The sequence below is a fragment of the Sphingomonas sp. AC449 genome (assembly GCF_979253475.1).
This window is the reverse complement of sequence record NZ_CEEDCZ010000004.1, coordinates 227,072-281,207: the sequence shown is the minus strand read 5'-3', so window position 1 is coordinate 281,207 and position 54,136 is coordinate 227,072. Positions and strand designations below refer to the sequence as shown.

General features: G+C 69.1%; 65 protein-coding genes (2 of these 65 cut by a window edge). 23 read left to right on the top strand and 42 right to left on the bottom strand.

The window, feature by feature from the left end:
- The 4 genes from AC0CH3_RS10030 to AC0CH3_RS10015 form a co-directional block, all read left to right on the top strand.
- Window positions 1-126 carry the final stretch of a CBS domain-containing protein gene (locus AC0CH3_RS10030; protein ID WP_354303469.1) on the top strand. The gene continues 306 nt to the left of window position 1, outside the view, so the window shows 126 of its 432 coding nt (coding positions 307-432); its start codon lies off the left edge, out of view; the stop codon is at window positions 124-126.
- A 206-nt stretch (window positions 127-332) separates the two neighbouring features.
- On the top strand, window positions 333-2,315 hold the full coding sequence (locus tag AC0CH3_RS10025) for a pilus assembly protein (protein ID WP_354303467.1): 1,983 nt from the start codon (window positions 333-335) through the stop codon (window positions 2,313-2,315).
- On the top strand, window positions 2,315-2,893 hold the full coding sequence (locus AC0CH3_RS10020; RefSeq protein WP_056019655.1) for a TadE/TadG family type IV pilus assembly protein: 579 nt from the start codon (window positions 2,315-2,317) through the stop codon (window positions 2,891-2,893). The genes AC0CH3_RS10025 and AC0CH3_RS10020 overlap by 1 nt, the downstream gene beginning before the upstream one ends.
- A complete protein-coding gene (locus AC0CH3_RS10015; protein ID WP_354303465.1) occupies window positions 2,890-3,543 on the top strand; it encodes a TadE/TadG family type IV pilus assembly protein in 654 nt (217 codons plus the stop codon). The genes AC0CH3_RS10020 and AC0CH3_RS10015 overlap by 4 nt, the downstream gene beginning before the upstream one ends.
- Window positions 3,544-3,576: 33 nt before the next feature.
- Here the strand turns inward: AC0CH3_RS10015 and AC0CH3_RS10010 are convergent, their stop codons facing one another.
- From AC0CH3_RS10010 to AC0CH3_RS10000, 3 genes are all read right to left on the bottom strand, one after another.
- Window positions 3,577-4,182 (bottom strand): hypothetical protein, encoded by a 606-nt coding sequence (locus AC0CH3_RS10010; RefSeq protein ID WP_465237815.1) that lies wholly within the window; start codon window positions 4,180-4,182, stop codon window positions 3,577-3,579.
- Between the two features lie 202 nt (window positions 4,183-4,384).
- Complete coding sequence (locus tag AC0CH3_RS10005) at window positions 4,385-5,356, bottom strand: lysylphosphatidylglycerol synthase domain-containing protein (protein ID WP_333995866.1); 972 nt, start codon at window positions 5,354-5,356, stop codon at window positions 4,385-4,387.
- A 57-nt stretch (window positions 5,357-5,413) separates the two neighbouring features.
- Window positions 5,414-6,763, bottom strand: coding sequence for a glycosyltransferase family 4 protein (locus AC0CH3_RS10000; RefSeq protein WP_354303460.1), 1,350 nt, complete (start codon window positions 6,761-6,763; stop codon window positions 5,414-5,416).
- Between the two features lie 287 nt (window positions 6,764-7,050).
- Between AC0CH3_RS10000 and AC0CH3_RS09995 the strand changes: the two genes are divergently transcribed.
- From AC0CH3_RS09995 to AC0CH3_RS09985, 3 genes are all read left to right on the top strand, one after another.
- On the top strand, window positions 7,051-7,728 hold the full coding sequence (locus AC0CH3_RS09995) for a response regulator (RefSeq protein ID WP_056019664.1): 678 nt from the start codon (window positions 7,051-7,053) through the stop codon (window positions 7,726-7,728).
- Window positions 7,725-9,098: a sensor histidine kinase gene (locus AC0CH3_RS09990; protein WP_354303458.1), complete on the top strand. Its 1,374-nt coding sequence runs from the start codon at window positions 7,725-7,727 to the stop codon at window positions 9,096-9,098. Before AC0CH3_RS09995 ends, AC0CH3_RS09990 begins: the two co-directional genes overlap by 4 nt.
- 116 nt (window positions 9,099-9,214) lie before the next feature.
- Window positions 9,215-11,677: a bifunctional diguanylate cyclase/phosphodiesterase gene (locus AC0CH3_RS09985; RefSeq protein WP_354303456.1), complete on the top strand. Its 2,463-nt coding sequence runs from the start codon at window positions 9,215-9,217 to the stop codon at window positions 11,675-11,677.
- A 17-nt stretch (window positions 11,678-11,694) separates the two neighbouring features.
- On the opposite strand, the gene glsA is transcribed toward AC0CH3_RS09985, so the two are convergent.
- From glsA to AC0CH3_RS09970, 3 genes are all read right to left on the bottom strand, one after another.
- Window positions 11,695-12,633, bottom strand: a complete 939-nt coding sequence (gene glsA, locus AC0CH3_RS09980) for a glutaminase A (protein ID WP_354303454.1) — start codon at window positions 12,631-12,633, stop codon at window positions 11,695-11,697.
- Between the two features lie 107 nt (window positions 12,634-12,740).
- Entirely contained in the window at window positions 12,741-14,405 is a 1,665-nt protein-coding gene (locus AC0CH3_RS09975; protein WP_354303452.1) for a hypothetical protein, read from the bottom strand.
- 176 nt (window positions 14,406-14,581) lie between these two features.
- Window positions 14,582-14,815: a hypothetical protein gene (locus AC0CH3_RS09970; RefSeq protein WP_354303450.1), complete on the bottom strand. Its 234-nt coding sequence runs from the start codon at window positions 14,813-14,815 to the stop codon at window positions 14,582-14,584.
- Between the two features lie 38 nt (window positions 14,816-14,853).
- Here AC0CH3_RS09970 and AC0CH3_RS09965 point away from each other — a divergent pair, with 38 nt between their 5' ends.
- Window positions 14,854-15,387 (top strand): hypothetical protein, encoded by a 534-nt coding sequence (locus AC0CH3_RS09965; protein ID WP_465237814.1) that lies wholly within the window; start codon window positions 14,854-14,856, stop codon window positions 15,385-15,387.
- Window positions 15,388-15,392: 5 nt separating this feature from the next.
- Here AC0CH3_RS09965 and AC0CH3_RS09960 read toward each other — a convergent pair whose 3' ends face one another.
- The 6 genes from AC0CH3_RS09960 to AC0CH3_RS09935 all read right to left on the bottom strand — a co-directional run bounded on the left by AC0CH3_RS09960 (window position 15,393) and on the right by AC0CH3_RS09935 (window position 19,896).
- Window positions 15,393-15,782: a hypothetical protein gene (locus tag AC0CH3_RS09960; RefSeq protein WP_056019683.1), complete on the bottom strand. Its 390-nt coding sequence runs from the start codon at window positions 15,780-15,782 to the stop codon at window positions 15,393-15,395.
- Window positions 15,783-16,064: 282 nt separating this feature from the next.
- Window positions 16,065-16,943, bottom strand: coding sequence for a flagellin (locus AC0CH3_RS09955; protein WP_333995875.1), 879 nt, complete (start codon window positions 16,941-16,943; stop codon window positions 16,065-16,067).
- 149 nt (window positions 16,944-17,092) lie between these two features.
- Complete coding sequence (gene flgH, locus AC0CH3_RS09950) at window positions 17,093-17,824, bottom strand: flagellar basal body L-ring protein FlgH (RefSeq protein WP_354303446.1); 732 nt, start codon at window positions 17,822-17,824, stop codon at window positions 17,093-17,095.
- 14 nt (window positions 17,825-17,838) lie between these two features.
- Entirely contained in the window at window positions 17,839-18,303 is a 465-nt protein-coding gene (gene flgA / locus AC0CH3_RS09945) for a flagellar basal body P-ring formation chaperone FlgA (RefSeq protein ID WP_354303444.1), read from the bottom strand.
- A 5-nt stretch (window positions 18,304-18,308) separates the two neighbouring features.
- Window positions 18,309-19,097, bottom strand: coding sequence for a flagellar basal-body rod protein FlgG (gene flgG / locus AC0CH3_RS09940; RefSeq protein WP_056019693.1), 789 nt, complete (start codon window positions 19,095-19,097; stop codon window positions 18,309-18,311).
- 37 nt (window positions 19,098-19,134) lie between these two features.
- A complete protein-coding gene (locus AC0CH3_RS09935) occupies window positions 19,135-19,896 on the bottom strand; it encodes a flagellar hook-basal body complex protein (protein WP_333995877.1) in 762 nt (253 codons plus the stop codon).
- A gap of 134 nt (window positions 19,897-20,030) precedes the next feature.
- Between AC0CH3_RS09935 and AC0CH3_RS09930 the strand changes: the two genes are divergently transcribed.
- The 4 genes from AC0CH3_RS09930 to AC0CH3_RS09915 are packed head-to-tail and all read left to right on the top strand — an operon-like array spanning window position 20,031 to window position 22,538.
- Entirely contained in the window at window positions 20,031-20,573 is a 543-nt protein-coding gene (locus AC0CH3_RS09930) for a flagellar basal body-associated FliL family protein (protein WP_354303441.1), read from the top strand.
- On the top strand, window positions 20,570-21,589 hold the full coding sequence (gene fliM / locus AC0CH3_RS09925; protein ID WP_056019699.1) for a flagellar motor switch protein FliM: 1,020 nt from the start codon (window positions 20,570-20,572) through the stop codon (window positions 21,587-21,589). The genes AC0CH3_RS09930 and fliM overlap by 4 nt, the downstream gene beginning before the upstream one ends.
- Entirely contained in the window at window positions 21,586-21,936 is a 351-nt protein-coding gene (locus tag AC0CH3_RS09920) for a DUF6468 domain-containing protein (protein ID WP_056019702.1), read from the top strand. The genes fliM and AC0CH3_RS09920 overlap by 4 nt, the downstream gene beginning before the upstream one ends.
- Window positions 21,933-22,538: a MotE family protein gene (locus tag AC0CH3_RS09915; RefSeq protein ID WP_354303438.1), complete on the top strand. Its 606-nt coding sequence runs from the start codon at window positions 21,933-21,935 to the stop codon at window positions 22,536-22,538. The genes AC0CH3_RS09920 and AC0CH3_RS09915 overlap by 4 nt, the downstream gene beginning before the upstream one ends.
- A 25-nt stretch (window positions 22,539-22,563) precedes the next feature.
- On the opposite strand, the gene AC0CH3_RS09910 is transcribed toward AC0CH3_RS09915, so the two are convergent.
- From AC0CH3_RS09910 to AC0CH3_RS09845, 14 genes are read right to left on the bottom strand one after another with little or no spacing between them, the layout of a single operon-like run.
- A complete protein-coding gene (locus tag AC0CH3_RS09910; protein WP_354303436.1) occupies window positions 22,564-23,280 on the bottom strand; it encodes a PilZ domain-containing protein in 717 nt (238 codons plus the stop codon).
- Window positions 23,281-23,293: 13 nt separating this feature from the next.
- On the bottom strand, window positions 23,294-23,734 hold the full coding sequence (locus AC0CH3_RS09905) for a flagellar basal body-associated FliL family protein (protein WP_333995880.1): 441 nt from the start codon (window positions 23,732-23,734) through the stop codon (window positions 23,294-23,296).
- A 10-nt stretch (window positions 23,735-23,744) separates the two neighbouring features.
- A complete protein-coding gene (locus tag AC0CH3_RS09900; protein WP_354303434.1) occupies window positions 23,745-24,575 on the bottom strand; it encodes a flagellar motor protein MotB in 831 nt (276 codons plus the stop codon).
- Window positions 24,576-24,579: 4 nt separating this feature from the next.
- The gene (locus AC0CH3_RS09895) at window positions 24,580-24,873 is read right to left on the bottom strand and encodes a hypothetical protein (protein WP_056019714.1); all 294 of its coding nucleotides are present in this window, start codon (window positions 24,871-24,873) and stop codon (window positions 24,580-24,582) included.
- 35 nt (window positions 24,874-24,908) lie between these two features.
- Complete coding sequence (locus AC0CH3_RS09890; protein WP_056019717.1) at window positions 24,909-25,475, bottom strand: chemotaxis protein CheD; 567 nt, start codon at window positions 25,473-25,475, stop codon at window positions 24,909-24,911.
- Entirely contained in the window at window positions 25,475-25,864 is a 390-nt protein-coding gene (locus AC0CH3_RS09885; protein WP_056019720.1) for a response regulator, read from the bottom strand. The genes AC0CH3_RS09890 and AC0CH3_RS09885 overlap by 1 nt, the downstream gene beginning before the upstream one ends.
- A 17-nt stretch (window positions 25,865-25,881) precedes the next feature.
- Entirely contained in the window at window positions 25,882-26,907 is a 1,026-nt protein-coding gene (locus AC0CH3_RS09880; protein WP_333995882.1) for a protein-glutamate methylesterase/protein-glutamine glutaminase, read from the bottom strand.
- Window positions 26,904-27,815 carry a CheR family methyltransferase gene (locus AC0CH3_RS09875; RefSeq protein WP_354303431.1) on the bottom strand — a complete coding sequence of 304 codons (912 nt, stop codon included), beginning with the start codon at window positions 27,813-27,815 and terminating at the stop codon, window positions 26,904-26,906. Before AC0CH3_RS09875 ends, AC0CH3_RS09880 begins: the two co-directional genes overlap by 4 nt.
- Window positions 27,812-28,303 carry a chemotaxis protein CheW gene (locus tag AC0CH3_RS09870; RefSeq protein ID WP_056019728.1) on the bottom strand — a complete coding sequence of 164 codons (492 nt, stop codon included), beginning with the start codon at window positions 28,301-28,303 and terminating at the stop codon, window positions 27,812-27,814. The genes AC0CH3_RS09875 and AC0CH3_RS09870 overlap by 4 nt, the downstream gene beginning before the upstream one ends.
- On the bottom strand, window positions 28,300-30,528 hold the full coding sequence (locus tag AC0CH3_RS09865; RefSeq protein ID WP_465237813.1) for a chemotaxis protein CheW: 2,229 nt from the start codon (window positions 30,526-30,528) through the stop codon (window positions 28,300-28,302). Before AC0CH3_RS09865 ends, AC0CH3_RS09870 begins: the two co-directional genes overlap by 4 nt.
- Window positions 30,525-30,890, bottom strand: a complete 366-nt coding sequence (locus AC0CH3_RS09860) for a response regulator (protein ID WP_056019734.1) — start codon at window positions 30,888-30,890, stop codon at window positions 30,525-30,527. Before AC0CH3_RS09860 ends, AC0CH3_RS09865 begins: the two co-directional genes overlap by 4 nt.
- Window positions 30,887-31,270 (bottom strand): hypothetical protein, encoded by a 384-nt coding sequence (locus AC0CH3_RS09855; RefSeq protein WP_465237811.1) that lies wholly within the window; start codon window positions 31,268-31,270, stop codon window positions 30,887-30,889. The genes AC0CH3_RS09860 and AC0CH3_RS09855 overlap by 4 nt, the downstream gene beginning before the upstream one ends.
- The gene (locus AC0CH3_RS09850; RefSeq protein ID WP_465237818.1) at window positions 31,251-32,474 is read right to left on the bottom strand and encodes a FliI/YscN family ATPase; all 1,224 of its coding nucleotides are present in this window, start codon (window positions 32,472-32,474) and stop codon (window positions 31,251-31,253) included. The genes AC0CH3_RS09855 and AC0CH3_RS09850 overlap by 20 nt, the downstream gene beginning before the upstream one ends.
- 28 nt (window positions 32,475-32,502) lie before the next feature.
- A complete protein-coding gene (locus AC0CH3_RS09845) occupies window positions 32,503-32,907 on the bottom strand; it encodes a flagellar biosynthesis repressor FlbT (RefSeq protein WP_056019814.1) in 405 nt (134 codons plus the stop codon).
- Window positions 32,908-33,097: 190 nt separating this feature from the next.
- On the opposite strand from AC0CH3_RS09845, the gene AC0CH3_RS09840 reads away from it, so the two are divergent.
- The 4 genes from AC0CH3_RS09840 to AC0CH3_RS09825 all read left to right on the top strand — a co-directional run bounded on the left by AC0CH3_RS09840 (window position 33,098) and on the right by AC0CH3_RS09825 (window position 38,611).
- The gene (locus AC0CH3_RS09840; RefSeq protein ID WP_465237810.1) at window positions 33,098-34,396 is read left to right on the top strand and encodes a flagellar hook protein FlgE; all 1,299 of its coding nucleotides are present in this window, start codon (window positions 33,098-33,100) and stop codon (window positions 34,394-34,396) included.
- Window positions 34,397-34,424: 28 nt separating this feature from the next.
- Window positions 34,425-36,551 (top strand): FlgK family flagellar hook-associated protein, encoded by a 2,127-nt coding sequence (locus tag AC0CH3_RS09835; RefSeq protein ID WP_465237809.1) that lies wholly within the window; start codon window positions 34,425-34,427, stop codon window positions 36,549-36,551.
- 17 nt (window positions 36,552-36,568) lie between these two features.
- A complete protein-coding gene (locus AC0CH3_RS09830) occupies window positions 36,569-37,477 on the top strand; it encodes a flagellin (protein WP_465237808.1) in 909 nt (302 codons plus the stop codon).
- Between the two features lie 135 nt (window positions 37,478-37,612).
- A complete protein-coding gene (locus AC0CH3_RS09825; protein ID WP_354303427.1) occupies window positions 37,613-38,611 on the top strand; it encodes an adenosine kinase in 999 nt (332 codons plus the stop codon).
- Window positions 38,612-38,832: 221 nt separating this feature from the next.
- On the opposite strand, the gene AC0CH3_RS09820 is transcribed toward AC0CH3_RS09825, so the two are convergent.
- From AC0CH3_RS09820 to hisB, 8 genes are all read right to left on the bottom strand, one after another.
- The gene (locus tag AC0CH3_RS09820; protein WP_354303425.1) at window positions 38,833-40,368 is read right to left on the bottom strand and encodes an amino acid permease; all 1,536 of its coding nucleotides are present in this window, start codon (window positions 40,366-40,368) and stop codon (window positions 38,833-38,835) included.
- Window positions 40,369-40,481: 113 nt separating this feature from the next.
- Window positions 40,482-40,856, bottom strand: coding sequence for an HIT domain-containing protein (locus tag AC0CH3_RS09815; RefSeq protein ID WP_354303423.1), 375 nt, complete (start codon window positions 40,854-40,856; stop codon window positions 40,482-40,484).
- 158 nt (window positions 40,857-41,014) lie between these two features.
- A complete protein-coding gene (locus AC0CH3_RS09810) occupies window positions 41,015-41,335 on the bottom strand; it encodes a phosphoribosyl-ATP diphosphatase (RefSeq protein ID WP_031394257.1) in 321 nt (106 codons plus the stop codon).
- A 32-nt stretch (window positions 41,336-41,367) separates the two neighbouring features.
- Window positions 41,368-41,544, bottom strand: a complete 177-nt coding sequence (locus AC0CH3_RS09805; protein WP_183936834.1) for a hypothetical protein — start codon at window positions 41,542-41,544, stop codon at window positions 41,368-41,370.
- A 5-nt stretch (window positions 41,545-41,549) separates the two neighbouring features.
- Window positions 41,550-42,323 (bottom strand): imidazole glycerol phosphate synthase subunit HisF, encoded by a 774-nt coding sequence (hisF, locus tag AC0CH3_RS09800; RefSeq protein ID WP_056408835.1) that lies wholly within the window; start codon window positions 42,321-42,323, stop codon window positions 41,550-41,552.
- Between the two features lie 217 nt (window positions 42,324-42,540).
- Window positions 42,541-43,275 (bottom strand): 1-(5-phosphoribosyl)-5-[(5-phosphoribosylamino)methylideneamino]imidazole-4-carboxamide isomerase, encoded by a 735-nt coding sequence (hisA, locus tag AC0CH3_RS09795; RefSeq protein WP_334002196.1) that lies wholly within the window; start codon window positions 43,273-43,275, stop codon window positions 42,541-42,543.
- Complete coding sequence (hisH, locus tag AC0CH3_RS09790; protein WP_056019838.1) at window positions 43,272-43,877, bottom strand: imidazole glycerol phosphate synthase subunit HisH; 606 nt, start codon at window positions 43,875-43,877, stop codon at window positions 43,272-43,274. The genes hisA and hisH overlap by 4 nt, the downstream gene beginning before the upstream one ends.
- Window positions 43,874-44,461, bottom strand: a complete 588-nt coding sequence (gene hisB / locus AC0CH3_RS09785; protein ID WP_354303419.1) for an imidazoleglycerol-phosphate dehydratase HisB — start codon at window positions 44,459-44,461, stop codon at window positions 43,874-43,876. Before hisB ends, hisH begins: the two co-directional genes overlap by 4 nt.
- 71 nt (window positions 44,462-44,532) lie before the next feature.
- On the opposite strand from hisB, the gene AC0CH3_RS09780 reads away from it, so the two are divergent.
- From AC0CH3_RS09780 to gmk, 5 genes are all read left to right on the top strand, one after another.
- A complete protein-coding gene (locus AC0CH3_RS09780; protein ID WP_055873918.1) occupies window positions 44,533-45,018 on the top strand; it encodes an SspB family protein in 486 nt (161 codons plus the stop codon).
- Window positions 45,019-45,204: 186 nt separating this feature from the next.
- Window positions 45,205-46,593 (top strand): class II fumarate hydratase, encoded by a 1,389-nt coding sequence (gene fumC, locus AC0CH3_RS09775; protein WP_354303417.1) that lies wholly within the window; start codon window positions 45,205-45,207, stop codon window positions 46,591-46,593.
- 265 nt (window positions 46,594-46,858) lie between these two features.
- On the top strand, window positions 46,859-47,071 hold the full coding sequence (locus tag AC0CH3_RS09770; RefSeq protein WP_056019850.1) for a hypothetical protein: 213 nt from the start codon (window positions 46,859-46,861) through the stop codon (window positions 47,069-47,071).
- Complete coding sequence (locus tag AC0CH3_RS09765; protein WP_056019853.1) at window positions 47,068-47,268, top strand: hypothetical protein; 201 nt, start codon at window positions 47,068-47,070, stop codon at window positions 47,266-47,268. The genes AC0CH3_RS09770 and AC0CH3_RS09765 overlap by 4 nt, the downstream gene beginning before the upstream one ends.
- 72 nt (window positions 47,269-47,340) lie before the next feature.
- A complete protein-coding gene (gene gmk, locus AC0CH3_RS09760) occupies window positions 47,341-47,991 on the top strand; it encodes a guanylate kinase (RefSeq protein WP_031394372.1) in 651 nt (216 codons plus the stop codon).
- Window positions 47,992-48,067: 76 nt separating this feature from the next.
- Here gmk and AC0CH3_RS09755 read toward each other — a convergent pair whose 3' ends face one another.
- Genes AC0CH3_RS09755 through AC0CH3_RS09745 form a run of 3 tightly spaced genes read right to left on the bottom strand, consistent with a single transcriptional unit; the run spans window position 48,068 to window position 49,619 of the window.
- Window positions 48,068-48,748: an ATP12 family chaperone protein gene (locus tag AC0CH3_RS09755; RefSeq protein WP_354303413.1), complete on the bottom strand. Its 681-nt coding sequence runs from the start codon at window positions 48,746-48,748 to the stop codon at window positions 48,068-48,070.
- Window positions 48,745-48,963: a hypothetical protein gene (locus AC0CH3_RS09750; protein ID WP_354303411.1), complete on the bottom strand. Its 219-nt coding sequence runs from the start codon at window positions 48,961-48,963 to the stop codon at window positions 48,745-48,747. Before AC0CH3_RS09750 ends, AC0CH3_RS09755 begins: the two co-directional genes overlap by 4 nt.
- Window positions 48,960-49,619, bottom strand: coding sequence for an HAD-IA family hydrolase (locus tag AC0CH3_RS09745; protein ID WP_354303409.1), 660 nt, complete (start codon window positions 49,617-49,619; stop codon window positions 48,960-48,962). Before AC0CH3_RS09745 ends, AC0CH3_RS09750 begins: the two co-directional genes overlap by 4 nt.
- Window positions 49,620-49,732: 113 nt before the next feature.
- Here AC0CH3_RS09745 and AC0CH3_RS09740 point away from each other — a divergent pair, with 113 nt between their 5' ends.
- The gene (locus tag AC0CH3_RS09740) at window positions 49,733-50,230 is read left to right on the top strand and encodes a DUF1440 domain-containing protein (protein WP_354303407.1); all 498 of its coding nucleotides are present in this window, start codon (window positions 49,733-49,735) and stop codon (window positions 50,228-50,230) included.
- A 266-nt stretch (window positions 50,231-50,496) separates the two neighbouring features.
- On the opposite strand, the gene AC0CH3_RS09735 is transcribed toward AC0CH3_RS09740, so the two are convergent.
- From AC0CH3_RS09735 to AC0CH3_RS09725, 3 genes are all read right to left on the bottom strand, one after another.
- Complete coding sequence (locus tag AC0CH3_RS09735) at window positions 50,497-51,798, bottom strand: RluA family pseudouridine synthase (protein WP_354303405.1); 1,302 nt, start codon at window positions 51,796-51,798, stop codon at window positions 50,497-50,499.
- Complete coding sequence (crcB, locus tag AC0CH3_RS09730) at window positions 51,795-52,169, bottom strand: fluoride efflux transporter CrcB (protein ID WP_354303403.1); 375 nt, start codon at window positions 52,167-52,169, stop codon at window positions 51,795-51,797. Before crcB ends, AC0CH3_RS09735 begins: the two co-directional genes overlap by 4 nt.
- Window positions 52,170-52,293: 124 nt before the next feature.
- Window positions 52,294-53,028: a hypothetical protein gene (locus tag AC0CH3_RS09725; RefSeq protein WP_354303401.1), complete on the bottom strand. Its 735-nt coding sequence runs from the start codon at window positions 53,026-53,028 to the stop codon at window positions 52,294-52,296.
- A 117-nt stretch (window positions 53,029-53,145) separates the two neighbouring features.
- On the opposite strand from AC0CH3_RS09725, the gene AC0CH3_RS09720 reads away from it, so the two are divergent.
- The gene (locus AC0CH3_RS09720; RefSeq protein ID WP_056019876.1) at window positions 53,146-53,367 is read left to right on the top strand and encodes a hypothetical protein; all 222 of its coding nucleotides are present in this window, start codon (window positions 53,146-53,148) and stop codon (window positions 53,365-53,367) included.
- A 59-nt stretch (window positions 53,368-53,426) separates the two neighbouring features.
- Here AC0CH3_RS09720 and AC0CH3_RS09715 read toward each other — a convergent pair whose 3' ends face one another.
- Window positions 53,427-54,026, bottom strand: a complete 600-nt coding sequence (locus tag AC0CH3_RS09715; protein ID WP_465237807.1) for a glycine zipper 2TM domain-containing protein — start codon at window positions 54,024-54,026, stop codon at window positions 53,427-53,429.
- 108 nt (window positions 54,027-54,134) lie between these two features.
- Window positions 54,135-54,136, bottom strand: a 2-nt sliver of a protein-coding gene (locus AC0CH3_RS09710; protein ID WP_056019882.1) for an OsmC family protein. The gene runs 424 nt beyond the window's last position; just 2 of its 426 coding nucleotides fall inside the window; its start codon lies off the right edge, out of view; its stop codon straddles the right edge of the window (only 2 of its three bases are visible, at window positions 54,135-54,136).

Here is a 54,136-nt window from a genome sequence, read left to right as displayed (position 1 = left end):
CATCTGCCGGTGATCGAGGGCGGCCGGCTGGTCGGGTTCGTCTCGATCGGCGACCTCGTCAAATACCGCATCGACCGGATCGAGGCCGACGCCGCGGCGATGCGCGCGTATATCCAGTCGACCTAGGCGTTCGTCGAAGCCGCGGTCCGCGCGTCGGCCGACGGGGTTCGATCGGCGTGACCGCCGTGGATCGCGCCATGGCAGGACGCGCGAAGATTTCATGTACTGATATGCATCAATAACCTTGGCACTAATCCTGATTTATTCTCTCAACCATATTTCAAACATTTAAAACCAAAACGGCTTCAAGAGCGATCTTTAGGAAGCCGATTTTGAGATACAGTCTGGGGCGGGTCACGTCGCTGCCGCGCGATGTTCGCGGCAATACGTTGATCCTCTTTGCGTTTGCGCTCCTGCCGCTGATGGGGATGATCGGCGGCGCGCTCGACATGAGCCGTGCCTATCTGGCGAAATCGCGTCTCCAGAACGCGTGCGATGCGGCGGTGCTCGGCGGGCGCCGCGCGATGGCGGCGTCGACGTTCGACACGTCGGCACGCGACTCGGCGAACCGGTTCTTCAGACTGAACTTTGCCGAGGGGCAGTACGGGACGACCAAGCCGACGATGGACTATGATGTCGGGAACGACATGATCGTCCACGGCAAGGCGGGGGTCGTCGTCGAGACCGCGATCATGAAGATATTCGGATACACCCGGATCCCGATCGAGGCGACCTGCGAGGCGCAGCTCCAGCTGCCCAACAGCGATATCATGTTCGTCCTCGACACCACGCTGTCGATGGCGGAGACCAATTCGGGCGATACCAAGTCGAAGATCCAGGCGCTGCGCCAGTCGGTCACCGATTTCTATACCACGCTCGACAATGCGCAGTCGCCCGCGTCGCAGGTCCGCTACGGGTTCGTGCCCTATTCCTCGACGGTGAATGTCGGGCTCCTTCTCAAGCGCGAATGGATGGTCGACAGCTGGGACTATCAGTCGCGCGAGCAGGACGGCTTCGAGGACAGGGCGGGGGGCACGCAGGGCGCGACCGTCACGACCAACAGCAACTATTCGCCGTGGAGCGGGACCAGGACGGTGACGACGCAGCCGGGATCATCCGAGGAATGCGTCGCCCCGCCGAATGAAAGCTATTCGGATTCGACGAGCTATACCGCGTGGAACCCCTCCGCGTCGGCGCTCCCGCGGTCGCGGACCGCGACGCGGACGATCAACGGCTCCACGTACAGCGCGTCGCGCAACAGCAACGGCGTGTGCACGATCACGAAGACGACGTTCGAGGCCTATCGTCAGACCTATGACCAGACGGTCGAAGCGAACCCGGACGCGGGCGAGGAAACGAATGGCCGGCGCGTCTATTACTGGAACTACAAGAAGATCAATTATCCGCTCGCCAGCCTGAAGGGCGCGTCCGGGACGGGGCTGGTCGGCGGCGGAAGCCTGTCGACGATGCTCGGCAACAACTTCACCGCGCGGACGATCAACTGGGGCAATGGCAGCCAGGGCGCGTGCATCGAGGAGCGCAAGACGCTGCGCCCGTACGAGACGGGAACCGCCTATGACCTCGACGTCGACCTCGTCCCGATCCCCGGGAACGCCGACACGCAGTGGCGCCCGTTCCTGCCCGACCTGGTCTGGGCGCGGTCGGTGTCGAACTATGGTGGCGCGACGATCAGCGGCTGGCAGCCCAACACCGTGTCGCACGTCTCGAACAACTATATCGCGCTGGGGTCGTACAAGACCGATTTCGCGGCCTGCCCATCGACCGCGCGAAAGCTGGCCGCGATCCGGACGTCGTCGGACAAGGCGGCGCTGACGACCTATCTCAACGCGCTGGTCCCGCGCGGGCGGACCTATCACGACATCGGGATGCTGTGGGGCCTGCGGCTGATGTCCGCCGAAGGGCTGTTCGCGAAGGAAAACGCCGCGGCGGCGAACGGCAGCAACATCTCGCGCCACCTGATCTTCATGACCGATGGCGATACCGAGACAAACATCGCCGATTACGACGCCTATGGGCTGTCCGCGCTGGATCGGCGCCGCACCGCTACGGGAAGCCTGCCGACGAAGTCCGAACAGGACAGTATCGTCGAGGACCGGCTGGCGCGGCTGTGCACGATCGCGAAGGAAAAGAAGAACATCACCGTCTGGGTGATCGCGTTCGGTACGACGCTGACATCGCTGCTGTCCGACTGCGCCTCGCCCAATCGCGCGTATCAGGCGAACAACGCGGCCGAGCTTAACACGACTTTTGCCGACATCGCCGCGCGCATCTCGCAATTGCGGGTGACGCACTGATGCGCCGCCCCGGCCGGCGCGATACGCGGGGTGCCGCGATGATCGAATTCGCGATCGTTTCGCCCGTTCTGATGCTGTTGATCATCGGCGGACTGGCGTTCGGGCACAGGCTGTACGTCAAGTCGGTGCTCGAGGGAGAGATGCAGAAGGCCGCGCGCGACACGAGCCTCGAGGATGCCGGGAGCGACGTGCGACGCGCTCTGATCCAGGACCGCGTGCGGATGCAGGTCCTTCGCGTGATCAACAGCGCCCGCGTCGAATTCGAGCTGACCTCGTTCCACGATTATCGCAACGCGCAGAACCGGGTCGAGGAATATGTCGACAGCAATCACGACGGCCGCTGCAACAAGGGCGAAACCTATGTCGACGCCAACAATAACGGCGCGTGGGACCTCGAGGGCGGCACCGAGGGCGTCGGCGGGTCGAAGGACGTCGTCCTGCTGACCGCGACGGTGAGCTATGCCAGCTTCCTGCCGATGGTGCAGGGCAACGGGATCCTGAAGGTCGTGTCGAGCACGTTGCTCCGAAACCAGCCGGCGAGCGACCAGGCGCCAGCCCCGCTGCGGACCTGTTCGTGACCATCGTCAGTTTTATGCGATCGGCGCGGCTGGTCCGCGACACGCGCGGGCTGGCGCTGGTCGAGTTCGCGCTCGTCCTGCCGGTGATGATCACGCTCGTCTTCTACGGCATCGAACTCGCCAACTATACGCTGACGCGGCAGCGGATCAGCCAGCTTGCGCTGCAGGTCGCGGACAACGGGTCGCGGATCGGTATCCAGGAGATTCTGCGCAACCGCCCGATCACCGAGACGCAGATCAACGACCTGTTCACGGGGGCCGCGTTGCAGGGCGGGACCGTCGACATGAGGGGCAAGGGGCGGATCATCCTGTCCGGCCTGACGGTCAACAGCGGCGGCGGCCAGTGGATCCAGTGGCAGCGCTGCTATGGCGCGATGGCGTTCGCCTCGCACTACGGCAGGCAGGGCGAGGGCGCGCAGGGATCGGGGTTCAAGGGCATGGGGCCCGAGGCGAACAGGGTGACCGCGACGAGCACCGGCGCGGTCGTCTTCGCCGAGGTCGCGGTCACATATTCGCCGATCATCTCGACGATGTGGGCGCCGTCGCCGACGATTTCCGAGATCGCGTCGTTCGCGGTCAGGGACGACCGCGACACGTCGGGCACCGGCATCCAGAACGACGAGAAGGTGCCCGTGTCGACCTGCCCCTGAGCCCGGAGCCCGGAACGATCGGCGCCGCGTGCGTCAGAACTCGCGCACCACGCGCACGCCGAGACGGGGGCGGAACGGGCCCTGATGGCCCCGCTCGGCGCCGAGCCCCGCCTGAACCGACAGCCGGCCCGCAAAGGCGCGATGCCATTGCGGCATGAACAGCCAGTGGCGGCTGTCGCCGGTCTGGCGGTTGATCTCGAACCCGATAACGGTGGCGGGATCGAGATCCCAGAAGGTCGTGTGATTGACGAGCAGCCCGGTCCCCTCGGACTTGCGAAGCGTGACGTCGCCGACGCCGACCATCGTCATCGTGCTCAGCCGATCACCGAAGCGGTTGCCGAGCAGATAGAGCAGGCTGCTCGACCAGCCGCCGTCGCGGCGATTGTGCAGCCCGAGATACTGCACGCCGTGGATGCTGCGACCGCCGCGAAACGTTCCGAACGTCCCCTGAAGCCCGATCTTGTAATCGGTCGGGCGGCCGTTGATGAACGGCAGTTCGACCTCGACCGCGAACCCGTTGGCGACCGCATATTCGACTTCGGGCGCCCATTCGACGTCGCGCGATGTGCCGCTCAGATTGACCTGCGCCAGTGTATTGGCCTCGAGCTCGCCGCGACGCGCGCCGAGCGGGCGGATCATGTCGAACACCATCGGCTCGGGAATATTTGGGACGGGAGCGGGCGCGGTGGCGTGCTGCGCGTATGCGGGGGTGAGGGTAGCGAGACCGAGCGCAAGGCCGGTGGCAAGGCGAGGCGGCGCAGCGCTGTGAAGCGCACGGGGGATCATGATGACGGCATTCCGATCGACGGGCAAAGGACAGCGCCGTCATCGCCGCACCGACTTACGCCGACCTTACGCGCGCCTCGCGGATCTCGTGGAGCGCGAACGCGAGCATGCCGATCGCCAACGGAACGAGATAATAGATAAGCCGATAGGCGAGCAGCGCCGCGAACAGCGTCGCACGGTCGACCTCGGGCAGGCTGACGAGCATCACCGCCTCGAACACGCCGACGCCGCCCGGCGCGTGCGTGATCAGCCCCGTGACGATCGCCACCAGATAGCCGAGCAGCAACGCGGGAAACAGGCCCGCCGCCGAATCGGGAAGCAGGACCAGCAGCGCGGTGGCGGCGAGCAGGATGTCGATCCCCGCGAGCAGGATCTGGAGCGCGGCCTGGCGGACGCTCGGCAACGGGATCGTGCGGCCGAACGCGACGAGCGTCCGCCCGCGGTACCAGTGCAGCGCGAGCACCGCGGCGCCGAGGATCGCGAGCCCCGCCGCACCGATCGCCGCATGCGCGGGATAGGTTAGCGTCATCCCCGCGATCGCGACGTCGCCTGGCTGCAGGATCAGGCCGAACCCGAGCAGCGTGAGGATGCCCGACCAGAAGGTGATCCCGGTCAGCACCATGATGTGCGCGACCTCGCCGATGCCGAGCCCCGCGGGACGATAGATGCGCAGCCGCGCGGTGCCGCCGGTCAGCAGCGCAAAGCCCAGATTGTGGCTGAAGACATAGCTCGTGAACGAGGCGAGCGCGGCGCGGCGATAGCGGACCTGACGCCCGATGATCCGGAGCGCGATCACGTCATACCCGGTCAGCACGACATAGCTGAGCGCCGTCACCGCGGCGGCGGCGAACAGCCGGTGCCAGCCGATCCGCGCCAGCGCGCGCTGGATATCGTCCCAGTCGATCCCCTCGAGCAGCCGGACCAGCGCGGCCCCGGCGATCCCGACGACGACGATCATCACGATCGCGATGGCCACCGTGTGCGTCGACCGCGCCTGCAGGATCGGCGCCTTCAGGACGCTACGCACGCAGGCGACCGCGACGTCGTGTCTGGTTGGTCCGTAGTTGGTGCGTCATAGGATCGGTTAGCGCCTGATCCGCCGGGTTCGTTCCGTCACGCCGCCATGCGCCATGTCGTGCCCGGTCACGGATCCGGGCGAAAGCGAGCCGGAGACAGACGATCCGGGGGCAAGCAGCGCGCGATAGGCGTCGACGACCATCGCCGACGCGCTGTCCCAGTCATAGTCGCTGCTGGCGGCGCGTGCGTTGCGCGCCATCGTTCGCCGCAGATCGCGAAAGCCCGCAAGCCGTCGGACCGCGGCGACGGCTTCGTCGAGATCGCCCGCCGGATAGAACAGCCCGGTGCCTCCCCGCAGCAGGTTGCGGCCGCTCGGGATGTCGACGCAGACGCTGGGCAGCCCCGACGCCATCGCCTCGAGCGTGACATTGCCAAAGGCCTCGGTGACGCTGGGATTGACGAAGACGTCCGCGCTGGCGACCGCGCGCGCCAGCGCCTCGCCGGTGAGGCTGCCGGTGAAGCGCGCGATCGGCAGGCGACGCTCGAGCCACGCGCGCTCGGGGCCGTCGCCGACGACGAGCGGCCTGATCGCTATCCCCGACGCGCGGACGCGGTCGACGATGTCGGCGAACAGCGCGGGGCCCTTTTCACGGACGAGCCTGCCGAAGAACAGCAGCACGACGTCGTCCTCGGCAAAGCCGTGCGATCGCCGCCAGTCCTCGTCGCGGCGCGCAGGCGAGAACAGCGCGCGGTCGACGCCGCGTCCCCACAGATGCGTGCGGTCACCCAGCGCGGTCGCGGCGAATTCCTCCGCGATCGGGCGCGTGGGGACCAGAATCGCGTCGCTGCCGTGATAGAAGCGGTCGAGATGGCGCTCCATCAGCGGCCGGATCAGACCCGCGCCATAGAATTGCGCATAGGTCTCGAACCGCGTGTGCAGGCTCGCGGCGATCGGGATGCCGAGCGACCGCGCGAGCCGCTGCGCCGCGACGCCGGTCCAGTCGGGCGCGGAGACGTGGACGATCTCGGGGCGGAACGCGGTGATCTCGCGGCGCAACGCCGCGGACAGCCCGAGTCCGAGGCGATAGTCGCCGCGCCCGGGAATCCGGACGGATGGCACCGAGACGAGCGTCCCCTCGGGCTCGAACGCCGCGCGGGGCGCGGTCGGCGAATAGACGCGGACGTCGGTGCCGCACGATTCGAGAAACCCGACGAGCCGGTTGAGCGCCTGATTGGCGCCATCGCGGAGATAGTTGTAGTTGCCCGAGAACAACGCGACCCGCCGCGGCGCGGCGCCGGTCGATCGAACCACGTGCCCGGCGATGCGTGGCACGGCGGCACGGGCGGGGGCACGGATCGGGTCGCGCGACGATATGGAGGCGGTTTGCCGTACGGGATTGGAACTGAGATCGAGCATGAGGCAACTCTGATTGCGGGGCGCGAGCGCGCCGCCGGTGGTGAGCATGACGGCGCGGGCGGGCAGGGGGCGGCCGCACCCGACGGTCGTCGGGTTCCCGGTCGGGCGGCGCGCGAAGGCCTGGGTCGTGGTCGCAACCCGGACCAGACGGGGCGCCGTGACGGGGGCATCGGCCGGCCCCCGATCGGGAACCGATTGCGAGGAACCGCCGGCCTAGTGCGGCTCGCTTACGCCAACCTTACGCCGCCGCCGGTCGCTGGCGTTCGCTGCGCAGGCAGGACGGCGCGATGAGGGTGCTGATCGTCGAGGATCACGGCGACCTCGTCACGATGCTGGTCCGCCTGCTCGACGAGGCGGGCTATGCGTCGGACTGTACCGCGACCGCCGCGGACGCGCTGCTGGTGCTGTCCTATACGCGCTATGCGGTGGTGATCCTCGATCTCGGTCTGCCCGATGCCGATGGCCTGTCGGTCGTCAGGACGATGCGCGCGCGCGACGACCGCACGCCGGTGATCGCGCTGACCGCGCGCGCGAGCGTCGCGCACCGCGTCACGGGGCTCGAGGCGGGCGCGGACGACTATCTCGCCAAGCCGTTCGCGCCCGAGGAACTGCTCGCGCGGATCCAGGCGCTGCTGCGGCGCAGCGGGACGATCGTCGACCGGACGATCGAATGCAGCAACCTGTCGTTCGACCCGGCGAGCAGCGAGGTGACGATCGACGGCACCCCGACGATCCTGTCCGCGCGCGAACTCGACGTGCTCGGCGCGCTGATCCGCCGCGCGGGCCGCGTCGTGAGCAAGCAGCATCTCGAACATCTGCTGTTCGGGATGGATGGCGATCTGGGGTCGAACGCGGTCGAGGTCTATGTCCACCGCCTGCGCCGCCGCCTTGGCGACGCGCGCGCGGGGGTCGATATCATCACCGTCCGCGGCGTCGGCTACATGATGGTGGACCGCAGCGCATGAGCGCCAAGCCGCGGTCGCTGACCGCGCAGATCCTTCGCTGGCATGCGATCGCGGTACTGATCACCGCGATCGCGGTCGCGGGCGGCGTCTATGCGTTCCTCGATGCGACCGCGACGACGATCCAGCGCCAGACGCTCCATGTCCATGCGCAGGCGGTGCGACAGGGGCTGTCGCGCGATGCGCAGGGGCGGCTGCGGTTCGCGCGCGACACGACCAGCTCGGCGGTGTTCGCGCCCGGCGGCGGCTTTGCCTATCTGATCCTCGACCGTCGCGGCCGGATGATCCTCGCGTCGCAGACCGCTTCGGTCCTGCCGACCGCGGCGATCCCGATCGGCCCCGAGGAGCGGTTCTTTCGTCGCCAGTCGCGCCGTGCCTTCTATGTCGGGACGAGCATGCCGGCGGTGATCGGCACGCGCGCGGGCGACCCGGTCTGGATCGTAATCCTGCAGAATCTCGCGCATCCCGACTATATCGTCGACGACCTGCTCGCGCAGTTCCTGTTGTACGGGATGGCGATCGTGACGCCGCTGCTGCTCGCGCTGCTCGCGATCGACGTCGTGATCATCCGGCGTGCGGTCCGCCCGGTGCGGCAGGCGTCCGCCTCGCTCAGGACGGGCGATGCGCTGCCGCTCGACCTGCGGCTCGCCGACGACCGGCTTCCCGCGGAGGTCCGCCCGCTCGCGCGCGCGGTCAACGCGATGCTCGAGCGGCTCGCGTCGAGCTACCGGATGCAGCGCGACTTCACCGCCGATGCCGCGCACGAGCTGCGCACGCCGATCGCGGTCGCGCGGTTGCGGGTCGAGGGCGTCGCGGACCCGGCGCTGCGGACCGCGTTGCGCGCGGACCTCGACAGCCTCGGGCGGATCGTCGAGCAACTCCTCGAGATCACCGAACTCGAGACGGTGGCGCTGGACATGGCGGCGCCCGTCGATCTCGTGCAGGTCGCGACCGATGGCGTCGCGTCGATCGCACCGCTGGCGTTTCGCGCGGGCAAGACCATCGCCCTGTCCGCCGCCGCGGACTCCGTGCTCGTCGCGGGGCACGCGGCGTGGATCGGCAAGGCACTCGGCAGCCTGCTCGAGAATGCCGTCAAGCACAGCGGCGACGGGACCAGGATCGACGTGCGCGTGTCGCGCGACGGGACGCTGGCGGTGTGCGACGACGGTCCGGGGATCGGCGCGCAGGACCAGTCGCTGATCTTCCACCGGTTCTGGAAGCGCGATCGGTCGGCGGGGACCAATACGGGGCTTGGCCTGGCGATCGTCGCGCAGGTTGCCGAGGCGCATGGCACCGACGTCTCGCTACGGTCGCAACCCGGCAGCACGGTCTTCGCGATCGCCTTCACGCCGCTCGGGACGACGGGGCCCTGACAGCGTCCGGCGGGCGCGGATAACCTGCGTCACCCCGCGTCCATTCGGCCCGTTTCGGGTTTGATCTTCGTTAACCTCTTCATGCGACTGGAAAATAAACCCAAAAAGCGACGATCGTGGTCTTCCTCTTCAATCTGCACTTCCACCATTCCCTCTCCCTCGTCGCGGTGGCGATCGGCATCTGCCTGACCGCGGGATGGTCGGTCGCGATGCTGGTGACCGAGCTGGGCGAGGCGCCCGCATCGCGCGCGAGTGGCAACCGGGCGATCCCGTCGGCACGCGCGCCGCTCGACTGGCGGCATGCAGCGCTCGCGCTCGCCGCCGGGCTCGGCGTCTGGGCGACGCACTTCATCGCGATCCTTGCCTATCGCCCCGACCTGTTGCTGCGGTACGATCCGCTCGTCACGACGCTGTCCGCACTGGTCGGGATCGTGCTGGTCGGTGTGCCGATGGTCGTGGTCACGCGCGTGCGGTCGCGCATCGCGCGGAGCATCGCCGCCGCGGCGGCGGGCGCGGGGATCTGGGGCATGCATGCGGTCGGCCTGACGGGGATGATCGACTGCGCGCATTTCTTTTCCTGGCCGACCAACGTCGCGGGGGCCGTCGCGGGCACCGTCGTGCTGGCGTCGTGGCAGGTGCGCCGCCGCTGGGCGAAGCCACGGCTGGCTGCGTGCCTGCTGTTCGCCGGGGCGGTTTGCGTCACGCATTTCGTGTCGCTGTCGGGCGATATCGTGATCGGCAGCATCAACGACGTTCGCGCCGGGCTGATGTCGGCGGGCTTGGTGGCGGCGTGCATGACGTTCGGCGTGTCGGCAGCGTGTCTTGCCAGCCTGCTCACGTTCGCGCGGTTCCGCTCGACCCGCGAGGAAGAGGCGCTCGCGCTGAAGGCGGTGATGGAGAGCATGACCGACGGGCTGGTCTTCATCGACGGCGACGCGCGGTTGCGCCATTTCAACCGGCGGTTCCTCGACCTGTTCGATCTTCCGGCAGGGGTGATCGCGCTCGGTGCCTCGATCGACACGGTCCTCGATGTCATCGCGCGGCATCGCAAATGGTCGCCCGAACTGCGCGCGTCGGTCGGCGACGAGATGCAGCAGTGGGTTGCAGGGGACGCCGATTTCGACCGCGAATGCGTCATGGAGGACGGCCGCATCTACCAGATGCAATCGCGCGCGGTCCCGCCGCAGGGTATCGTCCTGACGTTCACCGACATCAGTGCGGAGCGCCGCGCGCTGAGCAACCTGACGCATCTCGCCTATCATGACCCGCTCACCGGTCTCGGCAATCGCCGGTCGCTGCGCGAGGAGAAGGAGGCGCGGATCGCCGTCGGCGCGCCCTTCTCGCTGCTGCTGATCGATCTCGACGACTTCAAGCGGATCAACGACGCGTTCGGGCATTCGGTCGGCGACACGCTGCTGATCCACGTCGCGGCCGAACTGACGACGCTGCTCCCCACGGGCAGCTTCATCGCGCGGATGGGCGGCGACGAGATCGCGATCCTCACGCACGCAACGGGTGCGGCGGCGACCACGCTCGCCGATTCGATCGTCGCGCGCGTGACGCGGCCCGTCGTCCTCGACGGCTGCCGGCTGATGCCGAGCTGCAGCGTGGGCATCTCGATATTCGACGGCGATTCGACGCCCGGCGAGCTGATGAAGCGCGCCGACATGGCGTTGTACGAGGCCAAGCGGCTTGGTCGCAAACGGTCGCAGGCCTATCTTCCCGGGCTGGCCGAACGCCTCGTCGAACGCCAGCGGATCATCGATGATCTTCACGAGGCGGTGCAGAATGGCGGATTCGAGCTCGCGTTCCAGCCGTTCGTCGATCTCGCCTCGGGCAGGACGACGGGCTACGAGGCGCTGATCCGCTGGAACCACCCCGCGCGCGGTTGGATCTCGCCCGACATCTTCATTCCGATCGCCGAGGATTGCGGGCTGATCGAGGAGATCGGCCGCTGGGTCGTGATGGAATCCTGTCGCCATCTCGCGGGATGGTCGTCGCATTTGCACGTCGCGATCAACATCTCGGCCAGACAGCTGAAATCCGATGCGGTGCTGCACAGCCTCGCTCAGGCGATGCTGGTCCACGGCGTCGCGGCGGACCGCATCGAGGTGGAGATCACCGAAACCGCGCTGATCGCGGACGCGGCGCTGACCGCGTCGATGATCGACCGGATCCGCCGGATGGGGATCCGCGTCGCGCTCGACGATTTCGGGACGGGCCATTCGTCGCTCGCGCATCTTCGCGACTTCCGTTTCGACCGGATCAAGATCGACCGGAGCTTCGTGACCAGCGCGGCGACTGATCCGCGGTCGATGGCGGTGCTGCGCGCGACGGTCGGTATCGGCAAGGAACTCGGCGTGCTGACGCATGCCGAGGGGGTCGAGACGCAGGACCAGCTCGACCTGTTGCGCGCGGTCGGCTGCGAAGCCGCGCAGGGCTATCTGGTCGGACGGCCGGTGATCCCGTTCAGCGACGCGGTCGTCGCCGTTCCCTATGCGGTTCCGTATGTGCTTCCCTGCCCGGCAACGCCCATCGCGCCGCCATCCGCAGATCCGGCCGACGCGATCGCGGCCTGAGCCGACGCGGGGCGACGTCAGAGCATCGGCGGTCCGAACACCGACCAGCCGGTGCGGTGGCTGATCATCTCGAGCGCGCGGACGCCGAGGATGCTGTTGCCATGCTGGTCGAGATTGGGCGACCAGACCGCGATCGCCGCGGTTCCGGGGACGATCGCGAGGATCCCGCCGCCGACACCGCTCTTGGCGGGCACGCCGACGCGCAGCGCGAAGTCGCCCGAGCCGTCATAATGGCCGCAGGTCATCATCAGCGCGAGCACCTTGCGCATGCGTAACGCGACCGCGTCGCGCGCCGCGTCATCGGGCGACCGCCGGGTGGCGGCGAGGTACAGCCCCGCGCGTGCCAGCCCGCGACAGTCGAGCGTGATCGCGCAGTTGCGGACATAGGCCTCCATCACCGCATCGGGGTCGGACAGTAGATTGCCGTGGTGACGCATGAAGCTCATCATCGCGCGGTTGAGGTCGCCGCCTTCCTGTTCCGACGCCATCACCGCTGCGTCATGCGACAGGCGTTCGGGCGCGGCGCGGTTCCGTACCAGCGCGGTCACCGCATCGCGGCCGCTGTCGTTCGCGCCGTTCTCGACCAGGATGTCGACGACGACCAGCGCGCCCGCATTGACGAACGGGTTGCGCGGGAGGCCCTTGGTCCGCTCGAGATCGATGATCGAATTGAACGGATCGCCCGACGGCTCGCGCCCGACCCGCTCGAACACCGCGTCGCCGATCGCCTCCAGCGCGAGATCGAGCGCGAAGAGCTTGGAGATGCTCTGGATCGGAAACCCCGTCGTCGCCGCGCCCGCGGTCAGCACCGACCCATCCGGCAACGCGATGGCGATGCCGATCGGTCCGGGCGCCGCATCCTCGTCCTTGCGCTCCGCCGATGCCTCGATCTCGACGGCCTTCGTCTCGATCTCGGCGACGACGTCGTCGATGATCCGTTGGATAGCGTTCGGCATGCCGGTCCTTTCGAGATACCCCCGGGGGTTCCTCGGGACAGTCGGGGGTCAACGCCCGGAGGCGCCGGCATGATCCGCAGGCGCCGCGCGCGCGTGCGCGGCCGGTATCATCGCGCGCTTGCGGCCTGTCCCGCGGTCAGCAGGTCGGCGACCATCGCTGCCGGGCCCGCCGCGGGCAGCGCCTCGATCGCACGCCCGAGGCGATCGGGATCGACCGTCCCGACCGGCGCGGTCAGCATCGCAAAGACGGGGCCGGTCGGCAGCGTGGCGAAGGCGCGCGCATAGCGGCGGTTGAGACGCTGCAACGCGGGCTCGCGGCCGAGCATCGCGAGCGCGATCGCCTGGCGAAGGACGATGACCTGCGCCGCCTCGGTCAGCGGCCCGGCGGGCAGCATCGCCTCGCCGCTCTGGACGAGCCGCGGCCAGTCGCGCGCATGCCATTGCAGTTCGGCCCCGACCGCGCGTGCATCGCGGCTGTCGGCGAGCACCGCGAGCGCCTCGGCATGCTTGCCGAGCAGTTCGAGCGCGATCGCCTCGACCCGGCGGCGATCGTCGAGGATCGTCTCCGGATAGGGCACCATGCCCGTCTCGCGCAGCACGCGGACCGCGGCGTCGGGCATGCCCGCGAGGATCCGCAACGTGGCGATCCGGACCGCGAGCGGTCCCTGCTCGACGTCGTGCTCGACGCCGCGCAACCGGTGTTCGAGCAACTCGGCGGCGCGCGCGTACAGCCCGGCTTGCTGCAGCCGGTCCGCGAGCATCCAGGCCATCCGGTCGCCCGGTGCGCCGGTCGGCACGAGATCGCGATACTCCCACAACAGACCCGCGGCGGTCGCCAGCGGGACGCGCGAGTCCGCAGCGAGCAGCCCGACGAGATGCGCCTGGACCATCGCCGACAGCGGCACGGCATCGGCGCCGGTCTCGCAATAGCGCAGCAACGCCGCGCCCGTCGCGAGGATCGCGGGTTCGTCGTGACGGCGCAGCGCGAGCGTCAGCGTCGTGGTCAGCGCGCGACGTTCGGTCGGTCCGCCGCGCCAGCGAAACTGGAGCGCGGCCAGCTGGCGCAGTGCGGCGCCCGGCGCGAGCGAGCGGTCCGCCAGCCCGGTGTCGATCACGCCGAGCGTACCTGCGGCGCGCTGTCCGGGATCCGCGGCGCGGCTGGCGAGCGCGAACCAGCGGCGGGCTGCGGCGGGGTGTCCCGCCGCGAGCTCGGCCTCGCCGCGGAGCAGCGCCGCCTCGGGATCGGCGGCCGCAACGGGCTGAAGCCAGGCGATGACCGCGGCGGGCCTGCCCGCATCGATCGCGGCACGCGCGGCGGCGAACAGGAACGGGCGTCGCGCCGACGCCGTGCGCGCGTTGAGCGCGGGCAGGGCGCAGTGCAGCAGCGTCAGCGGCGGTGGTGCGGGCGCGGCGCCGGCCCGCGCGCTGGCGAGGCTGCGCAGCCGCCAGAGGCAGGTCTCGGTGTCGGTGTCGAGCGCGCGATCGTCGAACGCGGCAATCGCGGCGTCGCGCCGGCCGAGCAGCGTGAGTGCGATCCCGCGCGCGCGTCGCCATGCCGCCACGCGCGCGAGCGCCGGATCGTCGGCCGCCATGACATCGAGCACGCCCAGCGCGTCGCCGCCGCGGTCGCGCGCGATCAACGCCTGTGCATAGCGCCACCGCGTCGCCTGGCGGGTCGCCGGGGTCGCGCCCGCCAGCGCACGCCATGCCGCGGCTTCGCCCAGCGTCGGCCAGGCCGCAGGACCATGACCGAGCGGCTGGCGTGACAGCACGGCCGCGAACGGAGACGGCGCATGTCGCGGCGGTGGGGGCGGCGACGAAGCGGGCGGCGACGAAGCAGGCGGGGGCGGATGGTCGGCGCGAGCGGGCACTGGCGCGTGTTCCGCTGCAAGGGCCGGCGCCGCGATCCCCAGCACTATTGTCGCCGCGAGCAGGGCGCGTAATCGCATCACACGATCGCCAGCGTGACCGCGATCGCACCCGCCGCCGCTGCACCGAGAAAGAGCAGCGTGGAGATGATCGTCGCGCCGCGCGTCGTCGGCGTGCCGTCCCGTTCGGTGGGCTGTGCCGACGCGGGTGGCGCGATCGGGCGGGCGGGGGGGCTGTCGTTGCGACGGCGCGCGGCAGCGTCGCCGGCGTTGGCGACGATTTTGACCCGCGCCGGCTTCTGATCGTGGCTCATCGCGCTCCCTGTCCCTCTGCTTCGCCTATTATAGAGGGATGAAGCCGCGCACCGTCGGGCGGCGGACGGTATTCCATCGCCGCCGGACAGGCGCGGCGATGAAGCTGGAGACTGACCCAATGCACGCGTTCGGCCTGTGTCCCTCGCCGCGATCCTGCGCCCGCTGGCTCGGTGCGCTGGCCATCGCCTTATCCTGGAGCGCGGCGGCGTCGGGATCGAAACCTGGCGGGCATTCCGGGGGCGGCGAGGGCGGCGCGGCGGCACCGCATTTCGTCGCGATGGCGCCGCTCGACGTACCGATCGTCGAGGGCGACCGGGCCGATGGCCGGCTGAAGATCACGCTGGTGCTGGAGGCGACGGATGCGGCAGGTGCCAGCGCGCTCGAGACGCGGCTGCCCGAATGTCGCGAGGCGGCACTCGCGGCGAGCATCGAGTTCGCGCGGTTGCGCGCGTCGCCATCCTCGCCGGTCGATGCGCAGCGGCTGGCGAACGATCTGTCGATCGCGCTGCGGCCGGTCGATCGCGCGATCGCCGCGGTGCTGCTGGTCGAGGTATCCGCGCGGCGCGCCTGACCGGATCAGCCGGCTGCGGCCCGGTTCTGCTCCATCGCGGCCTGCTCGATCGGGGCCTGCTCCATGCGGGCCTGCTCGATACGCACCTTTTCGAGACGGGACGGGCGACGGTTGCGTGGCGCAGGGCGCGTCGGTGGCGTCGATCCTGCCACCGCGCCCGACAGCGGCCGCGCCGCGCGTCGACACGTGAAGTCGTGCATCGTCACGCCGTCGATCCGTGGTGGCTGGAGCAGCAGCGCGATGCAGTCCGCGATTTCGGGATCCTGTTCGCTGCCGATCGTGTCGACGACGTCGTCGATCGTCATCCCGGGTGCCGCCATCGCCGCCGCCGCCGCCGCGCGCCACAGGACGCTCGGATCGGACACGGAAAGCGACAGCGAGACGCGGTAGTCCATGGTGGCATCCTCTCCTGGCAGGCGGCCCTTGTTCCGCGCCGTCCTGCTGCAACCAGCCGGTGCGACCTTCTCCGGGGCGCTCCGAGCGTGTCGTCGGGGATCACCCGCCGACGCACTGACCAATACGCCAATCCACCGACGCTTGAAGTAAGGGAAAATCCCTAGGCGGACCGCGCCGCCTCGAAACGCGAAAAACCGGAGCAGCCCTTGCAGGCTGCCCCGGTTCCCCATGTCCCGGCCGGTGCGTCTTGGGGGACCCGGCCGGTCCGTGTGCGCCCCGGCTTACCGGAACAGCGACGTGATCGTCTGCGGCGCCTGATTGGCGATCGACAGAGCCTGCACGCCAAGCTGCTGCTTGACCTGCAGAGCCTGCAGCTTCGCCGATTCCTTTGCCAGATCCGCGTCGACAAGCTTGCCAACGCCGCTTTCGATGGCGTCCGACAGCTTGCTGGTGAACGTCATCTGTGCGTCGATCTTGCGCGATCCCGAGCCGAGATCGCTCAACTTGGTGTTGAGCGAGCTGCCGAGCGTATCCAGGGTATCGACCATCGCCTTGGCCTTTGCCGCCGTGTCGATTTCCGAGTCCTGGCCGAGCACACCGGTGCCAGCACCCGCGGACGCGGTTTCCGTCGCCGGCAGGTCGATTTCCTGGTTGGCGATGGAGAGCGTATCGGGATCGTAGGTGTCGGTGCCGGTTGCCTTGTTGGTCAGCGACTGCAACGCACTCACGGTGCCGCCGCCGGTCTTGAGCAGGTTCGTACCGTTGAACTCGGACGAGTCGACGATCGTGCTGATCTGGTCGCGAAGGGCGGTGAAGTCCTTGTTGTACGCAGCGCGGCTCTCGTCGCTGATGCCATCGTCCGACGCCTGCTTGGCAAGCGTCTTCATCTGGTTGACGACGTCCGAGATCTGCTCTGCGCCTGCGACCGCAACGTCGGCCACGCTCTTCGCCCGGCTGAGCGACGAGCTGACCGCCTTCAGGCCACCCAGATCGCCGCGAAGGCCCTGGGCGATCGTGAAGGCCGCCGAATCGTCCTTGGTCGATGCGACGTTCAGGCCGCTGTTGATGCGGCTCTGCACGACGGACAGACCCTTGCTGGTCTCGTTGAGGGCCTGGAGGGCCGCCATCGCGCCAACATTGGTATTAACGGACATTCCCATGATATTCTTCCTTCTGGAATAGTCGGTCGCTTCTGCGTCCTTGAGCCGTACGGCGGCTCGCCGACGGGGCGGTCAGGTCCGACCCGCCCCTTATTCTGGGAAGGAATCCGGACACTTGGTCGCGGTGCGCGGATTATTTGCAGCGCGCATCAGAACGGGAACAGCGCGTCGTAGATCTGCTGCCCCCAGCGCGCCTGTTGCGCCTGCGTCAGCTGTCCGCGGCCGCCATAGCTGATCCGCGCCTCGGCGATCTGCGTGTGGCGGATGCTGTTGTCGCGGCCGATGTCCTGCGGTCGCACCATCCCCGTCACGATCAGCTCGCGCAGCTCGTAATTGACGCGGATCTCCTGTCGGCCGCGGATCATCAGGTTGCCGTTGGGCAGCACGTCGGTGACGATCGCGGACATCGTCATGCTGATCGTCTCGGACCGGCTGATGTTGCCCGACCCGTTGAACTGCGACTTGGAACTCCCCGCGATCAGCGGATCGGGCTTGGCGATGCCGAGTCCGAGCGCGGCGGACAGCCCCGCATTCTCCGAGCCGCCACGCGTGCGCGCGGTCGTGTTGCCGACCTCGGCGCGGTCGGCGACGTTGATCCGGACGGTCAGGATGTCGCCCTTGTGCGACGCGCGCTGGTCGCCGAGGAACGCGCCCGCGCCCGCGCGGAACAGCGAGGCATCGGGGGGCAGCGCCGCCATCGCGGGCGGAGGCTCGCGGCGGCGGGGCTGGCCCAGCGAGTCTTCGGTCAGCGGTGTGTCGACCGCGGTCATCTCGCTGAGCCTGGGCGCCTTGCCGATCGTTTTCAGCTGGCCGAGCGTGCCGCATCCCGACACCGCGGTCGCGCCCGCGAGGATCAGCAGCAGCGTGGACGTCCTGGTCATCGCATTCCCCTTCGTCATTGGCCGGCGATCCGGACGCTGCCGGCACCGTCGACGACAGCATCGACGCTGTGGTTGGTCGACAGCGCGACGACGCGGACGACGTCGCCCATCCCCCCCGCGGCGAGCGCGCGGCCTGCGGTGCTGATCGCGAAGCCGCGGCCGCGCAGCGACAGCGTGATCGCCTCGCCGCGGTGGACGAGCCGCGGCGTGACGAGATCGCCCGCGCGCACCACGCTCCCCGCGGGCAGCGCGCGCACCGCCTCGCGTCCGCTCGCCTCGTCGGGCCCCAGCGCACCGTGCGCGGTCGCTGCGGCGCGGGGCTGCCGATCGAAATCCGCTGCGGCGAGGATATCGCCGCGCGCGACCGGGTGCAGCAGGATCGCGACCTGTATCTCGGTCGGGTCCGCGGCCAGCGCCGGCGCCCCCGCGCCGCACGCCACCGCAACAAGCGCCAGCGTGCGGGCGACGGCAACGCGCACGCAGCTCATCGCAGCTGGCTCGACGTGGCGAGCATTTCGTCCGCGGTCTTCACCACGCGGCTGTTCATCTCGTACGCGCGCTGCGCGGTAATCAGCGCGGTGATCTCGGAGACCGGGTTCACGTTCGACGCCTCGACGAAGCCCTGCAGCGTGTCGCCGAACCCGGGCTGGCCGGGGGCCCCGATCGTCGCCTGGCCCGAAGACGCGGTCTCGAGGAAGATGTTGCCGCCCTGCGCCTCGAGCCCCGCCTCGTTGACGAACGTCGCGAGCTGCAGCTGTCCGACGGTCTGCAGCGCGGGGGTGTTCGCCAGCTTGACCTGGACCTCGCCAGTCTTCGAGATCGCGACGTCGACCGCCTCGGGCGGGATGACCATCGCGGGCTCGACGCGGAGACCGTCGGCGGTGACCAGCTCGCCCTGGTCCGACAGCTGGAACGAGCCGTCGCGCGTATAGCCGATCTGCCCCGATGGCAGCGTGACCTGGAAATAGCCGCGGCCCTGGATCGCGATGTCGTAGCGGTTGCCCGTCTGGTTCGGCGCGCCCTGTTCGGTGATGCGGTAGACGCCGCCGGTCTTCACGCCCGCGCCGATCTGGATCCCGGTCGGGACCTTGGTCTGCGAATCGCCGCCCGCCGCCGAGCCGGGCCGCGTTTCCTGCTGGTAAAGCAGGTCCTGAAACGCCGCGCGCTGGCGCTTGAACCCCGTGGTGTTCATGTTGGCGATATTGTTCGAGATGACGTCGACGTTGGTCTGCTGGGCCAGCATCCCGGTGCTGGCGATCGAAAGCGTGCGCATGTCGCGGCCTTTCTGGTGGGGGTCTGGAAGGGGAGGGTCAGCCGAGCTTGCCGAGCCGGTCGATCGCGCGGCGGCGCATGTCCTCGATGTCCTGCGACATCTTCATGCTCGTCTGGTACGCGCGCAGGATGTCGACCATCGCGGTGGTCTCGACGATCGGCTCGACGTTCGATCCCTCGATCCCGCCCGTCCTGAGCGTGGTTTCCGCGGCGCCGAGCTCGCGTCCGCCGGTCGCCGCCATCAGCCCGTCGCCGCGCGGGCTCACGCCGCGTTCGTCGTCGAACACCGTCACCGCGATCCGCCCGAGGACGCCGTCCTTGGCGGTCACCGTGCCGTCGGTGCCGATCGACAGCGTGGACAGCTGTTCGGGCGGTACCGTGATCGGCGTCCCGCCTTCGCCAAGGATCGGCAGCCCGCCGGCGGTGGTCAGTTCGCCGTCCTGGCTGATCCTGACGAACCCTGCGCGCGTATAGGCGGTGCCGCCGCCGGGCGCCGCGACCGCCAGATAGCCCGGGCCGTCGATCATCAGGTCGAGCGCGCTGCCGGTCGCCTGGAAGCTGCCCGAGGCGGTGTCGTGCATCGCGCCGTAATCGAGCACGTACGAGGTCGTGCGCGCGTTCGACGGCGCCGATGGTGCGCTCGCCGCCGGGCTGTCGTCGCGCGCGACATATTCGCGGAACACCGGCCGTTCGCGGCGGAATCCCGCGGTGTTCATGTTCGCGATGTTGTTCGCCGCGACGTCCAGCCGCCGCTTGAGCGCCTGTTCGTGGCTGAGCAGAACATAGGAGGAGATATCCATTCCGGCCGTTCCCGAAAAAACCGATTTCATCGGCCGCTAGGCAAAATCTGCCTGCTGCCCGTCCTATAATAGGCGGGAATGCGAGAGCCCGGTTCGCCCGGGCCCGAGAATCACCGGGGACAAGGAGACGCCGTGTGGCGGACGACACCAGTATCGAGCCGGCCGAGGGCGACGCGATCGTCGTCACCACCGCCAAGCGCCGGATCACGCGCAAGACCGCGATCATCGGTGCCGTGGCCGCGGTCCTGCTGCTCGGCGGCGGCGGCGGCGCGTACATGATGTTCGCAGGCGATGCGCCGGCCGAGGCCGAGGCGCCGGCCGGCGCGCACGGTGGCGGCGGCGAGGCGGAAGCCGAGGGCGGGCACGAGGGCGGCCACGAGCCGTTCGACGTGCCGCCGATCATGGTCAACCTGCGCTCGGTCGATGGCGCCGCGCATTTCCTCAAGGTGCATGTGATGCTCGTCCCCGGCCCGAAGGCGACCGAGGAAAGCCTCAAGGCCAGGCTGCCGCTGGTGCTCGACGCGTACCAGCCGTTCCTGCGCGAGCTTCGGCCCGAGGATCTCGCCGGATCGGCCGCGGTGTTCCGGATCAAGGAGGAGCTGTTGCTGCGCGCGCGCGAGGCGCTGGGCGAAGGCCAGGTCGACGGCGTCCTCGTCCAGGACCTGATCCAGCAATGAGCGACGGTTTTGCCGATCTCGACGATTTCGCGCTGCCCGATCCGCCCGTCGCGGGGCCGATGGGCGGCGCGTTCGACCAGGCGGGGATCGATGCGCTGTTCGGCGACGTCGGCCCTGCGCGCGCGCGCAGCGGGCTGAAGGCGGTCATCGAATCCGACGTCATCACCTATGAACGGCTGCCGATGCTCGAGGTGGCGTATGACCGGATGGTCCGCCAGTTCGCGACGTCGATGCGCAACCTGACCTCCGACGCGATCGACGTCAGTCTCGAGGAGGTCACCTCGATCCGCTTCGGCGATTTCATCGGCCGCGTCGCGCTGCCCGCGATGATCGGCGTGTTCCGTGTCGAGGAATGGCGCAATTACGGGCTGATCACGGTCGATTCGAGCCTGATCTACGCGGTGGTCGACGCGCTGCTCGGCGGCCGGCGCAGCGGTGCGCGGCCGGTGATCGACGGGCGCGGCTTTACCGGAATCGAGACCGGGCTGGTCGCGCGGATGATCAATCTGGCGCTCGACGACCTCGGGGCGGCGATGCACCCGATCACGCCGGCGACGATGACGCTGGAGCGGATCGAGACCAGCCCGCGCTTCGCCTCGATCGCCGGCCCCACCAACATCTGCACGGTGGCGACGTTGCGCGTCGACATGGACGGGCGCGGCGGCTGCTTCAACGTGCTGCTGCCCTATGCGACGATCGAGCCCGTCCGCTATCTGCTCGCGCAGCGGTTCATGGGCGAGACGCTCGGGCCTGAGAATATCTGGGGCGCGCACATGGCGTCCGAGATCCGCAACACGCAGGTCGCGCTCGACGTCGTGCTCGGCGAGACGTCGATGACGCTCGGCGACGTCCGCGCGCTGAAACCCGGGCAGACGATCAGGCTCGGCCGCCGGCCCGACGAACCGCTCGAGGTGCATGTCGGCGGCGTCCCGCTCGCGCGCGCGACGATCGGCCAGCGCCGCAGCAACATCGCCGTCCGGCTTGCCACCGACGTAGCCAGAGGACCTTTGACATGAGCTTCGCCACCGCCACCAACATCGTCACCATCATCCTGTGCGCTGCCGTCCTCGTGCAGAGCATGCGGATGATGCGGTCGCTGCGCGCGGTGCGCGGCGGCGCGATCGCCGAGATGGTCGCCGCGCTCGACACCGCGACCGGCGAGGCGCGATCGGTGCTGTGCGAGCTGAAGACCGCGCTCGGCGGATGCGTCGACGTCGCCCGCCCGCTCGGCGAAGCGCGCGAGATCGCCGACGAGCTCGCGGTCATGATTGGTATCGCCAACGCCTCGGCGGACCGGATCGCCGAGGTCGCCGGGGCCGCCTCGGCGGGCAGCGACACCGCCGCGCTGGACCGCGCCGCGTGATCGGTCGTCCCTCGCTGCTGGTGATGACGGCGGTCGCCGCGGGGTTGGCGACGGTCGCCAACGCGGTCGGGCTCGCGGGTGCCGACGAGGCCGGCGCGCCCGCAAAGATCACGTCGCGGCTGGGCGTCGCGATCGCCGACGATACCTCCGCGCGCGACCAGGCGGCGACGCGGCGCGGGCGGACGCTCGACCTGCGTGAACAGGCGGTGCGCGCAGCGGAGATGCGTCTGAAGGCGAGCGCGGGCGCGTCGAACCCGGCGGCCGCACCGCCCCCGGCAACGGCGACGGCGGGAACCCCCACGCCCGACCAGTTCGACGATCTCGCCCGGATCTATCAGGCGATGAAGCCCGCGGCGGCGGCGCCGGTGATGGAACAGCTCGATCTCGACGTGCAGATGCGCGTGGCGCAACGGATGCGCGAGCGGTCGACGGCGATGATCATGGCGGCGATGACGCCCAAGGGGGCGGCGGCGCTGACGATGGCGATGGCACGCCGCCAGGCCTATGCCCGCCCGCCGGCCGGCAAGCCGCAGGGTCAGCCGGGGGCGGGGTCGGCGTCCTCGGGAGCGGGGCCGAGATCGGGGAGCGCGCGACCGCGCTGACGCGGGCGTCGCGAACCGGGTCCGGTCAGCTGGTCGCGGCGGCCCGGTCGGCCTGCGCGCGCTGCCACGCGACGATATCGGCGAACGAGAAGATCGCGTGGAAGGCATAGCCTGCTCGATCCGCCGTCGCCCAGCGCAGCGTCGCCTGGCGCGGCGGCAGCCCCGCGATCGTGATCCGGACGACCGAATCCGTCGCGCCCTGCACATCGCCGATCAGGCAACACCCCGATTGCGAGAGGTTGTGGAGGCGCGCGCTCATCGTCCGCCCGTCGTGCCAGAGCGTCGCGGCGGCATCGGCGGCGATCCGCGGTGCGCGCGGCGTCAGACCGGTGCCATCGTCGCTGGGACGCAGGAAGCTCTCGACGTCGATGCTCGCGTCGAAATGGATTCCGATACGCGTTCCGTCGTTCCAGGCGACCTTGCCCTCGACCACCGCGAGATTGCGCAGCTCGATGCGGACGCGGTCGCCGCGAATCAGTCGCGCGTCGCACTCGACGTTCATGCCGTTGGCCGAGATGTTGCGCGCGCGGCATAAATGGTCGCCGGTCGCCGCGCTCAGCCGCCCGATCAGCAGGATCCGCGTCAGCCGGTCCTCGCGCGGCGCAAAGGTTCGCGCCGGTTGGGCTTCAGCCGGTATTGCTTCAGAATATGTAGGCGGATCAATAATGTAGGTTGGTATGGCTACGGGATCGGCATCGTTCCGCGGCTCCGGCACCAGCGGATAGTGAGCCTGTTCGATCATCCCCGGGTCCCCTTCATGCCGGCTCGGCCTTGGTGATTGCGACTTTTCGCACTGCACCACGACCGAACGCGTCAACCGCCGCAGCGCCCACGACGCGCTGCAATTCCGCGATATCGGGTAGCATGCCATCGGGGCCCGCCGCCAGTGGAACACGGTAGGAGCGCATGTTTATGGCATGTCGGAGCAGCGGCAGCCGTTCGGTCACCCCCGGCGCCTCGTCGATCGCGACCTCGAGCCCTGCGTCGAACCGGACATAGCCCGTAAGCCGGCGATCGCGCAGCACGAGCGGCGCCAGCATCTGATCGACGGTGACGAAGCTCGTCTCGACCACGACCGGCGCGGCGGGCTTCGCCGTCGCGGAGGGGGTGACGAACCGGCTGGTCGCGACCGCCGCGCCGCCGCCCACGCCCACGCCGGCGACGAGCAATAGCAGCGCGCGCACGATCGGTTTCATAGGCCGGTCCTCAAAACCTGAAGCTCGCATCGGTCGGCAGCGACGACGCCGTCGCCTTGGCGACGATCGTGATCCGCCGGTTTTCCGGGCGATCGGGCTGATCGGGATAAACGGGCTTGGTGTCGGCCATCGCGACCAGCTCGGCAAAGCGTCCGGCGGGAAGTCCGGCCGCGATCATCGCGGTGCGCGCCGCGATCGCGCGGTCGCCCGACAGCCGCCAGTTGCCGTCGCCGCCGCGCGCATCGGTATGACCCTCGATCGCGATCGGCGCGTCCGACTTTGCCAGCCTGGTCGCGACGCGGGCGAGCAGGTCGCGGGCAAAGCCGTTGAGCTCGGCGGTCCCCGGGCGGAACATCGAATGCGCGGCGGTATCCATCAGGCTGATCCGCAGCCCGTCGCGGTCGCGCTCGACCTGAGTCGCGACCCGCCCGCGATCCTCCGGCGGCAGGCTGTCGATCGCGATCCGCATCTCCTGCGCGAGCACGCGGAGCGAGGCATCGGGGATCGTCGCGGTCCCGCCGCGGGCGACCACCGCGACCGTGTCGGGGGTGTCGCCGCCGCGGGCCGGGCGCGTGCCGACGCTGGCGCCGGTCCCCGCGCCGTCGGCACCCGCCGATCCGGCACCGCCGCCGCCGCTGCTCGGCGTGAAATATTCGGCAAGCCCCTTCAGCCGCGACTTGTCGGGATTGCTGATCAGCCACAACAGCATGAAGAACGCCATCATCGCGGTCACGAAATCGGCATAGGCGACCTTCCACGCGCCGCCATGATGCGCCGCCCCGCCGCGCTTGATCTTGCGGACGATGATGATCGGACGCGTGTCCGCATTGTGGGCCGCCACCGGATCAGCCCGCCTTGCCGAGCGCCGCGCGCAGCCGCGCCTGGACCGCGCCGAGCTTCACGGTCGTCACCGCATCGTGCGAGCCGACGCCCGCCGCCATCCGGTCGAGCAGCGCCGCGCTCTCGTCGGTATACTGGACGAGCAGGTCGAACGCCTGGAGCTGTTCGACATAGTTGGTCGCGAAATGGTCGTCGCAGATCAGCAGCTCGGCAAGCTGTTCGATCAGCTTGCGGACGTGGCGCAGCTCCTCGGCCAGCGCCGACTGGAGAAGTGCCGCAAGAGTGTCGGAATCGGCCATGTTCGGTTCGCAATCGTGGCTTGAAGAAAACGGGGTCAGAACAGTTCGACGTCGCCGTCGACAAGCGGCATCGGCGCCAGGATCGGTACCGGATCGGCGACGAAGCTCGATCGGGTCTTGCCTTCGTAGGGAAGGAATTCGAGCTTGCGCGCGCGACTGCCGCCGACGTCGACATGGCCGATCGCGATATTCTCGGTCTCGATGAAGCGGCGCGCGAACGCGGCGTTGCTCGACCCGATCTTGCCGAGCCCGGCGATGATGTTCGCGCCCCCGTAGATGTGCGCCCGCAGCGCGTTGCGCGACGCGCCCGCCTTCATCATCGCGTTGATCAGCAATTCCATCGCGTGGATCCCGTAGCGCGACAGCTCGCCGGGACGGACATGCTGATCCGCACCCGGTTCGCCGAGCAGGAAGTGATTCATCCCGCCGACATGCGCCGCCGCGTCGTGGAGGCACACCGCGATGCACGAGCCGAGCAGCGTCGCGATGACCGCGCCGGGCCGCGCGACCGCGACATGCTCGCCCTGGACCAGCGTGATGCGGTGCCGGGGCGCGAGCGATCCCGGCGGGCGCGGCGGCGCTTCGGAGAGGTTCCCGGGCATCAGGACAGCGGACCGAACACGCGTTCGATCTTGTCCTTGAGCGAGGCCGGTGCGAACGGCTTGACCAGGTAGTTGTTGACGCCGAGCGCCGCCGCCTTCTGGACGACCTCGCGGTCCGACGATCCGGTCAGCATGATGAAGACCGTCTTGCCGATCACCGGATCGCCGCGCACCGCCTCGAGCAGCTGCAGTCCGTCCATGTCGGGCATGTTGTAGTCGGAGATGATCAGGTGGACGCGCTCGGTGCGCACCGCCGCGAGCGCCTCGGCGGCATCGCCCTTGTCGCGCACGTCGCGGAAACCGAGATCCTGCAGCGACCGGCGGATCATCGCCCGCATGCTCGCCTGATCATCGACCACCATCACTTTTATCTGGGATGCAGCAGGCATCGTTCGTGGTCCCGTTTCTACTTGCCGCACGCCGCGAGGATCGCCTCGGGCAATGCGGTCAGACTGAGTTCGCGTTCCACCGCACCGCGGGCGACCGCCGCGCGTGGCATGCCATAGACGACGCAGCTGTCCTGCGACTGGCCGAAGGTCCGGGCGCCCGCATCGCGCATCGCCCGCAGTCCCTCCGCGCCATCCGCGCCCATGCCCGTCAGGATCACGCCGATCGCCCCCGGCGCGAGCCGCGCGACCGAGTGGAACAGCGTGTCGACCGCGGGGCGGTGGCCGCCGACGGGATCGCCCTTGACCAGCCTGATCGTCCGCGCCGTCGTGCCCGCAAGCTCCATGTGCATCTCGCTTCCAGGAGCAATATAGACGGTGCCGGGCACGATCGGGCGGCCGTGCGTCGCCTCGGTGACGGTCATCCGGCATTCGCGGTCGAGCCGTTCGGCAAAGCTGGCGGTGAAGGTGCCCGGCATGTGCTGGACGACGAGGATCGGCGGGCACGCGGCGGGCAACGCGCCGAGCAGCGAGAACAGCGCCTCGACGCCACCGGTCGATGCACCGATCGCGATCAGCGCATCGGCACGCGGCGTGGCGCTGACGGGCATCCGTGCGGGTCGCGCCGCGGTCCGCGCGCGCACCGACGACCGCCCCGCCGCCTTGACCGTGTCGCGGAGCAGCTGCGCGTTGCGCGCGAGATCGGCGGGGTCCCCGGTCGGCTTGGCGATACAGTCGACCGCGCCGAGCCGAAGCGCCTCGATCGTCGTCGCGGCCCCGCGCGCGGTCAGCGTCGAGCACATCACCACCGGCATCGGCCGCAGTCGCATGATCCGCTCGAGAAACGAGAGCCCGTCCATCCCCGGCATCTCGACGTCGAGCGTCAGGACGTCGGGTTCGAGATCCTTGATCATCGCACGCGCGCTGTTGGGTTCGGGCGCCATGCCGACGACCTCGATATCGGGATCGGCCGACAGGATCCGCGACAGCACGACGCGGATCGCGGCGCTGTCGTCGACGATCAGCGTTCGGACGCGCGCGGTCATGCCGTGCCTCCCTGCTTGACGTAGATCGTCTGCCCGCAGCTCTCCATCGTCCGCGTCGCGGGGCCGACCAGCCGCTCGGAATGGCCGATGTAGAGATGGCCGCCGGGCAACAGCATCTCGGCAAGCCGGTGCTCGAGCTCTGCCTTTGCCTGTTCGTCGAAATAGATCATCACGTTGCGACAGAAGATCGCATCGTAGCGCTGCCGCATCGGCCATGCCTCGAACAGGTTGAGCACGCGTGCGGTCACCATCTCGCGGGCTTCGGCGGCGATCTCGAACTCGCTGCCGGCGGGCCGCACCCAGGCCTTGCGATAGGCGGCGGGGATCGGCGCGACGACGCTTTCGGGATAGACGCCGCGCCGGACGCTCTCGACGACGTGCGGCGCGAGGTCGGTCGCGAGCAGCTTCACGTCCGCACCGCGCAGCCAGGCCGCGCTCGCGCGGTCAGTGCCGAGCAGGCACATCGCGATCGAATAGACCTCTTCGCCGCTCGAGCAGCCCGCGGACCAGATCCGGACCGGGCGCGTCCGTGCGGCGGCTTTGATCGCGGGCATCGCGACGCTGCGGAAATGCTCGAAATGGTGGTTCTCGCGGAAGAAATGCGTGTGGTTGGTCGTCAGCGCGACGACCATCGCGGCGCGCTCGGCGGGATCGCGTGCAACCAGCTGGACATAGTCGCGGAAGCTGTCGAGGCCGTGCATCCGCAGCCGCCGCGACAGCCGGCCATGCACCAGCGTCTTCTTGGCGATTACCAGATGGATCCGGGCATCGCTCTGCATGATCGCGGCGATCGCGGCGAATTCGGTATCGCCCAGTGGCGGCCCGCCGGGGAGCGCCTGATCCGCCGATCCCGCCCCGCCCGGTCCCACGCCGCCCGCGGCCGCGTCGATGGCCGCGGTCGCGGTCATGCGGCGATGTCCAGCTGGCGCGTCAGGCTGAGCGCGTCGAGATCGAGCAGCAGCACCATCAGGCTGTCGCTGCCATTGGTGCCGTCGGCAGTCCGCGTCTGCGTCTTGACCAGTCCGGCGATGACGCTGGGTTCGCCGATCTCGACATCGGGGGCAGGGCGGATGTCGCTGTCCTTGATCAGCACGATGTCGGCGACCTCGTCGACCAGGAACCCGGCCTGCTTGCCGGCGATGTTGACGACCAGGATGCACGAGCGCGCGTGGATCACGCTCGGCGACCAGCCAAGCCGCTCGGCGAGGCCGACGACGGGGACGACGGTACCGCGCAGGTTGGTGACGCCCTTGATGAAGGACGGCACGCCGGGAAGCGGGGTCGGCTCGTCCCATTCGCGGATCTCGATCAGCGATGCCATGTCGATGCCGAAGGTCTGCTCGCCGAGCGAGAAGGTGACGATCTTGCGTTCGCCGGGGGTGTCGATCGTGCTCATGCGGCCAGTCCTTTCGTGACATAGCGGTTGGGGGTCTGCGTGGCCGGGCCGACCAGCGCTTCGATATCGAGGATCAGCGCGATCGAGCCGTCGCCGAGGATGGTGGCGCCGCCCAGACCGCGGATCGGGTGGAGATTGCGGTCGAGGCTCTTGATCACGACCTCGCGGCGATCGTCGATCGTGTCGACCAGCAGCCCGACATGGCCCGCGGTCTCGGTCTCGACGATGATGACGAGCGACTCCTCCGGCCGGCGGGTATCGTTGTCGCCGAGCCCGAAGGTCCGCGTCAGGCGCCGCACGGGGACATAGTTGCCGCGCAGTTCGATGACCTCGCCGGTCGTCGTGGTCGGCTTGACCTGGCCGCGTTCGGGCTGGACCGTCTCGACCACGTTGGCGAGCGGCAGGACGAAGCGCTGCCCCGCGAGCCGGACGATCATCCCCTCGAGGATCGCCAGCGTCAGCGGCAGGATCATCGTGAAGGTCGTGCCCTTGCCGGGCGTCGAGCTGATCTCGACGCGGCCGCCGAGCGCCTCGACGTTCGACCGCACCACGTCCATCCCGACGCCGCGGCCGGAGATGTTCGAGATCGTGTCCGCGGTCGAGAAGCCGGGCGCGCAGATCAGCTGGTCGATCTCCTCGTCGGTCATCACCGCATCGGCGGCGACGACGCCCTTCTCGACCGCCTTGGCAAAGACGCGCGCGCGGTCGATGCCGCCGCCATCGTCGGCGACGCGAACAAGGATGCGCGCGCCGCGCTGTTCGGCGGACAGGCGGATCGTCCCCTCTGCGGGTTTGCCAGCGGCGAGGCGCACCGCGGCGCTCTCGATCCCGTGGTCGACCGCGTTGCGGATCATGTGCGTCAGCGGATCGCCGATCTTCTCGATCACGCCCTTGTCGATCTCGGTCGTCTCGCCCGTCGTCTCGAGCCTGATGTCCTTGCCCGTCTCGGCGGACAGGTCGCGGAGCATCCGGGGCACGCGGCTGAACGCCTGGCGGATCGGCTGCGCGCGCAGCGACATCACCGTGTCCTGGATCTCGCGCGTCAGCCGGCTGAGCTGCGGCAGCTCGACGCGTTCCTGGTCCTTGGGGCTCAGCCGGTCCGCGAGGATCGAGCCGCGGATGACGAGTTCGCCGACGAGGTTGAGCAGCATGTCGAGCTTGACGAGCTCGACGCGGATGCTCTGCTGCGGGGGTTCGGCGACGCGCGCGGGTTCCGGCCTGTCCTCGACCGCGCGCACGGGTGCCGGCTTTTCGGGTGGCGGCGGCGCGGCGATGACCGGCGCTGCCACGACCGCAGGGGCGACGACGTCGGCCGCGGCTGGCGCCGGCGGGGCGACGGTCCCGGTCGGTGCCGGACGTGCCGCATATTCGGGCGTGACCTCGACGATCGAGCCCGGTGCGACGAAGTCGAACGAGTCGAGGATCGCCTCCTCGGCGACATGGCCGGGGATACGGATCGTCCAGCCGAAATAGCTGTGTTCGGGATCGAGATCGCGCAGCGGCGGGAGCGCGTCGAGATCGACCGCCTCGACCACGCCCTCGAGCAGTTCGAGCTCGCGGACGATCAGCAGCGGTTCGCTGCCATTGGCGAGCGCGGCGTCGGACGGCACGAAGCGGACGTTCCAGGCGATCGGTCCGCTTGCGGCAGGCTCGGCAAGCGCGTCGTCGAACGGGTCGTGCGCGATGGGTTCGAACCCGAACGGATCGAGCGGTTCGAGCGCGACCGTCACGGGTTCGAACCCGAACGGATCGACGTCTCCCCCCGCCGTCGGTGCGGCGCTCATTGGGGTGATCGTCGGTGCGGGCGTCGGGGTGGGCGCAGCAGCGTGATCGGGGGCGCCACCCTGCGCGAGGATCGCGTCGAGCGCCTCGAGCACCACGGCGTCGTGCGGCAGCCCGGCAAGCCCCTGCGCGAATGCGACATGATCCGACAGCACGTCGAACGCCTGCAGCATCACGCGCGTCACCCCGGGCGACGGCGCGATCCGGCCCGCGCGCACCTCGTCGAGCACGTTTTCGAAACAGTGCGAGAAGGCGGTCAGCGCGGCATGGCCGAACGCGCCCGCGCCCCCCTTGATCGAATGGACCGCGCGGAACACCGACGCGATCGTCGGCGCCGACACGTCGCCGGCATCCATCGCCGACAGGCCGGCTTCGGCGGCGGCGAGGCCCTCGGCGCATTCCTCGAAGAAGATCGCCTGGATATCGTCGAGTTCGTCGCTCATGGGCACACCCGGCGGATCGCGGTGCCGAGCTTGGCGGCGTCGAACGGCTTGGTGATCCACCCGGTCGCACCCGCCTGGCGCGCCCGCGCCTTCTTGTCCTCGGAGAATTCGGTCGACAGCACGAGGATCGGCACGCCGCGGAATTCGGGTTTCGCGCGCACCGCCTCGATCAGTTCGAAGCCGTCCATCTCGGGCATGTTGATATCGGTGATCAACAGGTCGGGCCGGACCTCGTCCATCCGCGCGAGCCCGTGACGCCCGTCATTGGCCGCCTCGATGCTGTAGCCCTGCGCGGTCAACGACACCTTCAGCAGCATTCGCATGCTGGCCGAATCGTCGACGGTAAGGATCGTCTTGCTCACAGTGTTGCGTCCTTCTCGATAAGGCCGATCGCGCCGGCCAGCCGACAGCGGGTGACGCGGTCGACAAAGGCGGGGCTGGGATCAACGATGGCATAGGGCTGGTGCCGCGCGACCGCCTCGCGGCGCGCGGCGACCAGGATCTGCAGCGCGGCCTGGCCGATGCTGTCGACCGCGTCGGCGCGCACCTCGATCCCGCCGTCGAGGTCCGCGGCGAGCACGAGCCGGACGCGCAGATCCTCCGCGGCGACCGTGCCGCAATGCGCGGGCAGATGCACCGCGCGATCGACGAGCGAGTCGAGCGGGGGCGGCGGCGGGGACGACAGCGGCGGCAAAGGCACCGGATCGGTAACGGCCACGGGCTCAGGCGGGGATGGGGTCATTTTTGGCCTCTTCGAGAGCGGTCTCGAGTTGCTGGAAGGTCGGCGCCTTGGCCGACGGGGTCATGCGGCGGCCGATCTCGACCGCGATCCGCAGCGTCTCGTCGGCGGGCGCGTGGCAGTGCGGCAGCGTGCGCGAGACCGATTTGAGGATGTCGATCGCCGGATAGCGGCCCCGCTCGGCGATCCGGCGCGTGATGACGACATGGCCGTCGAGGATGCCGCGGACCGCGTCGGCGACGGGTTCGTTGTGGTCGTCGCCATCGACGAGCACGGTGAACACCCCCGTGATCGATCCCTGGCCACGGTCGCCGGGCCCCGCGCGTTCGAGCAGCCGGGGAAGCTCGGCAAACACCGATGGCGTATAGCCCTTGGTCGCTGGCGGCTCGCCGCTCGCCAGCCCGATCTCGCGCTGCGCCATCGCGAAGCGCGTCACCGAATCCATCAGGCAGAGCACTTTGAGCCCCTGGTCGCGGAAATGTTCGGCGATCGCCAGCGTCGTCCATGCCGCCTGGCGGCGCATCAGCGCGGGCTCGTCCGACGTCGCGACGACGACGACGCTGCGCGCGAGCCCTGCCGCGCCGAGATCGTCCTCGACGAATTCCTGCACCTCGCGGCCGCGCTCGCCGATCAGCCCGATCACCGCCACGTCGCAATCGGTCCAGCGCGCGAGCATCGACAGCAGCACCGACTTGCCCACGCCCGACCCGGCGAACAGCCCGAGCCGCTGACCGTCACAAAGCGGCACGAACAGGTCGAGGGCGCGCACGCCCGTCTCGAGCTTGTCCCCGACGCGCGCGCGGCTCGCCGCGGCGGGCGGTGCGGCGCGGACCGCGCGCGGCGTCATGCCCTGCGGCAGCGCGCCGAGCCCGTCGACGGGACGGCCGAGCCCATCGACCATCCGTCCGAGCCAGCTGTGCTCCGGGTACAGCGCGACCTGTCCCGCGGCGAGGAACGCGCGGGTCCCGGTCGCGAGTCCCTGCGGATCGCTGAATGGCAGGCAATGCGCGATCCCGGAATCGAGCGCGGTCACCTCGGCGTCGAGCATGCCCGTCGGTAGCGCCATGCTCAGCCGCGCGCCGATGCTTGCCGCACCCCCCAGTCCCGCGACCTCGATCAGCGTCCCGCGGACCGAGGTGACGATGCCGTAATGCCGTTCGAGCGGCACGTCGCGCAGCGCGGCGCGTGCGATCGCGAGCGGATGCACCGACGGATGCCCCCGTGGATTCAGCGCGTCATGCCGCGACATTCTGCAACCGTCCCAGCGCCTCCGCCTCGTACGCGATCAGCGAACGGCAGGCGGCCAGTGCGCGGTAATATTCGCCGGTCGCGATCAGATGCGCGAACTGCGTGCAGGCGAGCTTGGCGGGTTCGGTCTCGAACGCGTCGAGCAGCTCGGACAGGCGCGCGACGACGTCGTCGTGATGTGCGACCCGGTGGCGGTCGTCGATATACGCCATCATGCATGCCAGGTAGAGCCGTCGCGCGGGGCTGTTCGCCTCGCCGGGGGTCATGATCTCGCGGCCGCGCAGGATCGCTGCGGGGTTCTCGATGATCAGGTCGCACCGGCGGCCCGCACGCAGCACCGCCCCGTTCACCACCATCTGTTCGCCGTCACGCAACGTGATCCGCAACGTCATCGCATTCGCTCCCGTGTTCGATAGGATGCGTTATAGGATGCATTGCGTCCGCGCGGTCGCGACCGGCAGTTTTTGCCGCCCCGGATCGGCGCGAGAAATCGGTGCGTCGCCAGACCGATAGGCCGCGCACCCTCCTATAACGATGCAAATGGAGTGCCGGTGCGCTCCGATCGTCCGGGAGATACCCACCGTGAGTCTGTATTCCGCCCTGTTTGCCGGCGTGTCCGGTCTGTCCGCCGAGTCGAGCGCGATGGCGTCGGTCGCCGACAATATCACCAACATCAACACGGTCGGATACAAGGCGGTCGACAGCCAGTTCAGCACGCTCGTCGGCGACGGTCGCGCGGGCAGTGTCTATGCCGCGGGGGGCGTCGCGGCCCAGCCCAAGACGCTGATCTCCAAACAGGGCCTGCTCCAGGCATCGTCGAGCTCGACCGATCTCGGGATCGACGGACCGGGCTTCTTCGTCACGCGCACCGGCGCCGGCCCCGCCAGCGGCGTCGCATTGACGCGCGCGGGCTCGTTCTCGCCCGACAAGGACGGGTTCCTCAAGAACACCGCGGGTCTGTACCTGCAGGGCTGGCGGCTCGACGCGGCGGGTGGCTATGTGAATACCGGCAATGTCGGTTCGCTCGAGCCGATCCGCGTCAGCGACCTGACCGGATCCGCCGCCGCGACCAGCCGGCTTCAGATCCGCGCCAATTTCCAGTCCACGACCGCGGCACAGCCCGGCTATGCGTCGGGCGACATCGCCGCGGGAACCGCGACCGCCGACTTCAACCGCTCGTTCGACGTCTATGATCAGCAGGGCAACGCGCACCGGCTGACGCTGGGCGTGGTCAAGACCGGGTCGAACACCTGGGCTGGCGAGATCTATGCGGTCCCCGCAAGCGACGTCGGCGCGGCCAACGGGCTGCTCCGCGGGGGCACGATCAGCTTCAATCCCGATGGCAGCCTCGACATGGCGGGCAGCGACGCGGCGTTCTTCACGCCGTTGCAGCCGGCATGGACCAATGGTGCGGGCGCGCAGCCGATCGCGCTCGAATTCGGGTCGGACGGCGGCCTTGCCGGCTTCACGCAATTCTCGAGCGCGTCGTCGGTCATCACCTCGTCGGTCGATGGCGGGACGCTCGGCAATGTCTCGTCGATCAGCGTGTCGCGCACGGGGCGGGTCAGCGCGCTGTTCGAGGACGGTACCAGCCGTGCGATCTTCCAGCTGCCGATCGCGACCGTCCCCAACCCCGACGGCCTCAGCCGCGCGACGGGCAATGCGTACTCGATCTCGGACGAATCGGGCGCGTTTGCGATCAACCCGCCGGGGTCGCTCGGTGCGGGATCGATCGACTCGTTCAAGCTCGAGGCCTCGACCTCGGATCTGGCACTGGAGTTCACCAACATGATCCGCTTCCAGCGTGCGTACAGCGCATCGTCGAAGATCATCACGACGGTCGACGACATGCTCCAGGAAGTCAGCAACCTGAAGCGATGACCGCGCGCGGGGATAAGGGGAGGGCGTCGTGTCGCTGAGCGAGATCCTGTCGTCGGCGCTGTCCGGGCTGGGCGCGTCGCAGGCGGGCATCCGCACCGTCTCGAACAACATCGCGAACGTGAACACGCCGGGGTACGCGCGCGAGACCGTCGCGTTGCAGACCGGGATCACGTCCGGCCGGGTCAGCGGCGTGGTCGTCGGCGAGCCCGGGCGCGTCGCGGACAAGTTCCTCGAGGCGACGGTCTACACGCGCGGCGGGGACGCCGGGCGCGCGGCGGTCGAGGCTGGCTATCTCGACCGGCTGCAGGCGCTGCTCGGCGCGACCGGATCGGAGACGGCGCTGCCTGCGCGGCTCGACGCGATCACCACGTCGGCGATCGCGATGACGGGCGCAAGCGGGGGCGCGGCGATCGCCGGTCCCTTTGTCGGCGCGGTCGAGGACGCGATCGGATCGATGCGGCAGCTCGGTAGCGACGTCGACCAGCTGCGCGGCGATATCGAGGGCGAGGTCGGCGACACGGTCGGCCGGATCAACCTGCTGCTGCAATCGATCGACACGCTCAACGCCTCCGTCTCGCGGCTGCAGGGGCTCGGGCGGAACTCGGCGGGGCCGGCCGACCAGCGTACGAGCGCACTCGAGGAACTGAGCGGGCTGATCGGCATCACCGCGCGCGAACAGGCAAACGGGCGCGTCACGATCGAAACGGCGACCGGGCTGCCACTGCTCGACCAGCGGCTGCGGCAATTATCCTATCCGACGAGCGGCACGGGTATCGCGCAGCCGCATTATCCGGGAATCGAGCTGCGGTTCGCGGATCATGACGGGACGATCGGCGCGACGACCGGGACGACGCTCGACACGCCCGCGACGGGCGGCAAGCTCGGTGGGCTGCTCGATCTGCGCGACCGGCAGCTGCCCGCGTTCAGCGGCAGGATCGACACGCTGTTCGCCGGGCTGGCGCAGACCGTCAACGCCGCCGCGAACAGCGGCACCGCGGTGCCCGCGCCCGCGTCGCTTGCAGGCCGCGCGACCGCGCTGTCGGGCAGCGATCGTGCGGGCTTCACCGGCGCCGCGCTGGTCGCGGTCACGCGCGCGGACGGGACGATGCTTGCGAGCACCACGCTCGATTTCGACGCGCTCGGCGCGGGCGCGACGCTCGACGACGCGGTCGCCGCAATCAATGCCGGGCTGGGCGGCGCGGCGACCGCGCGCTTTGCCCGCGGCGTCCTGACGATCGACGCGACCGCGCCGGGGACCGGCATCGCGGTGGCGCAGGATCCTGCAAGACCGAGCGCGCGCGGCGGCGTGGGGCTGTCGCAGTATTTCGGGCTCAACGACCTCATCCGCAGCGACGCGGCCACGCTGACGCCATCAGGATTTACCAGTGCGGATCCGCATGGCTTTGCCGCGGGCGAGACGGTCGATCTCGCGTTGCGCGATTCGGCCGGGCGGATCGTGGTGCGGTACAGCCTGATCGATGCGGCGGGGCCGACCTATGGCGATCTCGTCACCGATCTCAACGCAGGCCCGCTTGGCCATTATGGACGGTTCACGCTCGACGATGTCGGCCGGCTGCGGTTCGCCGCCAGCACGACCGCGGCGGGCGCGACGCTGTCGGTGGCGTCGGACGATACCGACCGCGCCGGGACCGGGCGGTCCTTCTCGTCGATCGTCGGCCTCGGCAGTGTGGGCGCGGGGGCAAGCACGGGATCGGGCACGGGCGCGGCGCTGGCCGGGGCAGGCGTGCGCCGGGACATCATGGCCAACCCCGCGCGGTTGCCGCTCGCCCGGCTCGAGCCCACCGCGATCGGGCAGAAGGCGCTGGGACCGAGCGATCGCCGCGGCGCGACCGCGATGGTCGACGCGCTCGCAGCCGCGGTCGATCTCGGCGATGCGGGCGCGATGACGATCACGCGCTTTTCGGCGGTCGTGCTGGGCGATGCCGGATCGGCCGCCGCGCGTGCCGCCGACCGCGCCGACCAGATGACGGCGCGGCGCGACGACGCGATCAACCGGCGCGATACCGTGTCGGGGGTCAATATCGACGAGGAGCTCGGCCAGATGGTCGTGCTGCAGAACAGCTATGCCGCCGCGGCGCGCGTGATGACGACCGCGAGCGCGATGTACGACACCCTGCTCGAGATGATCCGCTAGACCAAGGACGACGACCGATGACGCGCATAGCCACGATCCCGCTGCAGCGAACCCTGTCGGGGGCGGTCCAGCAGGCGCAGCGGCGTCTTGCCGATACGCAGCTGCAGCTGAACAGCGGCAAGAAGGCGAAGGACCTCGCGGCGCTTGGCGGCGCGGCGGTCCGGACGCTGTCGGCGCGCACCGCGCTCGCCACCCAGGCGGCGCAGAGTGCCGCGACCAGTCGCCTCGGCACCACGCTGTCGCTGTACGAGGTCAACATCACCGCGATCGATACGGTGGCGAGCGATCTCAAGACGCAGCTGATGGCCGCGGTCGGCACCGGTTCGACCGCGACGCTGCCCGGGTCGATCGACAGCGCCTTCTCGCAGATCCGCAGCGCGCTGAACGCGACCGACGGATTCGAGCCGCTGTTCGGCGGGGCGCAGGGTGACGAGGTCCCGTTCAAGCCCGCGACGCTCGCCGATACGGTCGGCGTCACCCCGGAATCGGCGTTCGGCAATGACGATGTCCGCGCGGCCGCGCCGGTCGGCGGCGGTGCCACGCTCACCTACGGGATCACCGCGCGCGATCTCGGCAGCGGTCTGCTCGCCGCGTTCCAGACGCTCGCCGCGGCGGGCCCGATCGGTGACACGCCGACCGCGGCGCAGCGCGACGCGCTGAACAGCGCGATCGGGCAGATCGACGCCGCGCTGCCGCAGGTGCGCGGACTGAATGCCTCGAACGGGTTGCGCCAGACGCAGATGGCGACGCTCGCATCGCGCGCCGACGACCGCGCCGCGCTGCTCCAGAAGCTCGTGTCCGACAACGAGGATGCCGATTACGGCGAGATCTCGATGGCGCTGACGCAGCAGAAGACGATGCTCGAGGCGAGCTATGCGGTGTTCGGCCAGGTCTCCAGCCTCAGCCTCGTCAACCATCTGCGCTGACCGGGGCGGACCCGGCGCCCGATCCGGGATCGCGCCCGCAATGCTCGCCAGCGACGTGCGGGGTGGCGCCAAGGTTGCACGCATGTCCGGCGCGATTTACGGCGACGTTTTCCCGTTCGGTCCGGAGACTGTATCTTGAGCACGCCTACCTATGACGTCGTCGCGATCGGCAATGCCATCGTCGACATTCTGAGCACCGCCGACGACGCGTTCATCGCCGAGATCGGTGTCGCCAAGGGGTCGATGCAGCTGATGTTCTCGTCGGAAGAGGCCGATGCGCTCTACGCCAAGATGGGCCCCGGGCTCGAGGTTTCGGGGGGGTCGGCCGCCAACACCGTCGCCGGAGTCGCCGCGCTCGGCGGCAAGTGCGGCTTCATCGGCCAGGTCGCCGACGACCAGCTCGGCCAGGTCTTCGCGCATGACGTCCGCAGCATCGGCATCGAGTTCGCGACGCCGGTCCGCGCCGGCGACCCGACCACCGGCCGCTGCCTGATCTTCGTGACGCCCGATGGCCAGCGGACGATGAACACCTTCCTTGGCGCAGGCCAGTATCTGCCCGCCGCGGCGATCGACACCGCGATGATCGCCGACAGCGCGATCCTGTATCTCGAGGGCTATCTCTGGGATCCCGAAGAGCCGCGCGCCGCGATGCGCGCCGCGATCGATTGCGCACGTGGCGCCGGCCGCAAGGTCGCCTTCACGCTCAGCGACGTGTTCTGCATCTCGCGCCACGGCGGCGATTTCCGCACATTGCTCAGCGACGGGCTGATCGACATCCTGTTCGCCAACGAGAGCGAACTCGCGGCTCTCGCCGAGACCGAGGATTTCGACGCCGCGGTCGTGAAGATCTCGGCGCAGGTCCCGACGCTGGTCGTCACGCGGGGCGAGCATGGCGCGTGCGCGATCCAGAACGGCACGCGCGCCGAGGTGACGGCCGAGCCGATCGCCAAGGTCGTCGACACGACCGGCGCGGGCGACCTGTTCGCGGCGGGCTTCCTCCACGGCCAGGCGCAGGGCCATGACCTCCACGCCTCGCTGAAGCTCGGTGCGGTCTGCGCGGCCGAGATCATCAGCCATGTCGGCGCCCGCCCGATGGTCGACCTGAAGGCGCTGGCTGCCAAGCATATCGCCTAAGTCCGCGGGACCAATCCTCCCCCGCAAGGGGGAGGTGGCGCCGAAGGCGACGGAGGGGGCGGCAGGCGATCCCTCAAGTTCCGTATCCTCCCCCTCCGACCGGCAAGTGCCGGCCACCTCCCCCTGGCGGGGGAGGATCAGGGCGCTGCCATCTGACAGCGGGCCACGCACAAAAAAAGGGCCGCGGGAGCTTCCTCCCGCGGCCCTTTTTGCGTCCCGTCTCAGTGGCTGCCCGGGGGCGCCATGTCGATCGGCTCGCCGCCATCGGCCATGCCGCGCCCCAGATAGCTCTTGCGGTAGCCATAGCAGAAATAGATCACGAGGCCGACCGCGCCCCAGATCGGCAGCACCGCCATCGCCTCGTAGGGAAGCGAGAAGTACAGCCCGATGCAGCCGACGATCGTCAGCGGCGCGACGATCCAGGCCGCTGGCGTGCGGAACGGACGATGCCGGTTCGGCTCGCGCTTGCGCAGGATCAGCAGCGCGATCGCGACCATCATGAATGCGTAGAGCGTCCCTGCGTTGGCGATGTCCGCGAGCTGCCCGACCGGCAGGAACGCGGCGGCGAACGCGACGAACACGCCGGTGATCGCGGTGACGATATGCGGCGTCTTCCACTTGGGATGCACGCGGCTGAGCACTTCGGGCAACAGGCCGTCGCGGCTCATCACGAAGAAGATGCGCGTCTGGCCGAACATCAGGATCAGGATGACCGATGGCAGCGCGAGACCGGCGGCATAGCCCATCCAGTTGCCGACATTGGCATAGCCGACCTGACGCAGGACATGCGCCAGCGCCTCGTTCGAGCAGACCAGCGCCTGCGCATTGGCGGGGATCAGGCAGGCGCGCGCGAGTTCGGCCGACCCGGTGGTGAACGGCACGCCGTCGGCCCCGAACAGCGGCTGCCCGCCGATCGTGCCGATCGCGCCCGCTGCGACCAGCATGTAGAACACGGTGCAGATGCCGAGCGAGGCGATCAGCCCGATCGGCACGTTGCGCTGCGGATCTTTGGTCTCCTCGGCCGCGGTCGAGACCGCGTCGAAGCCGACATAGGCGAAGAAGATCGTCGCCGCCGCGCCGACCACGCCCAGCCCGTTGCTGCCGAGGATGCCGGTGGGGAGGAACGGCTCGAAATTGCTGCCATGCGTCTTGGGCAGCGTCAGCGCGACGAACGCGGTCAGCGCGACGACCTTGATCGTCACCAGCACCGCATTGACGCGCGCGCTCTCGGTCGTGCCGATCATTAGCAGCCAGGTGATCAGCAGCGAGATGACGACCGCGGGCAGGTTGATCAATCCGCCGGGCATGTACGGCCCGTGCGACAGCCAGGTCGGGAGTGTTATCCCGAACGTCTCGTGCAAGATCGAGCCCGCGAAATAGCCGGACCAGCCGACCGACACCGCGCTCGCGGCCACCGCATATTCGAGGATCAGCGCCCAGCCGACCGTCCAGGCGAGCAGCTCGCCCATGACCGAATAGGTGTAGGTATAGGCGGAGCCCGCAACCGGGGCCATCGCCGCGATCTCGGCATAGCAGAGCGCGGCGACGACGCAGACCGCGCCGGCGACGACGAAGCTCAGGATCATGCCCGGCCCGGCCTTCTGCGCGGCGGCGGAGGTCAGCACGAAGATGCCCGTGCCGATCACGCAACCGATGCCGAGCATGGTAAGCTGGAACGCGCCTAGCGATCGGTGGAGCGACTTCTTCTCCGCCGTCGCCAGGATGGCGTCCAGTGACTTAACGCGACCAAAAATCAATTCGGTTCCCCCCGGGGATTGCGAGGGCCGGTCCACTGGCCCCCTTGCTCAAGCCGGGAAGCCTAATGGCAATTTTATTACGTGCAATGCTTTAGTGGCGGAAAGCCGCGCTATCAGGCCAGCATCGCGCCGAGTGGACGTCCGCCAAAGATATGAACGTGCAGATGCGGCACTTCCTGGTGCCCGTGCTGGCCGATATTGGCGAGCAGGCGATAGCCCGGCTCGACCAGCCCCGCGGCGCGCGCGACCGTCCCGACCGCGCGGATGAACCCGGCGATCTCCGCATCGCCCGCGCGCGCGGAGAAATCGTCCCACGAGACATAGGCGCCCCTGGGGATCACCAGCAGATGCGTCGGCGCCTGCGGGTTGATGTCGTGGAACGCGATCGCGAACGCGTCGTCATAGACACGGTTCGACGGGATCTCGCCGCGCAGGATCTTCGCGAAGATGTTCTGGTCGTCATAGGGCTGGGTGGCGTCGATCGGCATGGGGCTTGCTCCTTGGCACACTGGCCCCGCCTATACCGTTCGTCCCGAGTAGCCGTCGAGCCTGTCGAGACGGCGTATCGAGGGACGGCGTCCGGGGCATGTCCGTCGATACGGGCTCTCGGCTTCGCTCGATCCCTACTCGGGACGAACGGAGCAGATCACCCCGTCCGCGCAGCCTTCTCGACCAGGCCGCCGACCCCTTCGCGCCGCTCCAGCTCCGCCCGCACGTCGTCGAGGCTCAGCCCGGCATCCGCGAGCAGCACCGCGAGATGGAACATCAGGTCGGCGGCCTCGGGGACGATGCTCGCCTCGTCGCCCGAACACGCTGCGATCACTGTCTCGACCGCTTCCTCGCCGAGCTTCTGCGCGATCTTGGGGCGGCCGCGCGCGAACAGGCTGGCGGTGTAGGAGGTGTCGGCGGGCGAATCGCGGCGGGCGCGGATGGTCGCCTCCAGGCGGTCGAAAACGGGGTCTGCCATGTCGCGCGTGCTGACGCAGGCGCGGGGGCGGGTCAATCCTTTGCGCGCGGCGGCCGCTTCAGGAATCGCTTGCGCAGCGCGCGGCGGACCAGCCAGACGCCGATCGCGGCGACCGCGAACAGCGCGATGTCCGACGTCTCGGGGCCGGTGCGCGGATGCACCACGCCGCTATGCCCCGACTGCACCGCGACCAGCGGCAGCGTCGCCATACCGGTCAGGCCGACCGCAAGGGGGTCCGCACTGGGATCCCCGCAGCCGCCAACGCGGCGTGCGCGTCGCCGATCGACGCCTGGCCGAAGTGGAAGATCGATGCGGCGAGGACGGCGCTGGCATGGCCGTCGCGGATGCCGGCGACCAGATCGTCGAGCCCGCCGACCCCGCCGCTTGCGACCACCGGCACCGCGACGCGGTCGGCGATCGCGCGGATCAGGTCGAGGTCATAGCCGCTGCGCGTGCCGTCGCGGTCCATCGAGGTGACGAGCAATTCGCCCGCGCCGAGCTCGGCGAGCCTCACCGCATGCGCGATCGCGTCGATCCCGGTCGCGCGCCGGCCGCCATGCGTGAACACTTCCCAACCTTCGCCCGAGCGTCGCGCGTCGACGCTGGCGACGCAGCACTGGCTACCGAAGCGCTCGGCGATGTCGGCGACGAGCTCGGGGCGCTCGACCGCCGCGGAATTGACCGCGACCTTGTCCGCGCCCGCCAGCAACAGCGCGCGCGCATCGTCCGCGGTGCGCACGCCGCCGCCGACGGTCAACGGCATGAAGCACACCGCCGCCGTCCGCCGCACGACGTCGAGGATCGTCCCGCGGCCTTCGTGGCTCGCGCCGATATCGAGGAAACACAATTCGTCCGCCCCAGCGGCGTCATAGGCGCGCGCCTGCTCGACCGGATCGCCGGCGTCGCGCAGCTCGACGAAGTTCACGCCCTTCACGACGCGGCCATCGGCGACGTCGAGACACGGGATGACTCGGGCGCGGACGGTCATGCGCTTGCCCGAAGAATTTGGTCACGCGGAGACGCGGAGACGCGGAGACGCGGCGGAGCCGCTAAGAGTGATTCACGCGAAGGCGCAAAGGCGCGAAGAGGGAGAAAGGCAGAGCAGGACTTCTGCTTACCCTTCGCGCCTTCGCGCCTTCGCGTGAACCCATATCTGCCTGCGGCGCCAAAAAGCTCTCCGCGCCTCCGCGTCTCCGCGTGAACCCTCATGCGGCCTTCGCCACGCTCAAAGCCGCCGCGAGATCGAGCCGCCCGTCGTACAGCGCCCGCCCGGTAATCACGCCCTCGACACCATCTCGCACGTGCAGCGCCAGCACATGGATCTCGGCAATCCCCTTGACCCCCCCGCTAGCGATCACTGGAATGTCGACCGAGCGCGCGAGGTCGACGGTCGCCTCGACGTTGCAGCCCTTGAGCATCCCGTCGCGCCCCACATCGGTGAACAGCAACGACGCCACGCCCGCATCCTCGAACCGCCGCGCGAGATCGACCGCGCTCGTGGTCGAGACGTCGGCCCAGCCCTTGGTCGCGACCATGCCGTCCTTCGCATCGACCGCGACGACGATGCCGCCAGGGAAATCCTTCGCCACGCCGCGCACGAAGTCGGGATCCTCGAGCGCGGCGGTGCCGATCACGACTCGTGACACGCCCAGGTCGAACCAGCCCTCGACATTGGCGCGCGTACGAATCCCGCCGCCGAGCTGCACATGCCCCGGAAACTGCGCGACGATCGCACGCACCGCGTCGCCATTGACCGAGGCGCCGGCAAACGCACCGTCCAGATCGACGACGTGCAGATGCTCGGCACCTGCATCGGCAAACAGCATCGCCTGCGCGGCGGGATCGTCGCCATAGACGGTCGCGCGGTCCATATCTCCCTCGGCGAGGCGGACGACCTGCCCCGCCTTGAGGTCGATCGCGGGGAAAACGATAAGGCTCACGGCCGCCACTCCAGGAAACGTTCGAGCAAGGCCAGGCCGTAGCGCTGGCTCTTCTCAGGATGAAATTGCACACCGATCATCGTGTCGCGCCCGATCGCCGCGGTGACGGGGCCGGCGTGATCGGTGGTCGCAAGCACGTCGGCGCCTTCAAACGCGAAGCTGTGCAGGAAATAGGCCTCGCCCGGCGCGATCAGCGGATGCGCGGTGGCCGGGACCACGTCGTTCCAGCCCATATGCGGCACCTTCGCGTCCATTGTCCCCGGCTCGAGCCGTCGCACGCGCCCGGCGACCCAGCCGAGCCCGGCATGCGTCCCCATCTCTTCGCCTGCCTCGGCCATCAACTGCATGCCGACGCAGATGCCGAGGAACGGCGCGCCCTCGTCGCGCACGCGCCGGTTCAGCGCCTCGACCATCCCCGGCACCGCGCGCAACGCCGCCGCGCACGCGCCATAAGCGCCGACGCCGGGCAGCACGATCCGATCGGCCTTAGCGACGACATCGGCGTCGGCCGTGACGATCAGGTCGCTACAGCCCGCGGTGCGCAGCGCGTTCTCGACCGAATGCAGGTTCCCCGCGCCGTAATCGATCAGCGCGAGCGTCACAGCATCCCCTTGGTCGACGGAATCGCGTCGGCCTTGCGCGGGTCGATCTCGATCGCGGTGCGCAGCGCGCGCGCGACGCCCTTGAACGCCGCCTCGGCGATGTGGTGGTTGTTGGTGCCGTACAGCGTCTCGACGTGCAGCGTGATACCCGCGGCCTGCGCGAAGCTGTGGAAGAAATGCTCGAACATCTCGGTGTCCATCGTGCCGAGCCGCGTCTGCGAGAACAGGTCCTTCCACACGAGCCAGGGCCGCCCCGAAATATCGAGCGCGACGCGGGTCAGCGTCTCGTCCATCGGCGACAGCGCATCGCCGTACCGCGCGATGCCGCGCTTGTCGCCGAGCGCCTGCGCGAACGCCTGGCCGATCGCGATGCCGGTATCCTCGACGGTGTGATGCTCGTCGATGTGCAGGTCGCCCTTGGTGCGGACTTGAAGGTCGATCAGCGAATGGCGCGAGAGCTGTTCGAGCATGTGATCGAAGAAACCGACGCCGGTCTCGACGTCGTAAACGCCGGTCCCGTCGAGGTTTATGGTGACGTCGATCGCCGTCTCGGCGGTGGAGCGGGAAATCGTGGCGGTGCGCATTCCGACTCCCATAACGGACCGTACGGCGCATGCAATCTTGACCGCCATCCGAATACCGCTACCCAGAGGGAATGAGTGATGGACTGCCCGATAGCCTGATTCCGTACGACGAGATCGTGCAAGAAGCCCTGCGTGCCGTCGTCGGCCGCGTGCTTGGCTCCGTGTCGGAGGCCGGCGGGCTTCCCGGCGAGCATCATTTCTACATCACCTTCAAGACGCAGGCGCCCGGCGTCGACATCCCCAAGCGGCTGATCGAGCGTTTCCCGGACGAGATGACGATCGTGATGCAGAACCGCTATTGGGACCTCGTCGTCGACGATACGCGCTTCTCGATCGGGCTGAGCTTCAACCAGGTCCCGTCGAAGCTGGTAATCCCCTATTCGGCGATCACCGCGTTCCAGGATCCCGCGGTCAGCTTCGAACTGCGTTTCCAGGCGCAGGAGGGCGCCGACGAGGCGCTCGGCGAGCATGACGAGCCCGAGAATGACGGCCCCACCGCGGTGCCGATCGAAGACGGCTCGAACGTCGTCGCCGTGGATTTCAAGCGGAAGAAGTGACACTTTCTCCCTCTCCCCCCGGGGGAGAGGGAAGGGGCCCGCCGCGCTTGCGGTGGGAAGGGTGAGGGGCATGAGGCTCCGTGCCCCTTCGACAAATCCCCTCTCCCTTCCGTCGCCTGCGGCTCCTCCCTCCCTCTCCCCGAAGGGGCGAGGGATCCAGCGCACGCCCCGGAAGGTTCTCTCCCCATGACCACCCGCACAGAAACCGACTCGATCGGCCCGATCGAGGTTCCCGCCGACGCCTATTGGGGCGCGCAGACCGAGCGATCGGTCGAGAATTTCCCCTTTGGCACCCGCGAACGCATGCCGATCGAGATCGTCCACGCGCTGGCCCTCGTCAAACAGGCCGCCGCGCGCGTGAACCGGTCACACGGCCTCGACGCCAGCATTGCCGACGCAATCGATTCCGCCGCGCAGGAAGTCATCGACGGCAGACTCGACGACCAGTTCCCGCTCGTCATCTGGCAGACCGGCAGCGGCACGCAGTCGAACATGAACGTCAACGAGGTCATTGCCGGCCGCGCCAACGAGATGCTGACCGGCACGCGCGGCGGCAAGTCGCCCGTCCACCCCAACGACCATGTCAACATGAGCCAGTCGTCGAACGACAGCTTCCCGACCGCGCTCCACATCGCCGCCTCGCTCGCCGCGACGCGCCGGCTCTTCCCCGCGCTCGACCGGCTGCGGACCGCGCTGCAGGCCAAGGCGGATGCGTGGACCGACATCGTCAAGATCGGCCGCACGCACCTGCAGGACGCGACGCCGCTGACGCTCGGGCAGGAATTCGGCGCCTATGCCAATCAGGTCTATCGCTGCGGCCGCCGGATCGAGCCGGGCGTCACCAACGGGACCAACCGGCTCGCGCAGGGCGGCACCGCGGTCGGCACCGGGCTCAATGCGCCCAGGGGGTTCGCGGAGGATTTCTGCAAGGCGGTCTCCGAGCTGACCGGCCATCCGTTCATCCCCGCGGAGAACAGCTTCGAGGCGCTCGCGTCGAACGATCCGCTCGTCCATCTGTCGGGCACGCTCAACACGCTCGCGGTCGCGCTGACCAAGATCGCCAACGATATCCGCCTGTTGGGCTCCGGCCCGCGCTGCGGATTTGGCGAGATCGACCTGCCCGCGAACGAGCCCGGCAGCTCGATCATGCCCGGCAAGGTCAACCCCACGCAGTGCGAGATGCTGACGATGGTCGCAGGCCAGGTGATGGGCAACCATGTCGCGGTGACGGTTGGCGGGATGCAGGGGCATCTCGAACTGAACGTGTTCAAGCCGCTGATCGGCGCGAACGTGCTCCGCTCGATCGACCTGCTCGCGACCGCGATGGAGGGCTTTGCGGAGCGCTGCGTCGACGGGATCGAGCCCAATCGCGACCGCATCGCCGACCTGCTCGACCGCTCGCTGATGCTGGTGACCGCGTTGGCGCCCGAGATCGGCTACGACGCCGCCGCGAAGATCGCCAAGCACGCGCATGCTGATGGGCTGACGCTGAAGGAGGCGGGCCTCGCGCTCGGCCTAGTCGATGCGGAGACGTTCGACCGGGTGGTGCGGCCCGAATCGATGCTCGGCCGCTGAACCTTTCCCCGTCATCCTGACGAGAGTCAGACCCAGAGCCAAACGCGTTGCGCGTCGTAACTCTGGACCCTGGATCAAGTCCAGGATGACGGGTGGTGTGTACGTCCTCCCCACCGTCATCCTGACGAAAGTCAGGATCCAGGATTATTCAGCGAGACGATCGTGGCTCTGGGGCCTGACGTTCGTCAGGATGACGGATGGTGGTGGGGCCGGGAACCCAAACGTCCCTCGCGCGCTAACCCGCCACACGCGAAGGAGAAATTACGTGGGCGCAACGACCATAGGCGCGCTGATCGGCGCAGGCATCGACTCGCTCAGCGGCGACGACGGCAATGCGGACGGCGCGATCATCGGTGCGATCACCGCCAACGTACTCAAGATCGTCGTGCCGCTGGCCGTGACCTACGCGATCGGCTGGGCAGTGCTGCGCGGTGCAGCGGAACTCAAGGATCAGGTTTTCGGAGAGGTTAAGTCATGATCGGACGTATCATCAGTGCATTGGTTGGCCGCGAAATGGGTCGTCGTGACGGTTCGGGTGGCGCATCGGGCGCGGTCAAGGGCGTGGTCGCAATGGGGCTGATGCGCCGCATGGGGCCGCTCGGCATGATCCTCGGCGGCGGCTATGCGGCCAAGAAGGCGTATGACCGCAACAAGGCGCGCAAGTCGGGCTACTGATCCGCCGTCCGAATGACACAAGCGGGCCGCGCATGGGTTGACGCCCATGCGCAGTCCGCGGCAAGGGCGCGCATGCCCCACACACTTCCGTCCGACCCGCATGGTTTTCGTCGCCGCGGAGTCCTGTTCGTCCTGTCCTCGCCGTCGGGCGCCGGCAAGTCGACGATCGCGCGCCGATTGCTTGCGGACGAGCACGAGCTGGAAATGTCGGTCTCGGTGACGACCCGCGCGATGCGCCCGGGCGAAGTCGACGGCAAGGACTATCATTTTACCGATCTCGAGGGCTTTCGCGACATGGTCGCGAAGGACGAATTCCTCGAATGGGCGCATGTCTTCAACCACCGCTACGGCACGCCGCGCGCGCAGGTCGAGGAGATGCTGGCGGCCGGCAAGGACGTGCTGTTCGACATCGACTGGCAGGGCGCGCAGCAGCTGTTCCAGATCGCCGGCGGCGACGTCGTCCGCGTCTTCATCTTCCCGCCCTCGATGGAAGAACTCCACCGCCGCCTCACCAGCCGCGGCACCGACTCGACCGAAGTGATCGACGCGCGCATGTCGCGCGCCGCGAACGAGGTCAGCCACTGGGACGGCTATGATTACGTCCTGGTCAACGACGACGTCGATAGCTGCATCCGCGGCGTGAAGACGATCCTCGCCGCCGAACGCCTCAAGCGCTCGCGCCAGACCGGCCTGATCGGCTTCATCCGCCGCCTGACCCGCTGACCCCGTCATCCTGACGAAAGTCAGGATCCAGAGCCAAACGCGTCAGCGTCCACGGCTCTGGCAGGATGACGAAAGGCTAGAGCATCCCCAGGAACGCCACGCCGCGCGCGAACTCCTGGCGTTTGAGTTCGCGCAGCTCGGCGGCCTGCCAGTCCTCGCCCCACATCTCGATCGACCAGTCCTCGTCGATCCCCGCCGCCGCCCAGGCCGCATCCGCGTCGAGTCGGCCCTCGATCAGCGCCAGCCCGATCACCAGCGATCCCGTCAGCGTCACCACCGGCGACAGCCCCGCGAGCCGGAAATCGTCATACGCCGCGACCGCCTCGTGCAGCCGCGCGATCGTCGCGTCGGGTTGCGCAACGTGCATCACCCCCGCGGTCACCGCGAACGTCACGTCGTACCGGCCGCGCGCCCAGTCGAGCAGCGGGTCCCACGCCGCCGCCTGCCGCTCGACGAGCAACGGCGGCCCCTCGGCGCGGTAGCAGAGCAGGTCGCTCTCGCCATACGCCGCCAGCCGCGCGGCAAATTGCGTCGGGTTGTTCGCGATCGGATCGGTCGCCGCATTGGCGAGCCCCGTCAGCGGCATCGTCCGCGGATCGATCGTCTCGCCGACGGCACGCCACTCCGCCGCGACCGCCTCGGCCAGCGCCGCGGTCGGCAGCGCCAGTGGCCGCCGCCCGGGCGTCCGCACCGGCTTGCCGTCGAGCGTCACCACCCGGTCGGCATCGATCGCAACGTCTTTCCAGAACCGCTTCATTGGGGTGGACTCCGCCAGCGATGCGCGAGGCTGCGCGGCACGGTCGCGATCATCGCCATCGCCGACAGCACGATCGCCGTCCCGAGGATCTTCGGCCCCATATCATGCGCGCGCGCGATCAGGATGAGGCCGAGCAATGCGCCTGCGACCCCCGCCAACCGCACGACGACCAGCACGAGCCAGCGCCGCTGCGCGAGTTTTTCGGCGTCGGTCATGGCCGCGCGACCATGTGCAGCAGCTGCGGTACTGCGGTCGCGACGACGTCCGCCCCCGCATCCGACAGCTCGTGGACCGCGTGATAGCCCCAGGCGACGCCGACCGCGCGCACCCGCGCCGCGCGCGCCATCGCCATGTCGAAGCTCGTATCGCCGATCATCGCGGTCGTCGCCGCGGTCGCGCCCGCTTCGGCGATCGCCGCGAACAGCATCGCCGGATCGGGTTTCGACGGGTGACGATCGGCGGTCTGCAACGTCACGAACCGGTCGGTGATCCCGTGCGCGGCAAGGATATGCGCGAGCCCGCGGTCCGACTTGCCCGTCGCGACGCCGAGCATCCAGCCATCGTCGGCGAGTGTCGTCAGGACCTCGGCGATGCCGTCGAACAGCGGCTCGTCGGCCAATTCGCCGCTCGCGCGCATCGCATGGAATGCGGCCTTGTAGTCGGCGGCGAGCGACCGGTGCAGCGCGTCGTCGGCCTGAGGCAGCAGCACCTGCATCGCCTCGACGAGGCTGAGCCCGACGATCCGGCGGATCTCGCCACGCGGCGGCGGGACGAGCCCGGCCTTCTCGAACGCACGCTCGCACGCGACGCAGATATTCGCTTGGCTGTCGACGAGCGTGCCGTCGCAATCGAACACGGCAAAGCGGATCATGAGAGTTTCCAACGCATTCCTGCCTCGTAGATCAGCTGGGCGGACGAGGGAACGCCAAACCGGAACGCGGCTCGTCCTCGACGGTTCGTGTCGCAGACTTCAGGAGATCCACGATGGCGCACGCACCGACCGACACTGCCCCGAACATCTGGGCCGCCGCTGCGGCAGGGCTGGTCGCGGGGCTTGCCGCGTCGTTCGTGATGGATCGTTTCCAGGCGGGGGTCGCCGCGCTGTCGTCGTCGGACAGCGACGCGGAACCCGCGACCGAAAAGGCGGCGGACAAGCTGTCGCAAGCGGTGGTGGGTCACGATGTCCCCGACGATCGCAAGCCGCTCGCCGGGCAGGCGGTGCATTACGCGCTCGGGGCAGGGCTGGGGGTCGTCTACGCGGTCGCGGCCGAATACCGCCCGACGGTGACGGCGGGGTACGGCACCGCGTTCGCGCTGGCGAACACCGCGCTGCTCGACGAGGCGGCAGTGCCTGCGGTGGGTCTGGGTGAGGCCCCCTGGAAGACCGCGCCGTCGACGCATCTGTACAGTGTCACGTCGCATATGGTGTTCGGGACGGTGACCGAAGGCGTGCGGCGGCTGCTGCGCGGGTGGATGCGGTAAGCCAACCCGCGCCTCATCGTGTTCCCCCGCGAAGGCGGGGGCCCAGGAATCCAGCAGAGCCGACGATCGCGGCCCCTGGACCCCCGCCTCCGCGGGGGAACAAGTAGAATGTGGCATCCCCAACCCACACCACCCCGGCGAAGGCCGGGGCCCAGGTGGGGGACATTGGTGACGAAGGACTGCCCTCGATTACGCCCACCTCTCCAACTGGACCCCGGCCTCCGCCGGGGTGGTGTGAGTGGAGCGGGGCAAGTTTCCTCGCTAGATCACCGCGAACCAGGTCCCGTACGAGGCCCACTCGGCTTCCCCCCCGGACGACCCCGCCCGCCAGGCTTGGCGCCTTCGACCCGCGGCCCGCTCCGCGGCGCGCCGAACTTCGAGCCCGCACCCGTCCGCGTGCCACCCGTCTTCGGCCCCGCGGGCTTCCCACCTGGTGCCTTGACGTCCTCCACAACACCGCGGCCGCGCCGCTCGCCACGCCGTTCCTTGCGCACCGACTTCGCATGCGCCCGCGCGCGCGACTTGATCTCCTCGCGCGACGGCGGCGTCTTCTCATCGAGCACGAGCGCGTCGCCGAGCTTCTCGTCGAAGCCCAGCTGTTTCAGGCTTTCCGCGAAATGCGTCGGCAGGTCGGCGGTCACGTCGATCGACCCGCCATCGGGATGATCCACCCTGATGCGTCGCGCATGCAGATGCATCTTGCGCGAGATCCCGCCGGTCAGGAACGCCGCCGCGCCGCCATATTTCCCGTCGCCGACGATCGGATGCCCGATCGCCGCCATGTGCACGCGCAGCTGGTGCGTGCGCCCCGTGAACGGCTGCAGCTCGACCCACGCCGCACGGTTGCCCGCACGCTCGATCACGCGGTAGCGCGTCCGCGCAGGCGCGCCCTCGGCCTCGTCGACGTGCATCTTCTCGCCGCCCGTGCCGGGCTGCTTGCCGATCGGCAGCTCGATCATGCCGTCCTCGATCGACGGCACGTCGACCACCAGCGCCCAATACACCTTCCGCGCGGTCCGCCCTGAAAACGCCTTGGCGAAGAACGCCGCCGCGCGTGACGTCCGCGCGACGAGCAGCGCGCCCGACGTATCCTTGTCGAGCCGGTGGACCAGCTTGGGCCGGCCCTCGTTATCGTACTGGAGCCCGTCGAGCAGCCCGTCGACATGCTGCGTTGTCTTGGTGCCGCCCTGAGTCGCGAGCCCCGGCGGCTTGTTGAGCACGAACGCCTGGAAATCCTTGTGGATCACCATGCTCTGCGCGAGCTCGGTCTCTTCGTCCGACAGGATGACGCGTTCGCGGACGCGCCGGGGTTTGTCCACATCGGCCGCAGCCTTGTCGGCCTCGGGCGGGGGCACGCGGAGCATCTGCCCCGCCGCGATCCGGTCGCCCGGCGTCGCGCGCGCGCCATCGACGCGCAGCTGCCCGGTGCGTGCCCACATCGCCACCGTCGTGAAGCTCGTCTCGGGCAGATGCCGCTTGAACCACCGGTCGAGCCGGATGCCGTCATCGTCGAACCCGACATTGTATTCGCGGAAATTCGTATCGCTATCGTTTTTGCCCGCGGTCATGCGACGGCCCTTACTGCGGAGAGACCCGCGAACAACGCGGCGATCGAACCGATCACCGACACCAGGATATAGCCGAGCGCGAGGCCCGGCGCGCCACGCTCGGCCATCGTGACGACGTCGAGCGAGAAGGAGGAAAAGGTCGTGAACCCGCCGAGCACGCCGACGCCGATCAGCAGCCGCCAGCCCTCGGGCGCCGCATTGCGCGCGAGCACACCGACGAGCACGCCCATCAGCAGACCGCCGACGAGGTTCACCGCCAGCGTGCCGAACGGATAGCCCGCGCCGAGCAGCCCGGTCATCGCGCGACCCGTCAGATAGCGCGCGCCGGATCCGACCGCACCACCGACCATGACGTAAAGAAGGGGAGACATGCCCGCGCCCTAGCGCGAATCGCACAAAACGGAAAGCAGCGTTGGCGGGGCGCGCGCGGCACGGCCTGACGACGTGTCAGCGTGGCTGCCCGGTCGATCCTGCGCGCGCTCCGGCTTCGGCCCGTCAGCGTCCCGCGTTCGATACCAGGTCGACGTCGCTCCCGCCGTCTGCGCGCGGGGTCACGTACACCACATACGCATCCTCGCCGCGAACGCCGCCCAGCACGTGCTGGCGTCCATCGGTGCTGTGCCCCGCGGAATAGCCCGCGGTGCTGGCCTTGGTGTAGTAATAATCGAGCAGCCGCTGGGTCGCCGCGCCGCTCGAAAAGCTGACGACGCGCAGGCGGCAGCCCTGCTGGTCCGCACCCGCCGCCTCGGACAGCCGCGCATCGGGATAGAGCGGAAGATCGGCCGGCAGCCGGTTCGCCCAGCCCGCGCCATAGCCGATGGCGCGCGCGCAGGCCGCGGCGTTCGGCGTCCGTTGCCGTTCGGCGAGCGCGCCGAGCGTCAGCGCGCCGTCTGCGGCCTTGCAGTCGGGACAGTCGGTCGAGGGGGCAGGCGCACGCTTCAGCGTCCGCGGATCGACCGGATCACCGCGGCGGATGGTCATGTCGGGCGGGATCGCGCTCGTTGCGGGGCGGGTCGGCGGGCGGATCACGTCGTCGTTCGAGGACTGCGCCAGTGCCGGGTCGACCATGATCTGATCGGCAAGCGCGGCGCGGAGTGCCGGGTCGTCCGCATTGCCGTTGGTCAGCTCGGCATCGAGACTGGCAAGGTCCTGCTGATCGACCGCGGGCTTGTCGCACGCGATCAGTGCGAGCGGGAGGATCGTCGCCACGAAGGGGAGGGAGCGTATCATCACGCGGACCTTATGCACCGGCGGGCGTGAAGAAAGCGTTTTTGGTCGGGAGAGCAGGAGAGAGGGGTTCGCCGCGCTTGTCTTGTCGCGGGCGGCGCGACTCGCCATGTTCGGAGCATGCTCAATATCGTCTCGATCCTCATCGGCCTCGTCACCCTCGCACTGGGCCTCGTCGCGTTCATCCCGCTGCTCGGATGGATGAACTGGCTCGTCATTCCGATCGGTATCGTCGGCGCGTCGGTCGGTGCGCTCTCGTCGGGCAATGCCGGGCGCAACCTGAATATCGTGCTGATCATCATCTTCGCGCTGCGGCTGATGCTCGGCGGCGGCATCATCTGATTCCATGAAAAAGGGCCCGGTGTCGCCACCGGGCCCCATCACGTCGTGTATCGCGCGGATCAGCGGCAGCGCACGTTGCCGCGATCGATCGACTGGCCGAGCACGGCGCCGCCGCCCGCACCGATCAGCGTGCCGAGCAGCTGCGACCCGCCGCCTGCGATCACGTTGCCGAGCGCGCCACCAGCGAGCCCGCCGATGATCAGCCCGGTCGTGCCATCGTTGCGGCGGCAGTAATAGCGGCCGTTGCCGCCGCGATAGATGCGGTCGTTACGTCCGAGCCGACGCTCCTGATAATAACGGCCATCACGGTAATAGCGGTCGGCGAAATAGCCGCGCTGGCCGCGCTCGAAGCGGTTATGGTCATAGCCGCGATAGTTTTGCCAGTTGCGCCCGTCGTTGCGGCGATCCTGGCGGATGTCGCGAATGTCACCGCGGCGATCCTGGCGCGGGTCGCGCACCTCGTCGCGATACTCACGACGTGCATCGCGCACGTCACCGCGCGAATCGGCGCCGCGTACGTCGCGGCGATAGTCGCGACGCGCATCGCGGACCTGGTCGTTATACTCCTGATTGGCGCCGCGAACCGTGGACTGTGCGGTGGCGGGAAGCGCGCCGAATGCAGTCGCCGCGAGTGCTGCCGAAAGAAGCGCGATACGCATCATGTGTCTCCTGACTGTCTTGCGCGATGAACGGCCGGCTGCCGTCCGGAGTTGCGTGAACCGCAAACTACCATTCGTTCAGCCGGCCGTCAGGGACACGTCGTCCGATC

Coding starts and splice junctions, on each gene's coding strand:
- crcB (WP_354303403.1), bottom strand. CDS start 52,169: ATGTCTCCCCTTCTTTACGTCATGGTCGGTGGTGCGGTCGGATCCGGC.
- AC0CH3_RS09725 (WP_354303401.1), bottom strand. CDS start 53,028: ATGATACGCTCCCTCCCCTTCGTGGCGACGATCCTCCCGCTCGCACTG.
- hisB (WP_354303419.1), bottom strand. CDS start 44,461: ATGCGCACCGCCACGATTTCCCGCTCCACCGCCGAGACGGCGATCGAC.
- fliM (WP_056019699.1), top strand. CDS start 20,570: ATGAGCGACGGTTTTGCCGATCTCGACGATTTCGCGCTGCCCGATCCG.
- AC0CH3_RS10020 (WP_056019655.1), top strand. CDS start 2,315: ATGCGCCGCCCCGGCCGGCGCGATACGCGGGGTGCCGCGATGATCGAA.
- AC0CH3_RS09895 (WP_056019714.1), bottom strand. CDS start 24,873: ATGGCCGATTCCGACACTCTTGCGGCACTTCTCCAGTCGGCGCTGGCC.
- AC0CH3_RS10010 (WP_465237815.1), bottom strand. CDS start 4,182: ATGATCCGCCCGCTCGGCGCGCGTCGCGGCGAGCTCGAGGCCAATACA.
- AC0CH3_RS09780 (WP_055873918.1), top strand. CDS start 44,533: ATGAGTGATGGACTGCCCGATAGCCTGATTCCGTACGACGAGATCGTG.
- AC0CH3_RS09830 (WP_465237808.1), top strand. CDS start 36,569: ATGACGCGCATAGCCACGATCCCGCTGCAGCGAACCCTGTCGGGGGCG.
- AC0CH3_RS09880 (WP_333995882.1), bottom strand. CDS start 26,907: ATGACCGCGCGCGTCCGAACGCTGATCGTCGACGACAGCGCCGCGATC.
- AC0CH3_RS09735 (WP_354303405.1), bottom strand. CDS start 51,798: ATGACCGCGGGCAAAAACGATAGCGATACGAATTTCCGCGAATACAAT.
- AC0CH3_RS09875 (WP_354303431.1), bottom strand. CDS start 27,815: ATGACCGCGACCGCGGCCATCGACGCGGCCGCGGGCGGCGTGGGACCG.
- AC0CH3_RS09845 (WP_056019814.1), bottom strand. CDS start 32,907: ATGACGTTGCGGATCACGTTGCGTGACGGCGAACAGATGGTGGTGAAC.
- AC0CH3_RS09755 (WP_354303413.1), bottom strand. CDS start 48,748: ATGAAGCGGTTCTGGAAAGACGTTGCGATCGATGCCGACCGGGTGGTG.
- flgG (WP_056019693.1), bottom strand. CDS start 19,097: ATGCGCACGCTTTCGATCGCCAGCACCGGGATGCTGGCCCAGCAGACC.
- AC0CH3_RS09960 (WP_056019683.1), bottom strand. CDS start 15,782: ATGGACTACCGCGTCTCGCTGTCGCTTTCCGTGTCCGATCCGAGCGTC.
- hisF (WP_056408835.1), bottom strand. CDS start 42,323: ATGACCGTCCGCGCCCGAGTCATCCCGTGTCTCGACGTCGCCGATGGC.
- AC0CH3_RS09815 (WP_354303423.1), bottom strand. CDS start 40,856: ATGCCGATCGACGCCACCCAGCCCTATGACGACCAGAACATCTTCGCG.
- AC0CH3_RS09910 (WP_354303436.1), bottom strand. CDS start 23,280: ATGATCGAACAGGCTCACTATCCGCTGGTGCCGGAGCCGCGGAACGAT.
- AC0CH3_RS09920 (WP_056019702.1), top strand. CDS start 21,586: ATGAGCTTCGCCACCGCCACCAACATCGTCACCATCATCCTGTGCGCT.
- fumC (WP_354303417.1), top strand. CDS start 45,205: ATGACCACCCGCACAGAAACCGACTCGATCGGCCCGATCGAGGTTCCC.
- AC0CH3_RS09765 (WP_056019853.1), top strand. CDS start 47,068: ATGATCGGACGTATCATCAGTGCATTGGTTGGCCGCGAAATGGGTCGT.
- AC0CH3_RS09870 (WP_056019728.1), bottom strand. CDS start 28,303: ATGAGCACGATCGACACCCCCGGCGAACGCAAGATCGTCACCTTCTCG.
- AC0CH3_RS09745 (WP_354303409.1), bottom strand. CDS start 49,619: ATGATCCGCTTTGCCGTGTTCGATTGCGACGGCACGCTCGTCGACAGC.
- glsA (WP_354303454.1), bottom strand. CDS start 12,633: ATGCCGAACGCTATCCAACGGATCATCGACGACGTCGTCGCCGAGATC.
- AC0CH3_RS09715 (WP_465237807.1), bottom strand. CDS start 54,026: ATGCGTATCGCGCTTCTTTCGGCAGCACTCGCGGCGACTGCATTCGGC.
- AC0CH3_RS09805 (WP_183936834.1), bottom strand. CDS start 41,544: ATGGCGACGCTGCCGCTGGTCGCGGTGCAGTCGGGGCATAGCGGCGTG.
- AC0CH3_RS09750 (WP_354303411.1), bottom strand. CDS start 48,963: ATGACCGACGCCGAAAAACTCGCGCAGCGGCGCTGGCTCGTGCTGGTC.
- AC0CH3_RS09720 (WP_056019876.1), top strand. CDS start 53,146: ATGCTCAATATCGTCTCGATCCTCATCGGCCTCGTCACCCTCGCACTG.
- AC0CH3_RS09970 (WP_354303450.1), bottom strand. CDS start 14,815: ATGAGCCACGATCAGAAGCCGGCGCGGGTCAAAATCGTCGCCAACGCC.
- AC0CH3_RS09955 (WP_333995875.1), bottom strand. CDS start 16,943: ATGGGAATGTCCGTTAATACCAATGTTGGCGCGATGGCGGCCCTCCAG.
- AC0CH3_RS10000 (WP_354303460.1), bottom strand. CDS start 6,763: ATGCTCGATCTCAGTTCCAATCCCGTACGGCAAACCGCCTCCATATCG.
- gmk (WP_031394372.1), top strand. CDS start 47,341: ATGCCCCACACACTTCCGTCCGACCCGCATGGTTTTCGTCGCCGCGGA.
- AC0CH3_RS09810 (WP_031394257.1), bottom strand. CDS start 41,335: ATGGCAGACCCCGTTTTCGACCGCCTGGAGGCGACCATCCGCGCCCGC.
- AC0CH3_RS09905 (WP_333995880.1), bottom strand. CDS start 23,734: ATGAAACCGATCGTGCGCGCGCTGCTATTGCTCGTCGCCGGCGTGGGC.
- AC0CH3_RS09995 (WP_056019664.1), top strand. CDS start 7,051: ATGAGGGTGCTGATCGTCGAGGATCACGGCGACCTCGTCACGATGCTG.
- AC0CH3_RS09890 (WP_056019717.1), bottom strand. CDS start 25,475: ATGCCCGGGAACCTCTCCGAAGCGCCGCCGCGCCCGCCGGGATCGCTC.
- AC0CH3_RS09935 (WP_333995877.1), bottom strand. CDS start 19,896: ATGGATATCTCCTCCTATGTTCTGCTCAGCCACGAACAGGCGCTCAAG.
- AC0CH3_RS09885 (WP_056019720.1), bottom strand. CDS start 25,864: ATGCCTGCTGCATCCCAGATAAAAGTGATGGTGGTCGATGATCAGGCG.
- AC0CH3_RS09855 (WP_465237811.1), bottom strand. CDS start 31,270: ATGACCCCATCCCCGCCTGAGCCCGTGGCCGTTACCGATCCGGTGCCT.
- AC0CH3_RS09865 (WP_465237813.1), bottom strand. CDS start 30,528: ATGAGCGACGAACTCGACGATATCCAGGCGATCTTCTTCGAGGAATGC.
- AC0CH3_RS09740 (WP_354303407.1), top strand. CDS start 49,733: ATGGCGCACGCACCGACCGACACTGCCCCGAACATCTGGGCCGCCGCT.
- flgH (WP_354303446.1), bottom strand. CDS start 17,824: ATGACCAGGACGTCCACGCTGCTGCTGATCCTCGCGGGCGCGACCGCG.
- AC0CH3_RS09965 (WP_465237814.1), top strand. CDS start 14,854: ATGAAGCCGCGCACCGTCGGGCGGCGGACGGTATTCCATCGCCGCCGG.
- AC0CH3_RS09990 (WP_354303458.1), top strand. CDS start 7,725: ATGAGCGCCAAGCCGCGGTCGCTGACCGCGCAGATCCTTCGCTGGCAT.